General features: G+C 60.1%; 55 protein-coding genes, 2 tRNA genes and 2 pseudogenes (2 of these 59 only partly in view). 31 read left to right on the top strand and 28 right to left on the bottom strand.

Annotated features, from left to right (window positions below; genetic code table 11):
* The 10 genes and pseudogenes from NITMOv2_RS07645 to NITMOv2_RS07690 all read left to right on the top strand — a co-directional run.
* A protein-coding gene (locus NITMOv2_RS07645; protein ID WP_053379299.1) for a cytochrome P460 family protein crosses the window boundary here: on the top strand, window positions 1-184 show its final stretch. It extends 428 nt beyond the left edge of the window; only the last 184 of its 612 coding nucleotides appear in the window; the start codon falls outside the window, past its left edge; it ends in the stop codon at window positions 182-184.
* A 36-nt stretch (window positions 185-220) separates the two neighbouring features.
* Complete coding sequence (locus tag NITMOv2_RS07650) at window positions 221-532, top strand: DUF4383 domain-containing protein (protein WP_053379300.1); 312 nt, start codon at window positions 221-223, stop codon at window positions 530-532.
* Between the two features lie 233 nt (window positions 533-765).
* Window positions 766-1,683 carry a phosphatase PAP2 family protein gene (locus NITMOv2_RS07655; protein WP_053379301.1) on the top strand — a complete coding sequence of 306 codons (918 nt, stop codon included), beginning with the start codon at window positions 766-768 and terminating at the stop codon, window positions 1,681-1,683.
* Window positions 1,684-1,738: 55 nt separating this feature from the next.
* Complete coding sequence (locus NITMOv2_RS07660) at window positions 1,739-3,115, top strand: BamA/TamA family outer membrane protein (RefSeq protein ID WP_053379302.1); 1,377 nt, start codon at window positions 1,739-1,741, stop codon at window positions 3,113-3,115.
* A gap of 216 nt (window positions 3,116-3,331) precedes the next feature.
* Complete coding sequence (locus NITMOv2_RS07665) at window positions 3,332-4,885, top strand: hypothetical protein (RefSeq protein WP_053379303.1); 1,554 nt, start codon at window positions 3,332-3,334, stop codon at window positions 4,883-4,885.
* Window positions 4,886-6,048: 1,163 nt separating this feature from the next.
* Window positions 6,049-6,567 carry a GNAT family N-acetyltransferase gene (locus NITMOv2_RS07670; RefSeq protein ID WP_053379304.1) on the top strand — a complete coding sequence of 173 codons (519 nt, stop codon included), beginning with the start codon at window positions 6,049-6,051 and terminating at the stop codon, window positions 6,565-6,567.
* 517 nt (window positions 6,568-7,084) lie between these two features.
* Window positions 7,085-7,453: a nuclear transport factor 2 family protein gene (locus tag NITMOv2_RS07675; protein ID WP_053379305.1), complete on the top strand. Its 369-nt coding sequence runs from the start codon at window positions 7,085-7,087 to the stop codon at window positions 7,451-7,453.
* A gap of 61 nt (window positions 7,454-7,514) precedes the next feature.
* Entirely contained in the window at window positions 7,515-8,057 is a 543-nt protein-coding gene (locus NITMOv2_RS07680) for an alcohol dehydrogenase catalytic domain-containing protein (RefSeq protein ID WP_053379306.1), read from the top strand.
* 63 nt (window positions 8,058-8,120) lie between these two features.
* Window positions 8,121-8,615 (top strand): annotated as a pseudogene (locus NITMOv2_RS07685) (quinone oxidoreductase family protein).
* 122 nt (window positions 8,616-8,737) lie between these two features.
* Entirely contained in the window at window positions 8,738-9,322 is a 585-nt protein-coding gene (locus NITMOv2_RS07690; protein WP_053379308.1) for a carboxymuconolactone decarboxylase family protein, read from the top strand.
* A gap of 392 nt (window positions 9,323-9,714) precedes the next feature.
* Here the strand turns inward: NITMOv2_RS07690 and NITMOv2_RS24640 are convergent, their stop codons facing one another.
* The 4 genes from NITMOv2_RS24640 to serS all read right to left on the bottom strand — a co-directional run bounded on the left by NITMOv2_RS24640 (window position 9,715) and on the right by serS (window position 13,109).
* The gene (locus NITMOv2_RS24640) at window positions 9,715-10,395 is read right to left on the bottom strand and encodes an FKBP-type peptidyl-prolyl cis-trans isomerase (protein ID WP_053379309.1); all 681 of its coding nucleotides are present in this window, start codon (window positions 10,393-10,395) and stop codon (window positions 9,715-9,717) included.
* 34 nt (window positions 10,396-10,429) lie between these two features.
* A tRNA-Ser gene (locus NITMOv2_RS07700) sits at window positions 10,430-10,523 on the bottom strand.
* Between the two features lie 1,075 nt (window positions 10,524-11,598).
* Window positions 11,599-11,688, bottom strand: a tRNA-Ser gene (locus tag NITMOv2_RS07715).
* Window positions 11,689-11,822: 134 nt separating this feature from the next.
* On the bottom strand, window positions 11,823-13,109 hold the full coding sequence (gene serS / locus NITMOv2_RS07720) for a serine--tRNA ligase (protein ID WP_053379312.1): 1,287 nt from the start codon (window positions 13,107-13,109) through the stop codon (window positions 11,823-11,825).
* 130 nt (window positions 13,110-13,239) lie between these two features.
* On the opposite strand from serS, the gene NITMOv2_RS07725 reads away from it, so the two are divergent.
* Window positions 13,240-14,256 (top strand): PA0069 family radical SAM protein, encoded by a 1,017-nt coding sequence (locus NITMOv2_RS07725; RefSeq protein WP_053379313.1) that lies wholly within the window; start codon window positions 13,240-13,242, stop codon window positions 14,254-14,256.
* A gap of 12 nt (window positions 14,257-14,268) precedes the next feature.
* Window positions 14,269-14,634 (top strand): rhodanese-like domain-containing protein, encoded by a 366-nt coding sequence (locus NITMOv2_RS07730; RefSeq protein WP_053379314.1) that lies wholly within the window; start codon window positions 14,269-14,271, stop codon window positions 14,632-14,634.
* 17 nt (window positions 14,635-14,651) lie between these two features.
* On the opposite strand, the gene NITMOv2_RS07735 is transcribed toward NITMOv2_RS07730, so the two are convergent.
* The 3 genes from NITMOv2_RS07735 to NITMOv2_RS07745 all read right to left on the bottom strand — a co-directional run bounded on the left by NITMOv2_RS07735 (window position 14,652) and on the right by NITMOv2_RS07745 (window position 18,644).
* The gene (locus NITMOv2_RS07735; RefSeq protein WP_053379315.1) at window positions 14,652-15,200 is read right to left on the bottom strand and encodes an OmpH/Skp family outer membrane protein; all 549 of its coding nucleotides are present in this window, start codon (window positions 15,198-15,200) and stop codon (window positions 14,652-14,654) included.
* Between the two features lie 89 nt (window positions 15,201-15,289).
* Window positions 15,290-16,843 carry an HD-GYP domain-containing protein gene (locus NITMOv2_RS07740; RefSeq protein ID WP_053379316.1) on the bottom strand — a complete coding sequence of 518 codons (1,554 nt, stop codon included), beginning with the start codon at window positions 16,841-16,843 and terminating at the stop codon, window positions 15,290-15,292.
* A 13-nt stretch (window positions 16,844-16,856) separates the two neighbouring features.
* Window positions 16,857-18,644 (bottom strand): HEAT repeat domain-containing protein, encoded by a 1,788-nt coding sequence (locus NITMOv2_RS07745; RefSeq protein WP_053379317.1) that lies wholly within the window; start codon window positions 18,642-18,644, stop codon window positions 16,857-16,859.
* A 153-nt stretch (window positions 18,645-18,797) separates the two neighbouring features.
* Here NITMOv2_RS07745 and NITMOv2_RS07750 point away from each other — a divergent pair, with 153 nt between their 5' ends.
* Both NITMOv2_RS07750 and NITMOv2_RS07755 read left to right on the top strand, forming a co-directional pair.
* Entirely contained in the window at window positions 18,798-19,433 is a 636-nt protein-coding gene (locus NITMOv2_RS07750; protein ID WP_053379318.1) for an SGNH/GDSL hydrolase family protein, read from the top strand.
* Window positions 19,430-19,759 (top strand): thioredoxin family protein, encoded by a 330-nt coding sequence (locus tag NITMOv2_RS07755; RefSeq protein ID WP_053379319.1) that lies wholly within the window; start codon window positions 19,430-19,432, stop codon window positions 19,757-19,759. Before NITMOv2_RS07750 ends, NITMOv2_RS07755 begins: the two co-directional genes overlap by 4 nt.
* A gap of 29 nt (window positions 19,760-19,788) precedes the next feature.
* Here the strand turns inward: NITMOv2_RS07755 and zwf are convergent, their stop codons facing one another.
* The 5 genes from zwf to NITMOv2_RS07780 all read right to left on the bottom strand — a co-directional run bounded on the left by zwf (window position 19,789) and on the right by NITMOv2_RS07780 (window position 24,456).
* Complete coding sequence (gene zwf / locus NITMOv2_RS07760) at window positions 19,789-21,333, bottom strand: glucose-6-phosphate dehydrogenase (RefSeq protein WP_053379320.1); 1,545 nt, start codon at window positions 21,331-21,333, stop codon at window positions 19,789-19,791.
* A gap of 5 nt (window positions 21,334-21,338) precedes the next feature.
* On the bottom strand, window positions 21,339-22,232 hold the full coding sequence (gene gnd / locus NITMOv2_RS07765; RefSeq protein ID WP_053379321.1) for a phosphogluconate dehydrogenase (NAD(+)-dependent, decarboxylating): 894 nt from the start codon (window positions 22,230-22,232) through the stop codon (window positions 21,339-21,341).
* A gap of 112 nt (window positions 22,233-22,344) precedes the next feature.
* Window positions 22,345-23,127, bottom strand: a complete 783-nt coding sequence (locus NITMOv2_RS07770) for a nucleotidyltransferase domain-containing protein (protein WP_053379322.1) — start codon at window positions 23,125-23,127, stop codon at window positions 22,345-22,347.
* Window positions 23,127-23,366, bottom strand: coding sequence for a hypothetical protein (locus NITMOv2_RS07775; protein WP_053379323.1), 240 nt, complete (start codon window positions 23,364-23,366; stop codon window positions 23,127-23,129). The genes NITMOv2_RS07770 and NITMOv2_RS07775 overlap by 1 nt, the downstream gene beginning before the upstream one ends.
* Before the next feature lie 58 nt (window positions 23,367-23,424).
* Window positions 23,425-24,456, bottom strand: a complete 1,032-nt coding sequence (locus NITMOv2_RS07780; RefSeq protein ID WP_053379324.1) for a threonine aldolase family protein — start codon at window positions 24,454-24,456, stop codon at window positions 23,425-23,427.
* A gap of 97 nt (window positions 24,457-24,553) precedes the next feature.
* Between NITMOv2_RS07780 and NITMOv2_RS07785 the strand changes: the two genes are divergently transcribed.
* Window positions 24,554-25,861, top strand: a complete 1,308-nt coding sequence (locus NITMOv2_RS07785) for an NTP/NDP exchange transporter (RefSeq protein WP_053379325.1) — start codon at window positions 24,554-24,556, stop codon at window positions 25,859-25,861.
* Here the strand turns inward: NITMOv2_RS07785 and NITMOv2_RS07790 are convergent.
* Complete coding sequence (locus NITMOv2_RS07790; RefSeq protein ID WP_053379326.1) at window positions 25,848-27,200, bottom strand: right-handed parallel beta-helix repeat-containing protein; 1,353 nt, start codon at window positions 27,198-27,200, stop codon at window positions 25,848-25,850. The two genes, NITMOv2_RS07785 and NITMOv2_RS07790, sit on opposite strands and share 14 nt — an antisense overlap.
* Between NITMOv2_RS07790 and NITMOv2_RS07795 the strand changes: the two genes are divergently transcribed.
* The 3 genes from NITMOv2_RS07795 (at window position 27,199) to NITMOv2_RS07805 (ending at window position 30,190) form a co-directional block, all read left to right on the top strand.
* The gene (locus tag NITMOv2_RS07795) at window positions 27,199-27,399 is read left to right on the top strand and encodes a hypothetical protein (RefSeq protein ID WP_053379327.1); all 201 of its coding nucleotides are present in this window, start codon (window positions 27,199-27,201) and stop codon (window positions 27,397-27,399) included. The two genes, NITMOv2_RS07790 and NITMOv2_RS07795, sit on opposite strands and share 2 nt — an antisense overlap.
* Window positions 27,400-27,508: 109 nt before the next feature.
* A complete protein-coding gene (locus NITMOv2_RS07800; protein ID WP_053379328.1) occupies window positions 27,509-28,873 on the top strand; it encodes a glutamate-5-semialdehyde dehydrogenase in 1,365 nt (454 codons plus the stop codon).
* Window positions 28,874-29,008: 135 nt separating this feature from the next.
* Entirely contained in the window at window positions 29,009-30,190 is a 1,182-nt protein-coding gene (locus NITMOv2_RS07805) for a class I SAM-dependent methyltransferase (protein WP_053379329.1), read from the top strand.
* On the opposite strand, the gene NITMOv2_RS07810 is transcribed toward NITMOv2_RS07805, so the two are convergent.
* Together NITMOv2_RS07810 and NITMOv2_RS07815 are read right to left on the bottom strand one after the other, a co-directional pair.
* Complete coding sequence (locus tag NITMOv2_RS07810; protein WP_202967330.1) at window positions 30,187-30,654, bottom strand: YgaP family membrane protein; 468 nt, start codon at window positions 30,652-30,654, stop codon at window positions 30,187-30,189. The genes NITMOv2_RS07805 and NITMOv2_RS07810 overlap by 4 nt on opposite strands.
* Window positions 30,655-31,000: 346 nt before the next feature.
* Entirely contained in the window at window positions 31,001-32,215 is a 1,215-nt protein-coding gene (locus tag NITMOv2_RS07815) for an MFS transporter (RefSeq protein WP_053379330.1), read from the bottom strand.
* A gap of 258 nt (window positions 32,216-32,473) precedes the next feature.
* On the opposite strand from NITMOv2_RS07815, the gene NITMOv2_RS07820 reads away from it, so the two are divergent.
* The gene (locus tag NITMOv2_RS07820) at window positions 32,474-32,788 is read left to right on the top strand and encodes a hypothetical protein (protein ID WP_053379331.1); all 315 of its coding nucleotides are present in this window, start codon (window positions 32,474-32,476) and stop codon (window positions 32,786-32,788) included.
* 38 nt (window positions 32,789-32,826) lie between these two features.
* Window positions 32,827-33,234, top strand: coding sequence for a hypothetical protein (locus NITMOv2_RS07825; RefSeq protein ID WP_053379332.1), 408 nt, complete (start codon window positions 32,827-32,829; stop codon window positions 33,232-33,234).
* 12 nt (window positions 33,235-33,246) lie between these two features.
* Here the strand turns inward: NITMOv2_RS07825 and NITMOv2_RS23830 are convergent, their stop codons facing one another.
* The gene (locus tag NITMOv2_RS23830) at window positions 33,247-33,654 is read right to left on the bottom strand and encodes a hypothetical protein (RefSeq protein WP_187299402.1); all 408 of its coding nucleotides are present in this window, start codon (window positions 33,652-33,654) and stop codon (window positions 33,247-33,249) included.
* 291 nt (window positions 33,655-33,945) lie between these two features.
* On the opposite strand from NITMOv2_RS23830, the gene NITMOv2_RS07835 reads away from it, so the two are divergent.
* Complete coding sequence (locus NITMOv2_RS07835) at window positions 33,946-34,305, top strand: hypothetical protein (protein ID WP_053379334.1); 360 nt, start codon at window positions 33,946-33,948, stop codon at window positions 34,303-34,305.
* Between the two features lie 52 nt (window positions 34,306-34,357).
* Here NITMOv2_RS07835 and NITMOv2_RS07840 read toward each other — a convergent pair whose 3' ends face one another.
* Both NITMOv2_RS07840 and NITMOv2_RS07845 read right to left on the bottom strand, forming a co-directional pair.
* Window positions 34,358-35,614 (bottom strand): NAD(P)/FAD-dependent oxidoreductase, encoded by a 1,257-nt coding sequence (locus tag NITMOv2_RS07840; RefSeq protein ID WP_053379335.1) that lies wholly within the window; start codon window positions 35,612-35,614, stop codon window positions 34,358-34,360.
* A gap of 251 nt (window positions 35,615-35,865) precedes the next feature.
* Window positions 35,866-36,291: an FKBP-type peptidyl-prolyl cis-trans isomerase gene (locus NITMOv2_RS07845; RefSeq protein ID WP_053379336.1), complete on the bottom strand. Its 426-nt coding sequence runs from the start codon at window positions 36,289-36,291 to the stop codon at window positions 35,866-35,868.
* Window positions 36,292-36,715: 424 nt separating this feature from the next.
* On the opposite strand from NITMOv2_RS07845, the gene NITMOv2_RS07850 reads away from it, so the two are divergent.
* The 3 genes from NITMOv2_RS07850 to NITMOv2_RS23370 all read left to right on the top strand — a co-directional run bounded on the left by NITMOv2_RS07850 (window position 36,716) and on the right by NITMOv2_RS23370 (window position 38,019).
* Complete coding sequence (locus NITMOv2_RS07850) at window positions 36,716-37,147, top strand: hypothetical protein (RefSeq protein WP_053379337.1); 432 nt, start codon at window positions 36,716-36,718, stop codon at window positions 37,145-37,147.
* Window positions 37,148-37,232: 85 nt separating this feature from the next.
* A complete protein-coding gene (locus NITMOv2_RS07855) occupies window positions 37,233-37,613 on the top strand; it encodes a hypothetical protein (RefSeq protein ID WP_053379338.1) in 381 nt (126 codons plus the stop codon).
* A gap of 34 nt (window positions 37,614-37,647) precedes the next feature.
* Window positions 37,648-38,019, top strand: a complete 372-nt coding sequence (locus tag NITMOv2_RS23370) for a hypothetical protein (protein WP_145976219.1) — start codon at window positions 37,648-37,650, stop codon at window positions 38,017-38,019.
* On the opposite strand, the gene NITMOv2_RS07860 is transcribed toward NITMOv2_RS23370, so the two are convergent.
* Window positions 38,011-39,030 carry an AraC family transcriptional regulator gene (locus NITMOv2_RS07860; protein ID WP_053379339.1) on the bottom strand — a complete coding sequence of 340 codons (1,020 nt, stop codon included), beginning with the start codon at window positions 39,028-39,030 and terminating at the stop codon, window positions 38,011-38,013. The genes NITMOv2_RS23370 and NITMOv2_RS07860 overlap by 9 nt on opposite strands.
* A gap of 204 nt (window positions 39,031-39,234) precedes the next feature.
* Here NITMOv2_RS07860 and NITMOv2_RS07865 point away from each other — a divergent pair, with 204 nt between their 5' ends.
* From NITMOv2_RS07865 to tmpT, 5 genes are all read left to right on the top strand, one after another.
* A complete protein-coding gene (locus tag NITMOv2_RS07865) occupies window positions 39,235-40,056 on the top strand; it encodes a class I SAM-dependent methyltransferase (RefSeq protein WP_053379340.1) in 822 nt (273 codons plus the stop codon).
* A 39-nt stretch (window positions 40,057-40,095) separates the two neighbouring features.
* Window positions 40,096-41,148 (top strand): methyltransferase domain-containing protein, encoded by a 1,053-nt coding sequence (locus NITMOv2_RS07870; protein ID WP_053379341.1) that lies wholly within the window; start codon window positions 40,096-40,098, stop codon window positions 41,146-41,148.
* A gap of 216 nt (window positions 41,149-41,364) precedes the next feature.
* Complete coding sequence (locus tag NITMOv2_RS07875) at window positions 41,365-42,612, top strand: hypothetical protein (protein ID WP_053379342.1); 1,248 nt, start codon at window positions 41,365-41,367, stop codon at window positions 42,610-42,612.
* Entirely contained in the window at window positions 42,602-43,210 is a 609-nt protein-coding gene (locus NITMOv2_RS07880) for a hypothetical protein (protein WP_053379343.1), read from the top strand. The genes NITMOv2_RS07875 and NITMOv2_RS07880 overlap by 11 nt, the downstream gene beginning before the upstream one ends.
* 146 nt (window positions 43,211-43,356) lie before the next feature.
* The gene (gene tmpT / locus NITMOv2_RS07885; protein ID WP_053379344.1) at window positions 43,357-43,995 is read left to right on the top strand and encodes a thiopurine S-methyltransferase; all 639 of its coding nucleotides are present in this window, start codon (window positions 43,357-43,359) and stop codon (window positions 43,993-43,995) included.
* Between the two features lie 296 nt (window positions 43,996-44,291).
* Here the strand turns inward: tmpT and NITMOv2_RS07890 are convergent, their stop codons facing one another.
* From NITMOv2_RS07890 to NITMOv2_RS07910, 9 genes and pseudogenes are all read right to left on the bottom strand, one after another.
* On the bottom strand, window positions 44,292-44,594 hold the full coding sequence (locus NITMOv2_RS07890) for a hypothetical protein (RefSeq protein WP_053379345.1): 303 nt from the start codon (window positions 44,592-44,594) through the stop codon (window positions 44,292-44,294).
* Window positions 44,595-44,662: 68 nt separating this feature from the next.
* Complete coding sequence (locus NITMOv2_RS07895) at window positions 44,663-45,010, bottom strand: 4Fe-4S dicluster domain-containing protein (RefSeq protein WP_053379346.1); 348 nt, start codon at window positions 45,008-45,010, stop codon at window positions 44,663-44,665.
* 317 nt (window positions 45,011-45,327) lie between these two features.
* Window positions 45,328-45,450, bottom strand: a complete 123-nt coding sequence (locus NITMOv2_RS24645) for a YnfA family protein (RefSeq protein ID WP_274519511.1) — start codon at window positions 45,448-45,450, stop codon at window positions 45,328-45,330.
* Window positions 45,451-45,614: 164 nt separating this feature from the next.
* Window positions 45,615-45,737 (bottom strand): annotated as a pseudogene (locus tag NITMOv2_RS24970) (DUF1272 domain-containing protein); the annotation flags it as partial.
* Between the two features lie 79 nt (window positions 45,738-45,816).
* Window positions 45,817-46,020, bottom strand: a complete 204-nt coding sequence (locus NITMOv2_RS23375; protein ID WP_145976220.1) for a hypothetical protein — start codon at window positions 46,018-46,020, stop codon at window positions 45,817-45,819.
* Window positions 46,021-46,053: 33 nt separating this feature from the next.
* The gene (locus NITMOv2_RS23380) at window positions 46,054-47,289 is read right to left on the bottom strand and encodes a class I SAM-dependent methyltransferase (RefSeq protein WP_145976221.1); all 1,236 of its coding nucleotides are present in this window, start codon (window positions 47,287-47,289) and stop codon (window positions 46,054-46,056) included.
* Between the two features lie 49 nt (window positions 47,290-47,338).
* On the bottom strand, window positions 47,339-49,894 hold the full coding sequence (locus NITMOv2_RS07900) for an ATP-binding protein (RefSeq protein ID WP_053379347.1): 2,556 nt from the start codon (window positions 49,892-49,894) through the stop codon (window positions 47,339-47,341).
* Window positions 49,895-50,285: 391 nt separating this feature from the next.
* On the bottom strand, window positions 50,286-50,870 hold the full coding sequence (locus NITMOv2_RS07905; protein ID WP_145976222.1) for a hypothetical protein: 585 nt from the start codon (window positions 50,868-50,870) through the stop codon (window positions 50,286-50,288).
* A 14-nt stretch (window positions 50,871-50,884) separates the two neighbouring features.
* Complete coding sequence (locus NITMOv2_RS07910; protein WP_053379349.1) at window positions 50,885-51,541, bottom strand: hypothetical protein; 657 nt, start codon at window positions 51,539-51,541, stop codon at window positions 50,885-50,887.
* Window positions 51,542-51,865: 324 nt separating this feature from the next.
* Here NITMOv2_RS07910 and NITMOv2_RS07915 point away from each other — a divergent pair, with 324 nt between their 5' ends.
* Window positions 51,866-53,764, top strand: coding sequence for a B12-binding domain-containing radical SAM protein (locus NITMOv2_RS07915; RefSeq protein ID WP_053379350.1), 1,899 nt, complete (start codon window positions 51,866-51,868; stop codon window positions 53,762-53,764).
* 83 nt (window positions 53,765-53,847) lie between these two features.
* Window positions 53,848-55,728, top strand: partial view of a B12-binding domain-containing radical SAM protein gene (locus NITMOv2_RS07920; protein WP_053379351.1) — the 5' portion only. Its footprint extends 72 nt past the window's final position; only the first 1,881 of its 1,953 coding nucleotides appear in the window; it begins with the start codon at window positions 53,848-53,850; its stop codon lies beyond the right edge, outside the window.

Consider the following 55,728-nt stretch of genomic DNA (forward strand, 5'->3'; position numbering starts at 1 on the left):
GTGGGGAGATGGCTGGGCCTGGTCGTTGTTCAATGCCGACGATCCCAGGCACACGGTCTCAAAAAACTACAAGACGGATTGTATTCCCTGTCACACGCCGGCAAGGGAGCTTGCTCCGCGCAACGCGGTCGATGCGGACAAGTGGATTTACTCCTTTGGCTATCCGGTGTTGCAGAAAAGATGACCGAACCATGAATCGTGAAAGAAGGAGGTGATTGTCATGTTGACGAGCAAGAACATCTGTATCGCATTCGGGTCCGTGTTCGTCCTTGTGGGGTTCCTCGGGTTCATTCCTAACCCGATCGTCTCAGCGGAAGGCCTCTTTGAGACGAACGTCATGCACAACCTTGTGCATGTGCTGACCGGTTCCGCATTCCTGTTCGGCGGGCTGGCAATGGAAGGGAGAGAAGGGTTCGCGCTGAACGTCATTACGGGGGTGGTGATCGAAGAAGCCGCGTCCCATCCGGGCAAGCGCGCCAGAATCCCGTCACCCATCGTTTCCGGAATCCGAGGGAGTATGAGAGATGTCTGATCATCCGATGGCACAGGAAGACAGATTGAATGGCAAATCGTGAACCACAAGATCTTTATGACGCACTCACCGGAGGCTACCCGAAGCTGGCCTGGCCAAGTCCTCTCGGCGACGAAGAATCATCATGGTCTCTTCGGCAGGCCATCGCTGATCGATTCGGTGTTCGCATCGGCACGTGGTCCCGAGAGGCACTTGGGTAAGCGTGTCTCATTCCGGGGGCGGCATGGGGAACAATGGTGGGGCAAGGCGCGCTTGTCGTCCTGCTGCTGGCGATTTTGTTCTCCTGGCCGTGCCGTGCTCATGCCGAGGCCCGGGAGACGAGAGAATCGAGTGGGATCAGTGAGAGCCGGCCAGAAAAACTGACCGGCCCGACAGCGTCGCCGGACGGGATCAAACAGACTGGCCCGTTCGGAGCGGTGCGTTCGGTCGGACAGGCAGTCCTCGCCGATATCGGCTATGTGCTGACGTCCCCGCTGAGGATGGACCGGCAGAGCGTCCTCATCGCGGGAGGAGTCGGACTCACGATCGGTGGATTGATGGTCGTAGACAAGTCGATCCAACGGGCCTTTCAGGAGAACCGCACCGACACGAACAACGAGATCGCGGACACGTTGGAGGAGATCGGATTCGGGAGGAACGTGTTGATGGCAAATGTCGGCTTGATCGGCGCGGGGTGGCTCTTCCGAGAACACGAAGCGGGCAACAAGCTCATGCGGACGGCCCTGGTCAGTCTAGAATCGCAACTGTTCACCGAACCCTTGGTCGGCCTGACCAAGTTTGCCGTGGGCCGGGCCCGGCCTGATGCGGGGGAAGGCACACAGTCGTACGACCCGTTCGAGGGATTCGACAAGTCGTTCCCGTCGAGCCATGCAGCCCGCACCTTTGCCGTGGCCGCGGTCTTCGCAGACGCGTACCCGCAACCGATCCCCTTCCTGGTGTACACCGGCGCGGCGTTAATTTCCCTGTCGCGGATTTATCTGAACGAGCATTTCGCCTCAGATGTCTTTGCCGGCGCGGCACTCGGCTTCGCCATCGGGAATGCCCTGAGCTGGCGGCATCAGCATCCGGACGCACTCCGCGGCTGGAGCGTCCTGCCTTTTGTGCCGGCCGCACGGGGAGGATTGGGCCTCACCGTCGAATGTCGGTTTTGAGTCGAAGCCCGGCAGTCCTTAGGGAAGCCGGCGAGTAGAAGGAAAGTCCAACGCCATGACGGTTGGTCCTACACGCTCCATCACCTGCCTGCTCGTTTGGACTCTCTTGGTCCTCACGCTGCTTCTCCAGATGGCCTGTGCGACGAAGCAGCCCCCTGCCGTCCCACCACCGGAAGCCCCTCGGCAAGCCGCGTCCGCCGAATCGCCGCGGGAAGAACCCACGCCACCGCGCGACGACCGGCCTACGACCCAGCCGCCTGAGGATGAAGAAAATACCTGGGCCAACCGGCTGCTGGCGGTGCCGGAATATGCTTGGGCGGGATTCACGTATCCATTCAAACAGCTTGCGATCGCATACGAACGGCACGATCTGCTCAATCGCGCCTTGGATGTCTTTCTCAATGACGAACGCACGGCAGGAATCTATCCAAGATTATCGGTAGGCGGTACCCTCAGCAGCGGGATCGGGTTCACCGCGTTCAACAACAATGTCTTCAGAAAGGGCAAAGAAGCGCGGCTGTCCTACCTCGTGGCAACCCGGGATAATCAAGTGGGCGAGCTATCTTTTCGCGACCCGTCCCTCCTCGGTTCTGCCTGGTCTTTTGAGACGAACGCGTTCTGGTTGAATTTCGACGAAAGCCACTTCTTTCCCGGTGGGAATGGGGCGCGGGAGCAAGACGAGACGAATTTCGAGCTCAAAGAACTGGCCTGGGATACCACACTGGGTCGTCGGCTGGCGGGTGATCTCAGTGCGGCGCTCACCGGACGGCTATTGATCGCCGATGCCAAACCATCCAGCCGGCTTCCGGCCACGCCGGCGACCGTCACGGGCAACAACAGTTCCATGACGGCGTTGGCCATCGAACCCAGCCTTCGGTACGACTCACGGGACAATCCCTTCCGGCCGACCATGGGCTGGTTCGCAGAGGGATCGTTCACCTACACCGACCAGGTGAATCGCGATCAGTTTCGCTACATCGGCTACCGTCTGGAGGTCCAACGGTACATCCCTGTCTTCCATGGCAACCGAGTGCTTCTGCTGAGAGGGTATCTCGCGAAACAGGACAGCTTGGGTAGCGGGTCGATCCCCTTTTACGAGCTGAACCTCTTGGATCTCAACAACGGTTTGCGCGGGTTCGACCGCGGGCGGTGGCAAGATGAAGGCGCCCTCCTGTTCAATGCCGAATGGCGGTTCCCCGTCTGGCAGGATGTCGAGGGCGATATCTTTCTTGACGAGGGGCAGGTGTTCAACGACCACACGGACATCGGGCTGAAACAATTCCGGTACTCCGCCGGGGCAGGGCTGCGTTTCGTCTCCAACAGGAAGTTCAGCTTCCGGATTCAAGTGGCGGGGAGCGAGGACGGGGTCTTGACCCTGATCCGAGGAGACCTGGATTTCATCAGGCGACGAGCCGCAACGCTGGGTTTTTGATCAGGCGCTCCCATGAACATACGACCATCCGCCAGGGTAATCCGGCACTCACGCGTGCTGACAGTTTGGGCGCTTCTCCACACGGCGACGGCTGGTTGCTACAGTGCGCCGGCTCTGGAACGGCCTCACTTCCAGCGAGCAGACGACCGAAGACCTATTCCCGAACCGCAGGAAGAAACGGAAGGCCAGTGGGCTTTCTGGGATGGTACCGACAAGATGATCTTCTACCGCATTGGGCAACTCTTCAACCTCGGTCGTTCCATCCGAACGGTTGGAACGTGGGTCGGCCTCGCCAGTCCGGTGGAGGCTCAGAACGTGAACAACTTCGACGAGGTTCCCGATTCGACCTGGTTCACGAACCGTCACGCCTTTGCACGACTCTCGCAAGACGACTTGGCTCGAGGTGCAGGCATCGGGGAAGGGCCGAGTCCCAGAGGGGGCTGGACGGCGATCAGCGCGAAAGAGAGTCTGGGTTCCACGCCGGGCTTCGTCATTCGCGATGAAAAGGACGACGTGTATCTCTTGAAATTCGACCCGCCGTTGCACCCTGAAATGACGACCGCATCGGAAATGATCTCTTCGCGCTTCCTGTACGCGGCCGGCTACCATGTCCCGGAACATTATCTTGTCGACGTGGACCCCCGCCGAATCGTGGTCGGCCCAACGGCCAAGTTCCGTGGCCGATACCATGTCCCACGGCCCATGACCGATGATGACATCAAGGCCATCTTGGAGCGCGTCCCCCATCGGCCTGATGGAACGATTCGGGCTATGGCCAGCAAGTTCCTGCCTGGAATTCCCAAAGGTCCGTTTCTCTATGTCGGGCAACGGCCGGACGATCCCAACGACCGCATTCGTCATGAAAACAGGCGTGAATTGCGAGGGCTTCGGATTCTGGCGGCCTTTCTGAACCATACCGACACCAAGGCGGCCAACGCACTCGACATGTACGATCCCGAAGCGAAGTATCTGACGCATTACCTCATTGACTTCTCCTCGACGTTGGGAGCGGACAATGCCGATCCGCAACTCTCTCGATTTGGGAACGAGTATTTTCTCGACTTCGGGACCGTTGGCCGGTCGATGGTAGCGGCAGGGTTCTACGTGAAGCCATGGGAGGTTCCCCTCCGAATGGCGTTCCCGGCCGTCGGGTACTTTGAGTCGGACTATTTCGATCCGGAGCGATGGCGCCCGACCTACCCGAATCCGGCATTTCTCCGGACCACGCTACGAGACGCCTATTGGGGGGCCAAGATCGTCACGTCGTTCACCGATGATGACATCGACACGATTGTGCAGACCGGCGGGTTCACTGATCCGCGAGCGGAACGGTACGTGGCGGCGGTCTTGAAAGCGCGCCGCGACAAGATCGGCCGCTACTACTTCTCCCTCGTCAACCCGCTCGACCACTTTGAACTGATGGAAGGAAGCGGAACTGATCTTGTGCTGACATTTGAGAATCTGGCGGTGTTGCGGGGGTATGCCCCGAGCCCTACTGCGATCTATCGCTATTCTGTGAGGCGGCGTGTGAGGTTCGGTGTCGATTCGGAAGTCATTCCACAACAGGTAGTGATACAGTCGAGGATCACGATTCCCTTTGGATCCGGAGGTCTCGAGGCACCGGCGCTTTCGGACGATTTCTTCCTTTCCGTGGAGATCCAGACAAGTTACGACGGCGGGGAGCGATGGAGTCCGAGGACGAGCGTCTATCTTCGATTCGATCCACTCACGAAGCGGCTTCAACTGGCGGGCGTTGATCGCGAGAGTTGAGTCGCACGTTGATGGCCGGTAGCGCATCGTCGCGTCGACTGATATCAGTCGACATAGTCGCCCAAGGAGCGTGATCATGTACGGACAAGGCAGCTCATCCACCGCCTTCTTCACCGCACGATTCCTCACCATCGGATTGCTTCTTGGCTGCCTCGGAGTCATGGGCTGCGAGATCCGGCCGAAACCGTTTCTGCACGTCGTCGAGTATGGCTCGATCTCCTCTTGTCGAGAGGGGGCCGCGCACTGCTCATGGGACCGTCTGGAACGGGACGCGGAACTCTCGGCCCTCGTGAATTGTCTGCTGGCGGGGGCGAATGTATTGGAGATCAAGGAAGAGCGAGGCCAATCCCGTTCGATGTTGCGCAGAGTCGTGTCTCCAGTCCCTCCGCGGTTCGGGTACGAACGTGGATCGACTTCCGACCTCGATTCAAGCGGCTGTTCCGAAGCAAACGGTCCCTGTTTTGTGGCCAGTCGGCACGATCGGCCCGTCACCTGGGCAAGCTGCGGAACTCGGGTCTTGGATGAAGACGAACTAAGAGGTGGCGCGGATCTCCATCGAGCAGATGGACTGGACCACACCGATGTCGTGACCGGATCACTGTCCAATGCGACCGACGATCACTCTGGCCCCACTAGACTGGACGGTCCCGACCACTGGTATCGGGTGACAGTCACTCAGCCGACAAGAATTGAGGCAGCCGTGGCGGCCAACCGAGCCCTCTGGTCAGGCGTGGTCGGCTTGGTCCAATCGCCCTGGCAACCGGCTCTGTTTCTCCTATCGCCGGACGGATCTCAGCTTCAACAAGGTTACGTGTTTAGAGCGGGTGTGACGGCATTGCTTCCTGCGGAAGTAAAACCGGGGACATACTACTTGGTCGTCGATAGTTCTAGGCTAGAGTGGAAACGTGGGGATGGCCTCTATCGGCTGTACGTAGGGCTCAATCGTCACTTGATGGGATCGCCCAATAATCGAGGATCTTCTCGAAAGTAGGGTCAGGACTCATTCCTCCTGCGCGGCGTTAGCCCGTTTTCCCTTCATTCGAGATTTTCAATGCGCTGTCCGGAACTCACGTTCTTGTCTCAAATGGTGGTCTCTACCATGACCTCCTTTGTATGTCCCTCTTGAAAGAGAGCGATGAACATTCGTTGGATCCCGCAGTGAAATGACCAATACTCCAGAACGCAGAATCACGTTCGTACGACTGCCTGACGTTTCGAAGGACGAAATCCTCCGGCACATGTCTGATCCTCGTGTTGCTGAACACATGCCGTTACTCGCATTCAAATGGGACTACGATGCGGTCACCAAATTCGTGGAGGCCAAGGAAAAGTGCTGGCGCCGCGATGGCCTTGGCCACTGGGCGATCCTCTCCAACGGCCGTTATGTGGGCTGGGGTGGGTTTCAGAAAGAAGGTGATGAGTGGGATTTTGGTTTGGTGCTCAAACCGGACTCTTTTGGGCTGGGAGTTCATATTTACAAGAAGGCGATCGCACTTGCGATCAGTGATGGCCGTATTCCTTTCGTGACCTTCCTCTTGCCTCTTTCACGGAAGAATCTTGGCGCGCTTGAACGGCTTGGGGCCACATTTGTCGGTGAGATTGAGATCGATCATGCAGTATTTCGAAAGTTTCGGCTGGATCTGGATCCTGGATCGCCGCCTCATCCTCACGGAGAGAAATAGAATCCACGTAGCTGTTGCCGCCAGCCCGGCCATGTGGCCCGGAGTCGCCGATCTGGTCCAAGCGGCTTGGCAGCCGGCTCTCCCCCTTTTCACTTCGGAGGGAAGGCAATTGCAACGAGGACATGTCCTATAGACGGGAACAACGGCGCTGTTTCCGCAATGCGCCGTACCTTTGGCCATAGGGCAGGGCTCATCATGCCGTCGTCTCATCTGCCAAGATCACTCGGTCGTAGAGGCTAACGCTCCTACATCGAACCGTCGAGGATTCTCGAGAAGCTTCAGGCTCTTTGAGCCCGAGCCCCTGTATCCGGTGAGCGACCGCATCTTCGTTGGCCGACCACGAGTCTTCGTGGACAACGAAATATCGTTGCGGACGAGTTGACCGTACGAGTCGGAAGTCCAGGGAAGTTCGGCTATTCCCGAGTCAACGTTCCTGGCACATCTCTTGGGTAAGGAGAAGGCACGGCCAAGCCTCAAGGCGGGCAATGAAGAACCCACAAGCGAAAAGGAGAACAACATGACCACAGCCACTGCTGCGAACGTCCATCACCGACTCACAGAGCTTTTCGACTATATCCGGGCCGGCCGCATCCTCGAGGCGATCGACGAGTTCTATGCCGAGGATGTGGTCATGCAAGAGAACAGCGCGCCTCCCACCATAGGACGGCAGGCCAACCTCGAACGTGAACGACAGTTTCTCAGCACCGTGAAGGAATGGAGAGGGTTCGAAGTTACCGCTCATGGCGCGGGCAACGACGCGACGTTCTACGAAACCGTGATGGACTGGATAGCCAAGGACGGCACCCCCGTGCATATCGAGCAGGCGGTCGTCACGAAATGGAGGGACGGAAGAATCGTCCACGAACGCTTCTATCACAACCCCTAATGGAAGCTTACCTCCAGGGGGCGCCTTATCCACTTTGGAACGACGGCAAAGGAGCATGACCATGAGCGTCCTCACGTTGGATATCACTGCTACTGAACATGCCGATCGGAGTCGGCCGGCGAAAAGCATGAAAGCCGTGATGCTTCAGAGATTCGGTGGGCCCGAGGTCCTGAGTTATGAAGAGATTCCTACTCCGAGCCCCAAGCCGGGCTACGTCCTCATCAAGGTGTTGGCTGCCGGGATGAATCGACTGGATCATTACATGCGCGAGGGGTCGGTCATGCCGAATCTACCACTCCTGCACATTTTAGGGGTTGATGCGATCGGTGAAGTTGTGGGGTGGGGTGATGGAGTAACGGGCATACAAATCGGTGAGCGCGTCATTCCCGCCGCGGGGTTTACGCTCCGGGAAGAAGACGATTTCAATCGACCCTTGGCCATTTCCCCCAGCTTTGTCGTGCCGGGAGTCCATATCTGGGGGTCCTATGCTCAGTACATGGAAGGTCCGGCTCGATGGGTGGTGAAGGACGAGACGGGACTGGCACCTGCCGAAGTCGCAACGCTCCCAGTTGTGCTGGGAACATCCGTTCGTGCGGTCAAGTAAGTCGGGGAGGTCACAGCTGGGAACACGGTGCTGGTGACGGCCGGGGCATCCGGGTCAGGAAACATGCACATTCAGGTCGCGAAGGCGCTGGGCGCCAGAGTGGCTGCGACCGTGCGGGATGATGAAAAAGGTGTTTTCGTGAAATCGCAAGGAGCCGATCTCGTGATCAACACCAGAAAAGAAAGCGTCATCGATCGAATAAGGGATTGGACCGGCGGACAAGGCGTGGATGTGGCCATTGATAACGTGGGTGGAGAGGAACTGGCGCGCACGATTGCAGCCGCTCGTCCTTTTGGAACCATCGTGGTGTATGGCTTTACGGGCGGTATCGAAGGGAAGTTTGACGTGCGGGAGTTCTTTTTCACGCAGAAACAGATGCGGGGCACCATATTCGCTGACTCTTAGGATCTGAGATGGGGACTGGAGCAGGTCCATGCGGGGCACATTAAGCCCGCGCTTGACCGTACCGTCGCGCTCCATCAAGCTTCTGAAGCACACAAGTTGCTCGCGGCCAACCAAGTCAAAGGGAACTTCGCTCTGCTCCCATGGGTTGAATGAGCGCCTGATAGAGGAGGGACAGGAATGTGGGACCGTTCAATACCTTTACAGGATGCTGCAATTGGAGGCATCAGGCATATGTGTAACCGTCAGATACAGCACCTTGGTCAAGAAGGAGACTCATGAAATTCCCAATCCATACCACGGCCACAGCTCCGAAGGAATCGCGTAGGGCGCTGAAACAGATCGAAAACAAATATGGCTTTGTGCCGAACTACTTCGGAGTGTTATCGGAGTCACCGGTTGCCCTACGTGCCTACATTGGCGTGAGTAACGCGCTTCAGGACAGTGTATTGTCCCCGATCGAGCGCCAGGTGGTCGCATTGACCATCAGCGTCACGACTGACTGTGCCTATTGCGTCGCGGACCATTCGACCCTGGCAGAAATGGCCGGGATGCCGGACCACATTCTCAAGGAATTGCGCCAACAGAAGCCTCTGTCAGACAAGAGACTGAATGCCCTGCGGGGACTCGTGTTGTCGATTTTGTATCATCGCGGTTGGGTGCCGAAAGAGGATCTTGAGCATTATGCCCGCGTAGGGTATAGCGAGCGACACATCCTGGAGATTATTAGTGTCTTGGCTCTGAAAATCATGAGCAACTACGTGAATCACATTGCGAAGACTCCGCTCGACGTACAATTCTCCGGGCAGGCGTGGAGCCCTAAGAATAACTCGACTGTTCTGAAGACCGATTCATCCCGCTGACAGCCTGAGATGAGAGTTCATGAAGGACAAGAAAAGAAATAATCCCACCCGAGCCATCGGACCTTAACGAAGGCTAAAGTCCCATCTTGGAAAGTGCCAACAAAAGTGCCAACCAGGTTCTACTTATCCACAGAACACGCCCCAAACAGACGGAAAACAGGCATCACGGTGTTTGACAAGAATTGAAAAGAAATTGAAGGGGATAGAGAAGGGGAGAACTATCAGGGGAAAGGGACGAACGACTTTTCAGGGCTGTGCTCTACCAACTGAGCTACCTCGGCACGAAGCAGTATTGTGGAAGGTGTGGACGATACCGCAGAACGCGTGATGGGGTCAAGGGTAAGAAGCTCTTGTCTGCCGCCTCTCTTGAGGGAGAGGCGGCAGAATTGTATCTACTTATTCGCGACGATATCGAGAAGCTCCACTTCGAAAATCAGCGTCGCACCGGGCTTGATCGCCGGAGGTGATCCCCGTTCGCCATAGGCAAGATTGGACGGACAGACCAGCTTGCTCTTGCCGCCGACCTTGATCTGCTGAAGCCCTTCCGTCCAGCACTTGATCACCTGTCCGAGCGGAAACGTGGCCGGCTCTCCACGTTTCACCGAGCTGTCGAACACCGTCCCGTCGATCAGCGTGCCATGATAATGGACCTTCACCGTGTCCGTCGCCTTGGGCGTCGCGCCGGTGCCGGATTTGAGAGGGATGATGACGATGCCCGATTCCGTTTTCGTGGCGCCCTTTTCCGCCGCGGCCTTGGCAAGATAAGCCGCGCCGGCTTTCTTCTCGTTGTCCGCCACTACTGCCGCCCGCGCCTGTTGCAATTGCTGAATCTTCGGTCCGAACGTCTGGAGGTCGACTTTTTGGGGGCGCTTCAGCACGCCGTCCGTGATCCCGCTTTTCACGAACTCCAACTCCGATTCGGTCAGCGAGAACGTGCCGAGTGATTGGCTGATCGCCAGTCCAAGCGCGTACATCGTTTTTTGCTCGTCCGTGGTTGGCTCTTGCGGAGCCGCCAGCAGCGGAGTCGTCATGAAGATCATCAGGGAACTCAGGCTCAACATGATGGTGCGCATCGAGGGGTCCTTTCCTGGGAGAGCACGGTGGACATGGCGGAGAGGGAGGGATTTGAACCCTCGGTAGAGATTTTGGTCCCTACGACGGTTTAGCAAACCGTTGCCTTCGGCCACTCGGCCACCTCTCCGATCGGCATTCTCTGGTGAATTCACGCCCGCGTCACGCGGAACGTGTCGTTGGGGTAGGGGAGCCCGCGGACGGAAGCCATCTTACCTCAGCAGCGGGGAGCGGCACAAGCCGCGAGGTCGATCAGAGGGAAGGAACGAATCAGCTCCGTGCAATGCCGGCTCGGGCATCGTCAAATCGCTTGAACCACTGCGTGGGCGAAAGGTCGATCGTGAACAGGGCCGCCATCATTTCTTTTGCAGCCGGGCGCCGGACAGCGGAGGGATAGTTCGCCGAATGGAAGGGTTCGGTCTGTGAAGGAACTCGCAGGGCTGAGCCTGATTGAGGGCTTTCAGCTTGAGGAGCGGAACGCTGTACCGCGGTTCAACATGGCTCGGTCGCACCACTCCGCTGAGCGCCAGCATTTGGAGCGCGATCCGCTTTTGTTTGGCCCGTGCTCGTTGTATCCGCCATTGTGTGAAGGACATCAGTACATGCTCCTGTTCCGGTTCTTGAACGAATTCGCTCGCAGGCCTACATCCACAAGATCTTGCCCAGGTCTTCATCCAAACTTCTCGGGTGCTGGCACGTCATGCAGCGGGCAAACAGCCCTGCCGGTTGAGTGGGAGCTCCGCTCGGGCGGAGGACCAGTTGATAGGTGCGGCCTCCGCAAAAAGGACAAGCTTTTCCATGGACCTCTCGCTTGATGGCTCCGATCTTGCCGAGTTGTTTGTGCATTGTCCGATCCTCCTGGATGGGCCGCACTGCCGAACCGGCAGTATGCCGAGCATAGGACGGTGAGACGAAAGGTGAAAATACCGTAGAGGTAGGAGGGGACCAGCCGAAAGGGGGATGGGTCAGAACGTGCCGCGTACGAGCGGCCCGTTCTGACCTGATTTTGTGGAGAATAATAATAAGTTCGAGGGTGAAGGCAGGTTTCCCCAGGAGGGAGCAGAAACCTCTTGCTGCCCTAAGGTGGGCATGCCTAGAGCAGGCACCTTCACCCAAGGATCAATAAAACAAAGAAATGAGGACGGGGCAAGTAGTAGTTTACCTAGGAGGGGGGAGGAAAGACGCGGATGGATGTACGGAAACCATGGCGGAGGGGGCGAGATTTGAACTCGCGGTCCCCTTGCGAGGACTCCGGTTTTCAAGACCGGTCCGTTCGGCCACTCCGGCACCCCTCCAAACCAAGCTCGCTCGACCCGGAGACAATCAGATTGTTGCCGACGGGATAGATACCATCAGTGAATTATTAAGATCGCTAGACCCGACCGGGAGCCCTTCAAATGGCTCTTGGCGACCGGATAAGTGCCTACAGCTACTCCTTCCCAATCCGTTCCATCCCGCCAAGATACGGCTGTAAGGCCTTGGGAATCAGGACGGAGCCGTCTACCTGTTGGTAGTTTTCCAATAGGGCCACGAGCGTCCGTCCGACAGCCAATCCGGAGCCGTTGAGCGTATGCACAAAGTCGGGCTTGGCGTCCTTTCTGCCGCCGGCGGGTCGATATTTGATGCCGGCGCGCCTCGCTTGGAACGACTCGAAATTGCTGCAGGAGGAGATCTCCCGGTACTGCTGCTGTGAAGGCAGCCATACTTCGATGTCGTAGGTCTTGGCGGCGGAAAACCCCATGTCGCCGGTGCAGAGCGTCACGACGCGGTACGGCAATTCCAGATCCCGAAGGATCGATTCCGCCTGACCGGTCAGCCGCTCCAATTCCTCGTACGATCGATCCGGCGTCGTGAAGGCGACGAGCTCGACCTTGTTGAACTGATGGAGGCGAATCAACCCGCGCGTGTCCTTGCCGTACGATCCCGCCTCACGTCTGAAGCAGGGCGTATAGGCGGTGTACCGTATGGGCAGGCGTTCCTCGCTCAGGATCTCCTCCCGGTGCAGATTGGTCACCGGCACCTCGGCCGTCGGAATGAGGAAATAGTCCTCGTCTCTCATCCGGAACAAATCGTCTTCAAATTTCGGCAGCTGACCTGTGCCGGTCATCGTCGCACGATTGACCATCAGGGGCGGCAGCACTTCCCGGTAGCCGTGGTGCGTTGTATGGCGGTCCAGCATGTAGTTGATCAAGGCCCGTTCTAACCGGGCTCCCGCTCCGGTCAGCACGGCAAACCGCGCGCCGGCGATCTTGGCCGCCCGGTCGAAATCGAGAATGCCCAGCGCTTCCCCCACCTCCCAGTGAGGCTTGGGAGGGTAGGCAAAGGTTGGGATCGCCCCCCAGCGCCGGACTTCGACGTTATCGGAGGAGTCGTTCCCGACCGGCACCGACCGGTGCGGCTGGTTGGGAATGCGCAGCGCCAGATCGCCCAACGTTTCTTCGATGCCCCGGAGCTCCGCCTCCATGTCCTTGATGCGGTCTCCCAGTTGCTTCAGCGCGGCCATGGCCTCTTCAGCGGGCTGGTGAGATCGCCGTAACCGAGCCACCTCGTCGGAGCCTTTTTTGAGCTCATGGCGGAGTTGCTCGACCTGCGTCGTCAAGGCCCTCCGTTCCTCGATCAGCTTCTGCAACACGTCCCAAGGGACGTCATGGCCGCGCCGGCCCAAGGCCGCTCGGAGGCCCTCCATATTCTCGCGAAGAACTTTCACATCATGCACGTGAAACCTCTACACACAGACCGTTGGCGAATCTAGCACCTGACCCGGGGAGAGTCAACGCGACCGCTCAGGCTGCAAGCAGACGAAATCCAGATTGACAACGAGGAGACACGCGCGACACGATAGCGATGTGCGCCCGATCTCGAATCCACCCAATCCATTCGAATCACGGCATCGGGAATGGTTGGAACCGGCTCCCGCGGCCAAGCTGACGATCTATGAAGACGCGACGCGTGAGATTCTGAGCCGGAACGACAGCCCGGATTTACCGTTTCGCTGGAGCCTCAATCCCTATCGCGGTTGTTTTCATGCCTGCGCCTACTGCTACGCTCGGCCCTCGCACGAGTACTGGGGATTCGGGGCGGGAACGGACTTCGAGAGTAAGATCATTGTCAAAGAGCATGCGCCGGCGCTCCTGCAGCGGGTGTTGGACCGGCCCTCTTGGACCGGCGAGTTGATCGTCTTTTCCGGCAACACGGATTGTTATCAGCCGATCGAAGCCAGTTATGGCTTGACACGGGCTTGTTTGGAAGTTTGCGCGGAGTACCGCAATCCCGTAGGCGTCATCACCAAAGGAGCGCTGGTGCTTCGGGACCTCGACGTGTTGCTTCGGCTTCATCGCGAGGCCTGGGTCAGAGTCTATTTCAGCATCCCCTTCGCGTCCGATGAAACGGCTCGTCTAGTGGAGCCGCATGCACCGTCGGTCTCCAGGCGATTCGAGGCGATGAAGAGCCTCTCCGATGCCGGCATCCCGACCGGCGTCTCGATCGCGCCGACCATCCCGGGGCTGAACGACGACGATATCCCGGACTTGTTAAGGCGGGCTCGGGAAGCAGGCGCGACGGTCGCGATGTCCAGCCTTCTACGGTTGTCGGGAAGCGTCGAGCCGGTGTTCCTGGAGCGTATGCGGGAAGCCTTTCCGGAGCGCATCGCCAAGATCACGAGTCGGATCCGCGATGTGCGGGAAGGCCGGCTGACGGACGGCGAATTCTTTCGGCGGCACTACGGGACGGGAACCTATTGGGAGATGATCGAGTGGCTCTTCGAGATCTCGAAACGAAAGGCCGGCTTTGTCGAAGAAGAGACGGAGGCAGTCCCGGCGACTTTCCGAAGACCGGGAGGGCCGGAGCAGCGGTCACTCTTTTGACAGGGAGCCAGGATGAAGCACAACCCGGGATTCTTACAGTTGGTGGATCAGGCCAAACGGCGCATCAAGGAATGCACGGTCGCCGAGGTGAAGGCGCGGCTCGATCGAGGCGAGCGGTTCCACTTTCTCGATGTTCGGGAAGATCACGAATTCGCAAAAGACCGTGCCAAAGGCGCCCGGCACTTGGGAAAGGGGATTATCGAACGCGACATCGAAACGGTGATTCCCGAGAAGGAGGCCGAGATCGTGCTGTACTGCGGAGGCGGGTTCCGCTCGGCCCTCGCCGCCGATGCCTTGCAACAGATGGGGTATCGGAACGTCCGTTCGATGGAGGGGGGGATCAGGGCCTGGCGCGAGGCCGGCTACCCGCTCGAGTAACCGGTCTCGCTGCGCCGCTACTTATTGGTGCGGTCGAATTCCTTGATCACCTGGTCGGTCAGATCGATCGTATCCTTGTTGTAGATGACGATCTTGACTGTTTGTTCGCTGCCTTTGTCGACCACCAATGAAAACCCGCCTTTCTCGGCGACCGTCTGCGTGGCGGCCGAGATCTTTTTCATGTAGTCGTCCACCAGCTCTTTTTGCTTGCCCTGCAGCTCCTGATTAAACTCCTGCGCCCGCTTCTGGTACTCCTGGATCTTGGCGCGGAATTGCGTTTCCTTTTCCTTTTTTTCCGCGTCGCTGAGCTTGGCGCCCTGCTCCTTCAACTGCTTCTCGTAATTCCGCAATTCTTCTTCGTCCTTGGCGAGCAGCTTCTGGCGGGTGGAGACGTATTCCTTCAATCCGTCCAACGCTCTCTTGCCGGCCTTGGACTTTTCCAAAACGGACTGCGGATCCACGACGCCCATTTTGAACGCGTCGGCGGCATGGGCACGGAGGGGAGCGATCAGGGCCACGGACAGCAGCGTCGCTGCTATCAGCGCCCGCGTGTGAGAGATCGGCATGGGGGCATACTCCTTGTGCGAAAACCGGTTCGTGAACGTGAACGGCGGGAGAATAGCTGCGCGGCGTGAGCCTGTCAAGCGAAGGCAGGCTAGACGAAGTACCGGCTGGTGTCGAACTTGTACTCGGTGTTGTCGATCAGCCGGATGATGCTGTGTCGATAGTCCCCGGTGTCGTCTTTTTCGGTGAGGTCGCATTCGGGGCCGTTGTCGAGGGGATTCCCGTGCGCGTCCGCGATGATTTTGACCAGCGGCCGCTCCGCGTCCGTCTTCTCCATGGCGGGCTTGAGCACCACCGCGAGTTCCTCGGTATTGAGCACGACCAGGCTCCCGATCGGCACGATGCCGACGCAGTTGACGAAGAGCTTCAGCAACGTGGCATCGAAGCTCTTCCCCGATTTGCCGAACATCATGCTCAAGACCTTCGAGGGCGACATGGGCTCCCGCCGGTACACGCGCGAAGACGTCATGGCGTCATAACAGTCCGCGATCGAGAGAATGCGGCCGGTCAACGACAGCTTCCAGGGCGTCTTCAGCTTGGGGTAGCCCGAGTAATCCAAATTCATGTGATGCTCGAACGAGGCGGCCGCCATGCGGGCCGGCAGATTCGTAATGCCGCGCAGTTGCGCAAGGCTGAGCACTCCTTCGGTCGGATGGTTCCGCATGGCGGCCCATTCGTCTTCGGTGAACTCGCCCGGCTTGTTCAGGACGTCCAGCGGGATCGTCGATTTCCCCATGTCGTGAAAGAGGGCGGCCAAACCGAGGTCGGCCAGCTCGACTTTGGGATAGCCGGCGCGGTTCGCCAGGGCGATGGACAGCAGCGCGACGTTGACGGAATGGTTGTGGGTGTATTGGTCATGGCAGCGGAGCGTGGTGAGCCCGAGCAGGGAGGCTTCGTCCTGCATCATGAGATCGACGATGTTCTGGATGGCGCGTTTGGCCTGCTTGAAATTGATGGTGCCGCCGTCGCGCACGGATTGCGTGAGGGTGCCGACGGCCGCCCCCGCCTGGCCGTAGGCGGCCTTCGATTTGGCTTTGTGCGTAAGCTTGGGATCGGCGTTGGCCACGCCTCCCGAGCCGTCCATCTCTTCTTTCAGCCGGAGCTCGCGCGGGTCTTCCAACTCGATGGTGGCGATGGTCAGCTGCTTGAGAGCCTGCCTGAAATCGTCGAGGGTTTTGGTCGCCGGATCGAGGCTGACGAACAGGTACGCGAACTCACGGAGATGTTGCGAGGTGACCGCGGAGGAGAAGGTTAACCCGCCGATTTTCCATTTGCTCATCGCATCGATGATGCTGGAGACGACCACCATCTGTTGAGCGCTGACCTTCAAATGGTTGTCGCCCAGGAACAGGAAGTCGTCTTGCAGCCGCACGGTGACGGGGTGGTCGTGCGCCAGGGTGTGAATGAGCGTGAGCATCGTCTCGACCGGCTTGTCGAGCGCCGCGTTGGTGCGTCCATGGATGCGCGAGGTCTTGATCAACGTATTCAACTGGACGATGAGCTGGAATCCCAGCATCACCATCTGTTGGTCGAGGATATCGCCGGCCTCCGATCCATGCCCGATTTTTTGGGTCAAGGACTTCTCGTGGGTCAGCAAGGGCTGACTCTGCTCGTCGGTAGGTGTCTGGCTTTTCGGTTCGTTCACGCCGGCTCCTTCTTTACGCCGCGGGGGACTTGCGCTGCTGTTTTTGAATCTGGGACAAGGCCAGCGTACAGGCCTGGCGCACCGCGGTCCCGCCCTTCTTTTGTCCCAGCTCCAGGGTGGCGATCGCGGCCGGCGTGGCCAGTTTGCCGAGCGCTTCCGCGGCCAACAGGGCGAGTTCTTCCTTCTTCTTCCGGTTGGTCCAGCTCCATTCGGTGAACAGATTTTCCCAGTAGGGGATGGCCTCGTCACCGCAGGTCGCGCGGACGGCTTGAAAGACCGCGCGCCGCTCGCTCATCGGCCGCTCCATAAAATCCTCCGCTGACAGGATCGGAGACCAGAGGGAAAAGGGAGCGGTGTATTGTCCCGACATGAGCAATTTCAACGCCGCCACCCGGACCGATTCGTCGGCATCGTTCATGAAAGACAGGAGCCTGGCGCCGTTCCCCGAAGGCCGGAACAATCCGATGGCGCGCACCACTTCTTTGCGGACCTGGACGTCCGGATAGCGCACCAGTTTTTCCACCGCGTCCGCGAAACGGGGATTGTTCCATTTCATCAGGAGGGCCAGCAGTTGCCGGACATAGTGCGGCCGCCGGTCCGACAGCCCGCGCAGAACAGGTTCCGGTTGATCCTTGGCCAAGACGGCCAAGGCTTCGGAGACGATACCCTGGTGCGTCTGTGATTCCAGATTGGCGAGGAGAGCGCAGAGCCCGGGCACGGCATCAGCCTTCATCAACAAGAGAATGGTGGAGAGGCCTTCCGTCGTGGCGCCCGGCGTGCGATTCAAATAGGTTTCGATGGCTTTCAGTCGCTCAGGCTGTCCCAGCCCGTCCAGCAAAGCCGTCACCTGCTGCTTGTGATCCTCGCCGAGATCGGGCCGGACTGCTTCCGTTTCGTGCAGCAAGCTGAGCACGTGTTCCAGCACCGTCCATTTTCCCTCCCGCATCAGCGATTCAATGATGCTGCCCCAGAGACCAAAGAGCTTGTTCAGCAGCGCAGGGGACTGCTCCGACGCCAGAATCGTCGTCAGCATATCCAGGATATAGATCGTACTGTCCTGTTTGCTTTCGGCCTCGACTTCTTGCGCCAGCGCGGCCAACTCTTCCTCGGTGACTTCGTACCCGATGAGCCCCGACTGGAACCGTCGTTTCGCGGCCGCCTCGCCTCCGCCCGCAGCCTTTGTATCGTCATCGGCGCCCTTCAGACCGCCTTTGCGGCTGCGCTCGCGATCCAGCAGCTCTCGCAAGGTGGAATCGGACGCCGGCGGATCGAGACGGAGGAATCCGTCATTGCCGCCGGACGCTTTCGCCAGCTCCTCGGCCGTCACGACCGTGAGGGTCGTCAGATTCTTGGCCCAGAGGCGGGTCACGATGTCGTCGTCGTCTTGGGCGGGGTCCAGGCCGCCCCACAAGGAGTCCAAAAAGAATCGCAGGTCCTCGACCGTCAGCCCCTGATGAAACACCAATTCCCGGATGCCGTCGGCGTACAGTTTGAACGCGATGCTTTCACTGCCGGCCTCCTGCGCCGGCTCATAGACCACCTGTCCGTCGCACATGAGCTGCGACCGCTGGACGAGAATCGTCAGTTTGGAATAGGTCGAGAGATGGGTGGTGAGCTCGTCGTACAGTTGCTGGGAGAATTTCAAGGCGACCGGATTCGTCGCCCCATAGGTCCGGTTGGACTTGGCGGTCTTGTCGAGCAGCTTCAGGACGCGTTTCACCGACGCGATTTCGGGGGCCTCAGTGCCTTTGGCCGCGACCGCCGCCGCCATCATCTCTTGCGCCGTTTTGAGGTCGGACATGAGGTAACACCTACCGGGAGATCGACCATTCGTCAAAGAAAATCGCCATATTCCGAAAAGAAATTGGGCATCTATCGCTTGCGTCCGGTTGTAGTGTCCGCCGGGAGACCGTAAAATCGGCGCCAGTCGAAGAATCGAGAAGGGACTCCTTCCATGCCTTCCATGGTGGTCTGTTTCGGGGACAGTTTGACGGCCGGGTTTCAATCACCGACGAGAGAGAATCCTCAGGGAACCGCCACGCCCTATGGCGATTGGCTCCAGGAGATCCTGGGACCGGCGGTTCAGGTCCGGATCAGCGGGGTGTGCGGGGAAGTCACCGGCGAGATGGTCATGCGGTTTCGCCGCGATGTCCTCGATCACCGACCAGGATATGTCGTGATTCTGGGAGGAACGAACGATCTCGGGTGGAATGCCGCGCCGGCGGAGATCATGCGCAATCTGGTGAAGCTCTACGAACAGACCTTCGCGGCTGGGGCCGTACCTATTCCGGTCACCGTGCCGTCGATTCGCGTGGAAGACCACGACTCCAACCCGGATGGACGGACCTGGGTGGAGGGGCACCTGACGCGCCGGCGCAGCCTGAACGACCTGATTCAGGCCTACGCCAAGTCCAAGAACATCGCCTGCGTCGATCTGTTCGAAGCCACTATGGAAACCCCGTCCGGGCAACTGGCCGCCGAATACTCGAACGACGGTCTGCACCTCACCACGGCCGGATATCGGCTCGTGGCTGAACGGGTGGCGCTGGTCATCAAAGCCGATATGGCGACCCCGGGCGTTCCGGCATGAGTGCTCGGCTGCAGCCGGTCACGGACCGGGATTTTGACCGCGTCGTACACGGTTCTCCTGTGCCGGTGCTGATCGAGTTTTGGAAGCCGGGCTGCGGCCATTGTCGCGCGTTGACGGCGGAACTGGAGAAACTGCAAACAGACCTCGGAGGTCGCCTACTCGTGCTGGCGATGAATGCCGACGAGAATTATCAAATCCCGGCCGAGCTGGAAATCACGTCGCTGCCGGCCCTGGCGCTCTACGACAAAGGGGAGTTTCAGCGGTTCATCGGCGGGCTTGGGAAAAAGGAAGACATTCTGAAGCAGCTGCCGCTCGCCGTCGACTGAGCAGGGTGCTCCGCTCCCGAGAGCCGGGTTTATAACACCCGCCAGGATCGCCCGTCGTTCTGGATCAGGCGATCGGCTTCGACCGGCCCCCACGTTCCCGCTGGGTATTCCGGGAGCCAGCGCTGTCCCAGCTCTTCCCAAGCCTGGAGAATCTGCGTAATCCAGGCCCACGACGCTTCGACGGCGTCCCGCCGCATGAAACGCGAGGCGTCGCCGGCCATCACATCCAAGAGCAGGCGTTCGTATGCTTCGGGCGACGGACGTCCGAAGACCTCGCCGTATTTGAAATTCATCTCGACCGGATGGGTCTGGGCCCGGGTGCCGGGCACGCGGGAGACGATGCGCAGCGACAGCCCCTCCTCCGGCTGGATGCGCAGAGCCAGGACGTTCGGGGCCAGCGGGCCTTTGGGATTGGCATTGAAGAGGATCTGCGGGATCTCCTTGAACTGCACTGCCACTTCGCTCGCGCGGAGCGGCAGGGCCTTCCCGGTCCTGAGATAGAAAGGGACGCCGGACCAGCGCCAGTTCTCCACGAAGCATTTCACCGCCACATAGGTCTCGGTGGTGGAATCCGGCTTCACGCCCTTTTCCCGCCGATAGCCTGGGACGGGTGTGCCGTGGATCGTCCCCTCGGTGTATTGCGCCCGCACGGTAAATCGTTCGACGTCCTTGGCGGTGATGGGCCGCAGGCAGCGCAGCACCTCCATTTTGGCGTTGCGCACGACATCCGGATCCAGCGAGTAGGGCGGCTCCATCGCCACCAGACATAAGAGCTGCAGCAGGTGATTTTGCACCATGTCCCGGAGGGCGCCCGCCTCTTCGTAGTAGGCGGCGCGCGTGCCGACGCCTTCCGCTTCGCTCACCGTGATCTGCACGTGATCGATGTATTTGTGGTTCCAGATCGGCTCGAAGATGCTGTTGGCGAACCGGACGACCATGAGGTTCTGGACCGTTTCCTTGCCCAGGTAATGGTCGATCCGGAAGATCTGCGATTCATCGAAGACCCGTCCGGTCACTTCGTTGATGGCCCGCGCCGAGGTCAGGTCGCGCCCCACGGGCTTCTCCACGATGATCCTGGCATAGGGCGACCGGGCGCCCCGCGCGCCGGCGAGTCCGGCCTGCGCCAGCCCCTCGCAGACCGGCGCGAAGGAGCTGGGGGGGATGCTGAGATAGAAAATCCGATTGCCGGGAAGTTGCAGGGAACGCTCCAATTCCTCGGCGCGCGCCTTCAGCCGGAGATAGGTTTGCGGATTGTCATTTTCGCCGGCCAGATAAAAGAGGTGCCGGGAAAACGCGTTCCACGTATCCTCGATCAGCGCTTGGCGGGAATGTTTCACGACGCCGTCCCGGACGGCGGCGCGGAACTCCTCATCGCTCATCGGGGTCCGGCCCAATCCCAGCACCGCATAGTCGGACGGCAGCAGGCCGTCGAGCAACAGGTTATAAAGGGCCGGGATCAACCGGCGGCGGGCCAGATCGCCCGAGCCGCCGAAAATCACCAGCGTGCAGGGCTCGACCGGAGGCAAGGTTTCCTGCGCCGGGCTGATTTCGATTCGTTGACTGTTCGAAGCCATGGCTATCAGCGCCGGACCGCATGGCCGCCGAAGGCGTTGCGCAAGGCCGCCAGCATCTTTTCCGCGAAGGATTCTTCCTGCCGGGACCGGAAGCGGGTGAAGAGCGCGGCGGTGAGCGTCGGCACCGGCACGTCCTTGTCGATCGCATCGGCGATCATCCACCGGCCCTCACCGCTGTCCTGCACGTAGCCTTTGAGTTGTTCCAGCTTCGGATCCTCTTTCAGCGCGCCGGCCCCCAGCTCCAAGAGCCAGGAGCGGACGACGCTGCCGTGCATCCAGAGATCGGCGATCTGCGCCAGGTTGAGGCGGTACTCGCTCTTGGACATCAGCTCGAAGCCTTCGGCATAGCCTTGCATCATGCTGTACTCGATGCCGTTATGGACCATCTTCACGTAGTGGCCGGCGCCGACCGCGCCGACATGCGCCCACCCGTCCGGCGGCGCGAGCGTCGTGAAGACGGGCGCCAAATGCTTCACCGGGGCCTCGTCGCCTCCGATCATCAGGCAATAGCCGACTTTCAGGCCCCAAATTCCTCCGCTGGTGCCCGCGTCCACATAGTGAATGCCGCGGGTCTTCAGTTCGCGCGCCCGGCGCACATCGTCATGGTAGCGGGTATTGCCTCCGTCCACGATGATATCCCCCGGCTGCAAGAGCGCGGCGACCGCGTGAACCGTCTCCTCGGTCGGCGCGCCCGACGGAACCATGATCCAGACGGCGCGGGGCGCGGTCAGTTTCCCGACCATATCGGCGAGGGACCTAGCCCCGACGCCTCCCTGCGTCTCCGCCTGCGTGATCAGCTCGGCGGCCCGATCGAAGACCACCACGCGATGCTGGTCGCGCCGCAGGCGCGTGACCATGTTCATGCCCATCTTCCCTAGTCCGATGAATCCCAGTTCCATAACGGCTCCCTTCGTGCGGAAAGATAGACGATCATCTTACCACGGGGTGTTGGGGTCGATGAGTTGCGCGAACGGCCTTGACGAAGCGATCGGCGCCGGTGACCGCCCGAGCTCAGTCGATGCGGGCCGGGTTCGGCACATCCTTAAAGAGCAGATCGGCAAATCGGCGCCCGAAGTTGAGGCGCTCCGAGAGCGAGGGCGCGTTCAAGAACTGTCCGGCCAGGTCGGCCAGCGCCGGCTCCCGGGATACCATGAAGCGGTGCACGTCCGCAGGAGCCGTGAGCCAGAACCCGCGGAGGCGAAAGAAGGCGAGGAGGCAATCGTCGTAGAACAACATCAGGAGATAGTGGGCCGTGCCCGGTTTGTCGGCCAGGTCCTCGGCTTTTCCCAGCCAATGGAAACACTCGGCCTTCATCCGGATCTGCTCGTTGATCGACGCCGGTGGCGGGCCCTGCCGAAACCGGTGATGCGCTTTCTCGATGAGCTTGGCGGCGACGCCGTCGTGGTCGTACAGCACGCGCCCCTTGCGGAGCAGCGGCGGCAGCCGCAGGGAGTAGGCCAATTCTTCTTCGACCGCCTTGTGACCGCGATAACGGATGTCGGCGAGCCGCTCTCCGACGCGGAGAATTTCGTGGGCGTCCGCGTTGCCCTTGACCAGCGCGATGAGATCGATGTCGCTGTGCGGCGTGACGGCGCGCCGCGCGCCCGATCCGACCAGCACGATCCCGATCAGATCGCCGCCGCGGCGGCCCTTGATGTGCCGGAGCGCGAGCTCCAGGCTGTCCTCGAAGCCCGGCGGCGGGGGCGTCTCCGGCTGCTCCGGCGGTTCCGGCACAGCCAACAACTCGGCGTTCAGCTCGTCGCGGGTGGGGAGGGTGGAGGCCGGGTCGTCCATCAGGCGCTCTGCGCTTCGTGAATCCGAGCCGGAAGCAGTTTCAGCCATTCGTCGAACGGCTGGTCCGCGTCCACGATGATTTCCAGTTTGCCGTTCTGCAACCGGCGCACCCGGCCCGGCTGCTCGGGGGACAGAGGGATCTCCACCCATTCCCGATCGAGGCCGAGCCCGTCCGTCACGTCGAGGATGCGGCTGATCTGTTGAAACGAGACGGCTTGCAGCGACATGGCCTGGGTCATACGGCTGGCTGCATTCTATGGAGGGGCCTAATCGCTGTCAACGTGGCGAGCGAACGGATCACGGGGCCAGCACGCGCGCGAAGACGGCGCCCGCTTCGTCGATCTGCTTGGCCGAGATGTTGAGGTGCGTCACGGCGCGATAGCGCCGTCCGCCGATCGCGTTGATCAAGACACCCTGGCCGCGCAGCGCCGCGACGATCTCGGCGGGGGTGCGCCGCTGATCCTCGACGTCAAAGATCACGATGTTCGTCTCCACATGTTGCGGCGAGATCCGGACCGCGGGAATCTGCTGAAGCAGCCGCGCCAGCTTTTTGGCATGGTCGTGGTCTTCTTTCAGCCGGGCGACGTGATGCTCCAAGGCATAGATGCCGGCGGCGGCCAGGATGCCGGCCTGCCGCATCGCGCCGCCGTACATGCGGCGATACCGGCGCGCGCGCTCGATCAGCCCCTGCTCGCTGGAAATCAGCAACGAACCGACCGGCGCGCCGAGCCCTTTCGACAGGCAGAGTGACACGGTCTCGAAGTGCTGTGCGTAGGAGGCGGCCGGTAGCGTCGTGGCGGCGACGGCGTTCAGCAGCCGGGCGCCGTCCAGATGCATCGGGATGCCGTGTTTGACGGCGACGGCGCGGATTTTTTCGATGGTCGAGAGCGGGTAGATGGTGCCGCCGCCGCTGTTGTGCGTGTTCTCGAGGCAAATGAGGGCCGTCGGGATGCTGTAGGGGTCTTTCGGCCTGATGGCGGCTTCAACCTGCTCGGCCGTCATGACGCCGCGTTCGCCCGGCACCCAATGGAGCTGCACGCCGGCCAACGCGCCGGCCGCGCCCTGCTCGTACCGCACGATGTGCGCGGTGCTCTCGACGATCACCTCCTGCCCCGGCTGCGTCTGGCAGCGGATCGCCAGTTGGTTGGCCATCGTTCCGGAGGGCACGAACAGCGCGAAGCGCTTTCCCAACAGAGCCGCCGCCATGTCCTGCAACCGGTTGACGGTCGGATCTTCCCCGTAGACGTCGTCGCCGACTTCGGCGCGCGCCATGGCTTTCCGCATCCCGTCGGTCGGAACGGTGACCGTATCGCTGCGAAGGTCGATCATCGAAGGCCTCTCGGTATGAAGTCGGCGCATTCTAGCAAATTTTCTCCTTGCACGAGAGAGTCCGGGTGAGGCACTGTCCGGCATCGCCGGGTCCTGTATGCCGTCTCTCCCCATCCTGTCGTGGATCAAAGCGGATGCTGCCGAGCGGACGCCGCTGCTCTGGTCGGTGCTCTATTTCTTGTGCCTCCTCTGCGGCTATTACATGCTGCGGCCAGTGCGGGACGAGATGGCGATCGAGGGCGGCGTCCAGCATTTGCCCTGGATGATGACCGGCACGTTCCTGACCCTGCTCGCCGCCACGCCGATCTTCGGCTTCGTGTCGTCACGCCTGCCGCGCGTCCGATTGCTGCTCTCGGTTTACGCGTTCTTTGCCGTCCAGTTGCTGGTCTTCTTCCTCGCCATGGCCGCCGGCTGGCATCCCGAGTGGGTGGCCCGGATCTTCTTCGTGTGGTTGTCCGTCTTTAATCTCTTCGTCGTGTCGGTGTTCTGGAGCTTCATGGCGGATCTGTTCACACCGGAGCAGGGAGCGAGACTCTTTCCGGTCATCGCGGCGGGCGGGAGCCTGGGGGCGATGGCCGGACCGATCCTGACCGCCGGCATCACCTATGTGCTGCCGATCTCGGCGCTGATGCTGGTGTCCGCCGGCTGGCTCGTGGCCTGTGCGATCTGCATTCTGCGGCTGGACCGGTGGTCGAACCGGCAGGCTCACCGCCCGATCGGAACCTCCGCGCATTCGCTCGGCGGCGGCATGTGGGCCGGGATTCGCCTGGTCGTCGCGTCGCCGTACTTGCTCGGGATCTGCGCCTATCTCCTGCTGCTCACCATGTCGGCCACCGTCCTATATCTGGAGCAGGCTGCGGTGATCGGTCGAGACATCGCCGATGCCGCATCCCGGACCAGACTCTTTGCCGGGATGGACTTGGCCGTCAATATCATGACCTTCCTGACGCAACTCTGGATCACCAATCGCCTGGTGTTGCGCTTCGGTCTCGCCGCGGCGCTGCTGTTCCTGCCGCTCGTCAGCCTGTTCGGATTCGCCGCGCTCGGGGTGAGCCAGGTCCTCGGCCTGTTTCTGGCGTTCACGGTCGCGCGGCGCGTGGGCGAATATGCGATCTCGAAACCGGCGCGCGAAGTGCTGTTTACGGTGGTCAGCCGGGAAGAAAAATACAAGGCTAAGAACTTCATCGACACGGCGGTCTCCCGAGCGGGCGACGCCTTCACCGGCTGGGCGGTCTCCGGCATCAAAGCCCTCGGCGCCACGACGAGCCACCTGGCGTGGTTGGTCGTGCCGCTCATGCTGCTCTGGGGCTGGATCGGATGGTTACTGGCGCGACAGCAGCGCGACCGCTCCCTCGATGTCCGGCGCGCCAAGGCGGCGAGTGGAGAACCGGCTACAGGATTCTAAGATTGGCCGGAGCTGCCGGCGGCTGAACATCGGACTGGCCGGTCGGTTTGAAGCCCGGAACGATACTCCAGCCGGGATTCGAGGCCAGCCCGTCGGTCTCGTAGGCGCCGACGTCCTGCGGGCTTTGGCGGGTCCGGTCGTTAAAGTCGAGGGGCGGCGCAAACCCGGCGGCGGCCTTGCCGATGAGCACCGAGCCGGGCCGCGGCCAGACATCCTTGTTCGGCGCATCGACGAAGGCGGCTGCGGCGGTTCCCCCGCCGATAAACCGTGTGCCGTCCACCGTGGCGCCCGACATGCCGCCTTCGACATAATTGCTGCGGGCGGTCACCTGTGCGCTGGAGAGGCCGGTGCCGTCGACGGCGAGACCGGAGCCGCAGTACACGGCGTTGTTGGCCAGCGTGACGGCCGTCACCGCCGTCCAGCGGAGGAACAAGCAGTCCTGTTGGCCGACGATCGTATTATGGACGATGGTGAGATTTTTCATCTGGCCCACCGCCGCATGGGGATAGGAGGAGATGCCGGCGGAAGACGACAGAATCACGTTATTGCGAATGACGGCGTCCGAGACCGCATAGATCCCTTCGCCGCAGTTCCACAGCACGTTGCTTTCAACGGTATTGACGCCCGCCCCGCCGCCGTAGACCAGAATGCAGGGGTATTGGGTGCCGACGGTCGTGTCATGAATGACATTGTGGCGGATCACGTTGCCGTAGGAGCCCGCTTTGACTTCGATGCCGTCGTTCCCGCCGGAGGAGCTTCCCCGCAGATGATGAATGTAGTTGCCTTCGATCAGACTGTTGGTGACCCGGCAACTGCCGGTATGGCAGCCGAGATACAGGCCCTCCCCCTCGGTGCTCCCCGATGCGACGCCTGTGTGATGAATGTGATTGCGGCGGATGGTCATGAAATCGGAATTGCCGCTATTCAGCGCGATGGCGTTGTTTTCCGTATCGGAGACGTCCAGATGCTCCAGCGTGACATGGTGGTTGGTGCCCTCGAAGCGGATGCCTTGGCTCCCTCCCTGGAAATGCAGTCCCCGGATCACCAGGTACGACGAGCCGACGATATCGAGATTATTCTGGGACGGAGAATTGGTCAGAATCGGAATCTCGCCGGCGGCCGCACGAATGGTGATCGGTTGGACGCTCGTGCCGATGACCGTGATCGCCCGCCGGCAGCCCTGCGCATACGTGCCGCCGTGCAGCACCAACTCATCGCCGGGACGCAGCGTATTCGCGACCGTTTCGAATTGTTCCGTGCAAGAGCCGCCGGCGCCGGCGGGAAAGAGTTCGATGACCGCCGCTTCGACCGCGCTCCAGTTCGCTATACAGAGCAGCATGGCGCAGGGGATCAACTTCGCCGGCTGGGTGAGTCTTGATGATCTGTTCCGCACGGCGCGGCTACTCAGCAAAGCTTATGCCGGGATGCAGAACATTGTCGGCAAAGAAGGAGTCCGGGTTGTCAGCAAAATCCGATGCTTGTCGAAGGGTTGGATCGGCCCTGTAAGCAGCGATGGCTGGGGAGCTGGTTTTTTGTAGGGTGAATCATGCAACGAAGCGCACCTTTCGGTCTGGTGCAGACGCATGATATAGTCCGGGCTCCCGAGAGGCAATTCTTCATCGGTTCACCATAAGACGAGGATTCCCGATGCCTGAGGTTCCGGTTAAGCTTTATCTCGATAAGCTGTTGAAACCTTGTCGCGATGTGGCGCGGGGATTGGCGCTCGTTCCGGGTCCTGTCAAAGACCAGGCGCTGCGGGCGATGGCGGATCGCATCGGCGAAGACGAGGAGAAAATCCTCGCGGCGAATCAGAAAGACGTCGACGCCGTCGGCAAATCGTATGAGGCCGACGTCAACAAAGACCGCATGAAGGCCGCTGTCGCCCGCCTGCGCATGAAGGCCGACGATGTGAAAGACATCGTCGAGCGGCTGCGTGTGATCGCGGATCAGCCCGATCCGGTCGGCGCCGTGACCTCGCGCTGGGAACGGCCGGATGGATTGCAGGTAAGCCGTGTCCGGGTTCCCATCGGGGTGATCGGCGTCATTTCGGAGATGAAGCCGCTCGTCACGGTCGAATCGATCGCGCTGTGCCTCAAGTCGGGCAATCTCTGCGTGTTTCGGGGCGCGCCCGAATGGACGTTGACCCATCAGGCGATCGAAGCGAGTCTTCGCGCGGCGGCCAAGGCGAGCGGTCTGCCTGAGAACGCCTGGATCGCGGTGGAGCGGCCCGAGAAGGAAATCGCCATCGAGTTGATGCGTTCCGGGAAGGTGCTCGACGCGATCGTTCCCCGCGGAGGCGCGGGGCTGCGGAAGGCCGTCATGGAACAGGCCAAGATGCCGGTGTTGGCGTCGGACGGAGGGCTCACGCAGATATACGTGGATGCGGAGACCGACATTCCCATGGCGCAGAACGTGGTCATCAATTCAAAAGCCCAGCTCGCCGCGGCGGGCAACGCGCTCGATACGTTGTTGGTGCAGCAGATCGTGGCGCGCCAATTTCTGCCGCCCTTGATCAATCGTCTGCTCGATGAATTCAAGATCGAAGTGCGCGCCTGCCCCAAGACCATGGCGCTCATGGGCCAGATGGCGATGACGGGGCATACGGCCATCACCGCGGCGGGCGAACATGACTGGCGCACCCAGTTTCAAGCGCCGGTGTTGGCCGTCAAGATGGTCGCCAACATGGACGAGGCCCTCGCCCACATCGTGGAACACGGTCCCTGCATGACCGCCGTCATCGCGACGACGCGGTATGAGTCGGCCCTGCGATTCACCCGCGAAGTGGATGCGGCCGCGGTGTTCATCAACGCCTCCTCCAGATTGAACGCGGGCGACAGCTATGGATTCGGGGCCGACGTCGGATTGAGCGGATCGCGTCTCCACGCGAAGGGACCGATCGGGTTGGAGCAGCTGACGTGCGAGAAGTATGTCGCGTTCGGCACGGGGCAGTTGCGGCTGCCGCATCCGGTGCCGGAGGCGTATTTTGACGCCATCATGCTCAAACGACCTTGAGGATGTTGAAAAAGCCCGCCTGCTGCGTTCTCGCATCACTCGGACCCTCAACGTACCCCAGAGGGTCCGCCTCGGGCCCTCGCTCGTTGCGGCCTTGCGGTCGGGCTTTTTGAACATCCTCTAAGCCAAACCGCCGTGCCCGCTCAATCATTCCTGGATCCGCTCAAAATTCACCTCGCCTCCTGGGGACTGAAGCGGTTTACGTCGGACGCGGAGTATTTCGCGTGGCAGCGGGAGATGTTGTCGACCCAGGAGTTGCATCGGCTGCATGAGCTCGTCGAGCTGAAGCGTCGAGGCACGGCGGCCGACGAGGCGGCTTTCTACGATGCGACGGCGGCTCCGCGCATCCTTCCTGCTCTCTATAGCCAGCGCTACGACTACTACGGCGCGATCGGTCCGCTCGTTGCCGCGCGGCTTGCCGATGCGCATTCGGTGCTCGATTTCGGTTGCGGCGTCGGGATCCTCACGACCTTCTATGCCGCGCAATTTCCCGAGAAACAGTTTGTGGGCATCGATCGTTCGCCTCAATCGGTCGTGCGAGCCAACGAGGCGGCTGCGGCGCGCGGGCTCCGCAACGTGCGTTTCGAACAACATGATGTCGAGCAGGGGCCCTGCTCCGGTTCCTACGACGTGATTCTTGCCACCCATGCCTTGGTGCAAGCGGAACAGGATCCCGGCCTTCCGAGCAGGGATTGGACGACGTTCGAGCGCGACGACGATGCGCAGCGGCAACGGGCGTTTGAAGTCCGTACAGGGATCGGTCTCAAATTGGATCAGCTCTGCGCGGGGCTGGCTCCCTACGGACGCCTGATCGTATTTGAGAAGACGAGGCTGTTGGCGAGACGGGTGCCGTTTCAGCGCGCCTTGGCGGCCCGTGGATTCATGCAGCTGGAGAAGCCGGAATTGATCCGCTATCGGCTCGTCGAGGAAGTGGCGGACGATGGGCCGTTGTATCTGTTGGGACGGGGAGAAAAGGATGGTTTGCCGTGGGAGGAATCCCCCGAACCGGATGCAGGCCCCCCATTCGACCAAGCCGGCTTCCCGGAGGCCCCGCACCATGCCGCCGAACCGCTCTATGAAAATCACTGGCCGTCCGCGCAGCGGGTGTGGGAGGGACTGCGGGGCAAGCGCGTGCTGGAAGAAACGACGAAGCAGGAGTCGGACGGGCGCCAACTGCACGTGGAGCTGGGCGCGGTCGGCCGCCTGTTCTATCTCTATTGCGCCAACACGTTCGATCAGCGGCAACTCGTCGTGATGCGTCACGCTCAGCGCCCGGCGCTGGAAGAGTATTACCGGGGCATCGTGCAGGCCGGCTAGGCGCGGACGGCGTCGAGAATGGTCTTGGCCGGCAAATTCCCGTCTCCCGCGGCGTAACGGAGATCCCCCCGCACCAGCTTCAGCGCGGTGCGTTCCTCGTCGATCTCGCGTGGCGTCCGCACACCCAACCTGCGAAACAGCGCGACGGGCGGACACCAGCCCTGCACGGCGTGCTGCAACAGAAAGACCGCGACGGCCGCGGGCAGGAGAAGCCACCGCCGGCTCACGAAGCGGGTGAGGGCCACGCCGATCAGCGAGATGGCGGCCGCATTCGCTTCCAGAACCCGTTCAATATCCCATTCCCGGTCGAGCTCTTGCAGCCGAAGATCCAGGAGCCGGGGGTCGTGGCTCGCAAAATATGCGACATTGGCTTCGATCTGTCGCGAGATGCGCTGATTCACCTCGTCGTCGGTGTGCCGCGGCACGCGCTCGGTCGTGGGCGGCAACACCATATCGTGCGGCATCGAATCCTCCCGAGCTCCATCACATCCCGACAGATCCCGCGCGGCACCTCGCAGGGTCCCTAGAATGTCATCGAGAAAGCCCGTATGGGGAACGGCCACACGTGAAGGGGGCTTTGCACAGGGTAGGAGGCACTGCTTAGTCGTTCGAAGCGAGGCCTTCAGGCTCTATCCAGAAGAACGCGAAAGTTCGCTGGTCAAGAGCGTCAAAGAATGCGATCAGAAAATCACGCCGGTCTTGGAAGCGGAGTGGAAAAAACTTTGCGGACCGGAGTGGACCGTATCGTCTCGCAATACGACAAGTAGCCGGCCAATTCACGGGAGTGTCTGGCGGGCGCTGCGAAGAAGCTTAGGAGCGCGGGAGCGGTCGTTCAACCCATCGCCGGTAGACGAGCAGGCCGAGCAGCGCAAGCGTGCAAAAGGTTGCTCCCGCATAGAAGGTGAATGAGGCGCCGAGCCGATCCCAGAGGAAGCCGGCCAGCACGCTGGCGGCCAACGTCGCCAGACCGCCGGCCAGGTTGAAAAACCCGAACGCAGTCCCCCGTAAATCCGCGGGCACCGTATCGGCGACCATCGTGGCGAGCAAGCCTTGCGTCATGCCCATATGGAGTCCCCACAAGCCGATGCCGGCCAGCACGACGCTCCAATCATCGTGGGCCGCCAGCACGAGATCGGCTCCGATGAGCACCGCCAGGCCGAACGCCAACAGAGTCGTGTGGCGCATGCGATCGGCCAGTGCGCCGAACGGATAGGCCGATGCGGCGTACACGACGTTCATCGCCACCATGACGAGCGGCACCAGGGCGAGCGGCATGCCGCCTTCCTGGGCGCGAAGGACGAGGAAGGCTTCGCTGAACCGGGCGAGCGTGAAGACGGCCCCGAACCCTACCACCCACCAATAAGCGGATCGAAGGCGGGTGAGCGTTTCCCATCGAATGGGGTTGGCGCGCGCCGATGCCTGCCGATGCGCCGGTTCCCGGACGCCGACGGAGAGGAGGGCCACGGAGAGGAACGCCGGAACGACGGCCACCCAAAAGACGGCCCGGAAATCGTCATCCCACAAGAGCATCAATCCGACGGCAAGGACAGGGCCGGCGATCGCCCCCACGGTATCGAGCGATTGCCGCAAGCCGAAGGCCGCCCCTCGGATGGCGGGCGGCGCGATGTCGGCGATCAGCGCATCCCGCGGCGCCCCCCGTACGCCTTTGCCGATGCGATCGAGCAGGCGCGCGGTCAGGATCAGACCGATGCCGGAAGCCAATGCGAAAAGCGGCTTCGTGAAGGCCGCCAGAGCATAGCCGAAGATCGTCAGTCCCTTGCGCTTGCCCCAATAGTCGCTCAGCGTGCCGGAAAATACCTTGACGACCAGTGCCAACGACTCCGCAAGTCCTTCGACAATCCCTACGGCGATCGTGCCGGTGCCCAACACCGTGACCATGAACAACGGCAGCAGGCTGTGGATCATCTCCGAGGAGGCGTCCATCAGCAGGCTGACGAGGCCCAGTACCCAGATTCCCGACGGGATCCGGCGCAGCGACCGCTCGGCTGGTGGAGCCGCCTCCATGCCGGGGCATTCTACGTGGTCGGAGCCGCCCTTGCCATTGTGTCGCCATAAGCCCCACCGGACAGACTGTCCGTCGATGGACGAAATGTCAGGACGGCCCCGCCCCCTCGAAACCGCCCGCGCGATTCATGTGGTGAGGAGTACGGCGTTTGCGGGACCCTCTCGCGAATCCCTCTCTGGCAAGTGCTTTGCCCCTCAGAGGGCAGAGAGCCAAGGCGCGGTCTTGGCGCATTCCCAGTCATCAACGAGGAGGTGGATATGAAACGTGTGATGGCATTCGTCATCGGGCTGTGGCTTCCAGCCGTCGCATGGGCCGCCAACCCGTCCAATACCTATACCGGCACGACAGTGGAACACGTCGATACGGGGAAGCAAACGCTCAGCATCAAGACCAGAGAGGGGGAGAGGTGGACGTTGCATGTCTCGGATCCGGAGATGCTGAAAAAACAGAACGTGCAAAAGGGCGACACCGTCAGCGTCCAGGTGGATACGAACAACGAAGTGATCAAAATCGCCAAGGCCGGCGAGAGTGGATCGAGCGGAGGCGGGATGGAGCCAGGCTCCGGGCAGTAGTGTGTCCCCGAGAGGGAGCCAGGAGAGGAGGGCCATCTATGAAACGGGTGAAACACGGCGGGGTGGCGTGGGTCGTTGCGGGAGTCGCTTGTGCGGGGCTTGCGGGGAGCGCGCTCGCCCAAGACGGCACGCTCCGTCAATCGGAAAGCGGAGAAAGCGTGGGCAGCGCGCGCTCGGGATCGGCGATTGGCTCCGATCCGGGGACCTCAGGATCCACCGGCATGAGACGCGACCCCCATTCGGGAACCATGGTCCCCAACCCCGAACGACCTGGCGGCGAGGCGGGCGCCGACCAACCGGACAGTTCGACCAAACGGTCAGAAGGCGGACAACAGAGCCGGAGCTTTCAAGGGATGGCGCAAGTGCCGGCCGGGATCGGCGAACGAGGCACCGGCCAGACACAAAGCACGCTGGAACGATCGGGCGTCGGCGGCAGCGGGCGCTGATTCCGCCCACGCTCACGGCAACGTTCCACCCGGCAAGGTGCCGTCCGGGAGCGTTCCGCCGGGCACCGTTCCGCCGGGGAGCGTGCCGCCGGGCACCGTTCCGCCCGGGACGGTGCCGCCGGGCAAGGTGCCGCCGGGGAGCGTGCCGCCTGGGACGGTTCCACCAGGGAGCGTTCCGCCGGGGAGCGTTCCCCCGGGAACCGGGCCGTCCGGTAACATGCCGCCTTCCGGAGTATTATCGAGCCCCGAGATCTGAGGTCGCTCTTCCAACGGCCGTTCCAACTGTGCGTCAGTATGGAGGGGCGGCCGGTTGTCCGTTGCTCCCGTAAGCAGGCAGCTCAGGCAGGCCAGAAGTGTGAACAGTATCCGGTCGGGGAACGACAGAGCGGAAGCACGCGATCGCCACATCATCTGGTGCATATAGAGATCTCGTCAGTACAGGCCCTTCGTTCATTATTTAGCGAAGCAAGTTACATGCTACCTAGGAACGCGCGCTCTTGGCGATCTGGCACTCGGGTCGTGCCGGCTTAGATCGGCTTAGAGGAGAGTATCGCGCTCATCCCCGCGCGACGAAGCTTGTCTCGCTGATCTTCATGGAGCTATGATTGCCACTCCTTCCGATTGAGAGAGGAGGTGCCATGCCACGCGCACCGTTCTCCAGCACATCTTCTTCCGACTTCGTTCTCATACCTGGCGCAGGGAGGTGAACCGATGGGACCGACGAAAGTGGTCGTAGAGGGCAACGGACTCTATGATGCGGTCAGCGGCAAGCTGATCAAAGAGGGCTTCGCGAGCCGGCACGAGCTCGAGGACTATGTGAACCACCACTATCTGGTCCTGCCGGTGGTGGACAACGCCGGCCGGCCTTGGTCGCTGGACGGAAAGCCCGTCTATTGTCTGCGCGGCGTGCAATACGAAACGGTGAGCGATGAGAGACTCCACCTTGCCCGCTGCCCGGATTGCGGCGGCATGGGGATTCGGAGCGACGAGTTTACGGTGGAATCGGATTGCATTCGTTGTACGGCCTGCGGGCACGAGTTCGATGCTCGCTTGGAAATGATGGAGACGTAGGAGCAGGCTGTGGGCAAGGCCGTCGGCAAGCGGGACTGCGCCTATGCGATGCTCACCGTTGCGGGCGGGCGCGGGCCGTGTCGGAGAGCTGCGCCAGATTGTAGATGACTCTCGCGCCTGGTTTGAACGTCACGTAGTACCACATCCATTCCAGCATGACGCGCACCCGGTTGCGAAAACCGATGAGAAAGAAGATGTGCACGCCGCACCAGAGCAGCCACGCGAAGAAGCCGGCGAACCGGAATCGTCCCAACTGCGCGACGGCTTGCGCGCGCCCGATCGTGCTCAGCATGCCGCGATCCGCATAGGCGAAGGGCCGGCGCTTTTCCGGCGGGATGCCGAGGCGGATGAGCCGCGCGACATAGCGCCCTTGCTGCATGGCGACGGGCGCCAAGGCGGGAAGGGGCGTCCCCTCAGGTCCGGCGCAATGGGCCGCGTCCCCGATCACAAAGATGTGCGGGTCACCGGGAATCGACAGATCCGGCAGCACCTTCACCCGGCCGCTCTGGTCCCGAGGGACGTCGAGCGAGGCCAACAAGGGCGACGCTCGGTTGCCGGCTGCCCAGAGGATATTGGTGGTGCGGACGAATTCCGTCCCGATCGTCAGCCCATCGGAGCGGATATCCGTGACCGGGGTATCGAGCTTGATCGTCACGCCCATGCGCTGCAGCGCGCCCGCGGCGCGCGCGGAGAGATCGGGGCTGAAGGCCGGCAAGATACGCGGCCCGGCTTCGATGAGCACGATGGCCAGATCGTCCAGCCGCAGGGATGGAAAATCGGGGCCCAGCGCCCTGCGGCCGATCTCGGCCAGCGCGCCCGCCAACTCCACGCCGGTGGGGCCGCCGCCGACGATGGCGAACGTCAAGGGATGGCCTTCCCGTTCGGCCTCCTCGAAGGCCAACAGCATGCGCTCGCGCAAGTGCACCGCGTCGGTGATTGTCTTCAGCCCCGGCGCATAGGACTCCCAGGCGTCATGCCCGAAATAGGCGTGCCGCGAGCCCGGCGCGACGATCAGGGTGTCGAACGGCACAGGCCCATCGTGGTGGAGATGGACTTCCCGCCTGGCGCGATCGATGCGGACGACTTCCTCCATCATCACACGGACATGGCGTTGCCCGCGGAAGATGGCGCGAAAGGGCCAGGCGATGTCGCCGGGTGAGAGGGCGGCGGTGGCGACTTGATAGAGGAGGGGTTGAAAGCAGTGATGGTTGGTGCGGTCGATCAGCACCACGTCGGCATCGCGGAGCGACAGGGCGGCCGTCAGGCCGCCAAACCCTCCGCCGATGATGACCACCCCTGTACGAGCCATGCGACGAGAGGAAGGCTACGTGTCGCTCGCGGACCTGTCAAGGTTGATGGCCGCGAACGTGTGGGAGAATGACGCCGCCGTCGATCCTGACAGTCAACGTGTCGGAGGCGATAGGCGATGTCGAAGCGTTGCTGCTCCGCCCGGACGAGGCGCAGCGGCTTCTGGTATTGGCCGTCTGCGTCCCGCCCACGCCTCGTGCCGCCCTACAGCGCGTCCGTCGCTTCCGCAGCCCTTCGCCCGGCAATCGTGGATCAGTCGATGTTGAGAACTTTCAGGTCGAAGTAGAGCGTCTTGCCTGCCAATGGATGATTGAAGTCCAACGTGACGGTCTCGTCATTGATGGCGGACACAATGGGCCGGACACTGCGGCCCTGGGCGTCTTTCCCGTGCAGCTGGGTGCCTACGGCGATCTCCGGAGGCAGCTTGTCTTTGGGCACCTCCTGCAATGCCTCAGGGTCGCGCTCGCCATAGCCTTGGGCTGGCCGGACGGCGGCCTGCTTGGCTTGTCCGACGGTCATGCCCTCGACCGCCGTCTCGACGCCGGGGATGATCTGATTGGTTCCCTGGGTATAAGTCAGCGGCTCTTTGCCGACATTGGTATCGATCACCTCGTTGTTATCCAGCTTGACGGTGTATTCCAAAGAAACCACGTTTCCGTTGGAGACGGTCTTGTTCATTGGCGACGCTCCTTTCCGGAGAAACCTTGGGGTGGACATTGCGGAATTGCACGCTATTTCCACCCTAACAAGGCACTGTGGAGCCGCGCAAGGTGAGGATCGCCCGAGTTCAAACTTATAACGAGGAGGTAGCTATGAAGAAGGTGCTTGCTCTCGGAGCAGCAGGCGGCTTCATGATGCTGACTGGCGGAGACGTCTACAAATCGGGACCACGGGTAGCTCATTAGGTGGCCTCTATGACCCTTTCGAGGGATTGCCATTTTTTCTTACATTCGGTATTCCCCTCAAGCCTGTGACGTATCCCACCGGGTCCCTGCCATGAACGGAACGTCGTCATCTTTCCGCTTTCTGTCCGCGAACCACTCGAACCAGCCGGCCCCTCGCCGTCCAGTGTGTTCAGTCGATTCCTTCTGAGGAGGACACCATGGCCACAATTGCCGAGGTCAACTCTGCGCCCACTTCGTTCGAATGGCAGGAGACGCACGGCTTGCCGCTGCCGGCGTCGGGTATCCTCGTCTTTTCCTACAGGCGACAGCTGCAGTACATGAATCGCCGAGCCTGCGACTTGATCCGGTGCATCAATCATGCGAATGAGGCGCCGGGCTTGGTGCTGCCGTCGCTCTTGATCGACATGTGCGAGGAAATACGGGTCTGCCTCGACGATCGTTTGAGGGCGCAGATCCGAGAACCATTCCAAGTCGATCGGGTCGTGTCCGAAGGCGGACACAGGCTCCTTCTCCGCGGGTACGGGCTGCCTGGCCATGCGTCCGGTGCTCCGCCTCGCGCCGTCATCCTCATCGACGAGATGGAGCGGACCGAGGATACTGTCCCGCCGGGCGACACAGACGTCGCCTGATTCCAAGAGAGCTGTGCCCGGAGCCGGCGTCTGCGGCCGGAGAACCTGCATTAACGGGACATGACATGTCACAGCAGGGCCGCGTGTGAGCTTCTCTAGGATTCCACCGACCGGAGAGGAATCGGCACATCCCGACCGGAGGGATGGAACGCGTGTTCCGACGATTGAGCCGTGCGGGTATCACCTGGCCCATTTCATCGACCACGAGTCCGTCGAATTTACAGAAGGCTACGCGCTCACTCTCAACACCAGTCCGCAGGGGCTTCTGCTGCTCATCCCCCACCGTCCGGAAAGCCAGCAAGTGTTCGAAGTGCATCTGCCGGCTTCCGGCAAGCAGGGAAGAGTCGTCAAGTTGGTGGAAGCCTGCTGGACGCGCGAAGTGGCCTTCGGCACGGGAGGTATGGTGTATCTAGTCGGCGTCAAGGCCCTCTTTGAGCCCGGCTCATCCATGAGAGCAGTGCCGTGATGACCGGGGCGGCAGACTTGTAAACAGGTGGTCGGTGTTCACGAAGCGTTGGTTCGCCATCACCATCTTGATCGTTCTGCTTTTCAGCTCGTTGACCGGCTGTGGAAGCGGAGGCGGCGATCAGATCGTTTCAACCGGTGCAACGTCAACCACAACAGCCACCGTTATGGGATTAGATCCCCACGCGCTCTATTACTTCGCTGTCAGCGCCTATAACGGTGCGAGCAGTCCTTGCTCGAACGAGGTGCAGGCTGCGGCATCTCCGTCCGGCACCGTGTCCTTGATATGGAATGGAGTCTCCGACTCAACTGTTTCCGCCTATGATGTTCATTATGGGAAACAGTCCCCGGAACAGCATGCCGACTGCTCCTATTCCGATGTTCTGCGGGTACCGGTTTCATCTTAGTTTCGATGCGGCGGAGTCCACGGCTCGCTGAACAGCGGCGCCGGCGCGGCCTGATCGTGAGTTGGCGCGGAACCGCGCCGGCGGGAGGTGGAATTCTCGCTTGAACGCACGGTTGAAGGACGCTTCGGACTCGTATCCCACGTCGCCCGCCACTTCGGCCACGCTCTTGGAGGTGGATCGCAACAGTTGGGCCGCGAGGTGCATCCTCCAGCGCGTGAGATAGCCGATCGGCGTGTCCGAGAGATAATGGCGGAACCGCTCGGCGAGCACGGAGCGCGACACACCCACTTCGCCTGCCAGCGTGGCGATGGTCCAGGGCCGGGCCGGCTCTTGATGCAGGAGCGCCAGCGCCTTTCCGACGCCGGGGTCCCGCACGCCGGCGAGCCAGCCGGTCTGCGCCGGCGGCAGTTCCGCAATGTACCGCCGCAACGTTTCTACGAACAGCGCTTCGGACAATTTCGCGACAACCGCCGCGCCGCCCGGGCCGGAGGCCTCGGCGTGGTCTACAGAATAGCGCAACGTGTCTTCCAGCCATCGACCGGCGGCGTCGTCGCGAATATTGATCTTCACGATCGACGGAAGCCCGGCCAGGAGCATCCGACTGAGCTGCGGATCGCAGGTCATATACCCGCAAATGAGTTTGGTGAGTTCCCCGCCGCCGCCGAATCGGGAGAGTTTGAGGCCTTCGGAGAGCACGCGAGACAGCGTCTGCGCACTGTTCATCGGCGCGACGGCGGGACCGTTGCCCATCCGGTGCGCATGGCCGTGCGGCAGAATGACGATGTCTCCAGCCGCCAGCGGGAGCGGCGTCCCGTCGTGCTCCACGCGCACATAGCCGTGTCCCTCGGTGACGAGATGGAAAATGACCACATGCTTCGACTGGACGGAGAGATAGGACGCCATGGTGCAGGAGTCGGGCTCGACCGCGCACCAGGGCGCAGAGAATTCGCCGTTGAAGAAGATGGCGCCGTCGAGCTTCACGGCCTTCAGCACTTCAGAGAGCACGTCCATGCGAGGCTCTCCTTCGAGGGGCGGACAGTCGGCTAAGACGGCCGGACGCCCGGCTAACCGGACAGGCAGCTTAGCATTCCCCTGCGAAGAGAGCCAGACGCTCGGCTAAGACACGCCCCGCCTTCTTGCCTATAGTCAGTCGCGTACAGACAGACCGCAGTCAGAGCGGAAGGTGAACCACCTTACCTATCAGGGAGGCACGCCATGGTGACGCAGACAGTGGGATCGGACGGTGTGGACGTGAAGGCACGGCTCAAGGCGATTTGGACGGCCGGGGACTACGACCGATTCTCCCGGTACATGGAGGCCGGCGCGCGGGAATTTTATGAGCGGCTCAATGTCGCGCCGGGCTGCAAGCTCCTGGATGTCGGCTGCGGCTCGGGCCAGTTGGCTTTGCTCGCGGCGCGGGATGGCGCAGAGGTGGTCGGTGTGGACATCGCGGGCAATCTGGTGGAGCGGGCGCGGGCCCGGGCCCGCGCGGAAGGGCTGACGGCGCGTTTCGAGGAAGCCGACGCCGAAGCGTTGCCGTTCGAGGATGCCCGGTTCGACGTCGTGACCAGTCTCATCGGCGCGATGTTCGCGCCGCAGCCGGATCGCGTCGCGCGCGAATTGCTCCGTGTCTGCGTGCCGGGCGGCATGATCGCGATGGCCAATTGGACGCCGCAGGGCTTCATCGGACAGATGTTCAAAGCCGTCTCCAAATTCATCGCGCCGTCCGGAATGCCGGCGCCGGTCCTCTGGGGCGACGAGGCGACCGTCCGGCAACGGCTCGGGCACGGGCTCTCGGAACTCAATCTGACGAGACGGCAGTATCGCTTCGAATATCCGTTTCCTCCCTCGGAGGTCGTCGAGTTCTTTCGCCTCTACTACGGGCCGACCAATCGGGCGTTCGCGTCGCTGGACCAGGCCGGGCAGGCTCACCTCCGGAAAGAACTGGAAGAGTGGTGGACTCGGCACAATCAATCCGGGCCGGATTGCACGACGGTGTACGGCGAGTATTTGGAAGTCATCGGCGTTCGAGTCTGAATCACTGGATTGGAACCGGCGTTGAACAAGGAGGACACGATGACGATCGATCAGGACAAGCTCAACGAGTTTTTGGAGAAAGCGCTCGGCGATATCGGCGCGGCGTGGAGCGCCAACATGGTCTTGCTCGGCGACAAGCTCGGCCTCTACAAGGCGATGGCGCAGTTGGGTTCGGTGACGCCGGCCGAACTGGCCGACGCGACCGGGACGGCGGAGCGCTACATCCGCGAATGGCTCGGCAACCAGGCCGCCGGCGGCTACGTGACCTACGATCCCCCTACGGGCCGCTACAGGCTGCCGAACGAGCAGGCCGCCGCGCTGGCCGACGAGGGCAGCCCGTACTTTCTTCCCGGCGCATTCCAAGGCATCGCGGCCGGCTTCGCGGCGAATCCCAAGATCGAGCAGCGCTTCCGGACCGGCAAGGGGCTGGGGTGGGAGGAGCACGATCATCAACTGTTCGAAGGGACGGCGCGGTTCTTTCGCCCGAACTACGTGGCCCACCTCGTTTCAAGTTGGATTCCCGCGCTCGACGGCGTGGAGGCGACACTCAAGACCGGCATCCGCGTGGCGGATGTCGGCTGCGGATTCGGCGCTTCCACCATGCTGATGGCGCAGGCTTATCCCAACTCCACCTTCGTGGGCTTCGACTATCACGAGCCGTCTATCGAGGCGGCGAGACGGCATGCCAAAGAGGCGGGCCTGACGAACCTGACGTTCGAGGTCGCTCAGTCAACGGACTATCCGGGAAGCGGCTATGGGTTCGTCACCCATTTCGATTGCCTGCACGACATGGGCGATCCGGTCGGCGCCGCCGAGCACGTGAAGCAGACCCTGGCTCCCAATGGGACATGGATGATCGTGGAGCCCTTCGCCGGTGACAAAGTGGAAGACAATCTCAATCCAGTGGGCCGGGTCTTTTACGCCGCCTCCACCATGGTCTGTGTGCCGGCGTCTCTGCACTCCCACGGCCCGGCCTTAGGCGCGCAGGCAGGGGAAGCGCGTCTCCGCGAGGTCATCATGCAAGGCGGGTTCACGAGAGTCCGCCGCGCCACCCAGACGCCGTTCAACTTAGTCCTGGAAGCCCGGCTCTAAATTCCGAGTCAGGGCCCAGATCCCATTGGGAGTTGTGGAGGAAGGAGCCCCGCCCTCGGAAGAGGACGGGGCCCTTGTCCTATTGCCGTGTGAACTCTGCAGTCGGGACGATGAGAGAAGCCGGTATGGGCCAGCTAGGGTTGTCCCCAGTTATTGCAGAGGGCGCGAGATCGGAAGATAGCTCGGGATCTCACCAGCATGAGGGGAGGAGGAAGTATGCAACGGCTCCCACCGATATCTTTCGATCAGCTACTGCCCGAGTCCGATGAACTGGAAGAAGGCGGGCTGTCCGGCGACGGCTCCACGCCGGCTGACCGTATCAAGCTGGGTGTCGCGTGGCTGTGCACGACAGCGGCGGGTATCGCCGCACTCGTCTACTCGACGATGTCGCAAGTGCCCCAAATGTACACCGTAGGAGGGCTCGTGGGACTCCTCGTGATGTACGCGGCCTATGGTGCCTCTCTGAGAAAGAAGAACCCCGTCCAATTTGCAGACTCGCTCTACTACATGGGTTTTCTCTGGGCCGTCTTTGCCCTGCTCGCGGCCTTCGTGGCCTGGCCGGCTCTGAAATTGACCGCGGACGCCGTGCTCACGACATTCGGCTATGCGCTGGTCGCGACGTTTTCCGGAATGCTGCTCCGGATGTTGGTCATCCAGTTCCAGGCGACGCTGTCCGATCGGATAGTCTATGCCCAAGAGACGATCGACCGCCGCGTTGCGGCGCTCGCCCGCCAGATCGACGGCGCGACGATGGACATCGCGACCTTCACACGCCGTGCGGCGAACGAGCTCGGCGGCGCGCTCAACAAGCTTGTGCGGGCGCTCGACGAGACTCGAGACAAGATCACCGAGCAACAACGGACTATGACGGCGACGATGAGCGCCGGCTTTGAATCGTCGGTCAAAGAGATGCTGGGCCGGCTCACAGCGGTAGAGATTCCTCAGGACCTGCTCGCGACAGAAGTCGGCAAACTCGTCGCCGTCTTGGGGAAGCGGGGAGCAGACATCGAGCAAGCCGCTCGACAACTGGAAAAAAGTCTGGCGCAAACGGCCGAAACCGTGACTCGGCTCGGCGATTCGTTGTACGGATCGGAAGCCGCGAAGCGGGTTGGAACGGCCGTGAATGAGTTGTCCACGACGATTCAAGATCGAACCGGCGAATTCGCCAAGATGACCACGGCGCTGGAGAGCAGTCGCGCCGAGCTGGAGAGCCAGCTCAAGAGCATGCAGTCACTGCGATCCGCCTTCGGCAACGTCTCGACACAATTGGCGGCATTGGAGGCACAGCTGAGGGACGTGCCGTCGCAAGCGCTCAGTCTCGATGTCACCGATGGGCTTCTGAACATCCAAACGGCCATCCAGTCGAGTCTCGCCGCGAGCAAGGCCATCGAAACGGCCATGCGGGGAGTCATGTCTTTCTTGAAGGAGAGCGTGACCGGGGAGCAGGTGGTCCATGGAAAGTGACTCGCGTTCGGGGTGGGTGCTCGGCTTGTCACTGATCGAAGTGATGCTGCTCCTGCTCTTTGCGGGGATGATGGTCTATGTGGCGGACACGGTGGAGGGCAAGGGACAGGACGGCCGGCCCATCGTTGACGACGCGCGGGATATCGACGGAGGTCTCCAAGCCAGACTCGAGACGGTCATGGAGAAGAACAGTGACTTGGAAAAGCAGCTGAACGAGATGACGTTCCTGGTCAATGAAGTGAAGGGCATGGTGGGCGCGAAAGGGACGGCGAAAGAAAGCTTCCAGGAAGCCGTTGAAAACTTAAAACGCGGGTATGCTTTGTGTGAGAGAAACAACAATACGTTGATCGAAGCCAGCGTGCAAAACGGCGTGGAGACCGTGGCCGTCATCGGCGATATCCCGCCCGATTTGCGGGTGAGTCTGACGAAAGGGGATCAGACGTCGGATCTCGAGGAGATCGTGTCGTTCCTGCAAGATGTCTATCAATACGAGAAAGACCGGAATTGTCGGTTCACGTACCGGCTGAAGTATGCCACGGACAAGGACTACAGGAGGGCGAGACAAGCGTTCGAGAAGTATTTTTATCCCGAGAAGTGATGGGACCCTTCGTGCGGTGCCGATCGTCGTCCTCTCCTTGCCGAGGCGGAGCTGAATGACCACCCTTGACAATCGATGAAGCAACCTCAAGAATCTCGCCGGCGCTGATCCGTGTGCTCGATCTTCAGGCATAAACGGAATTGAGAATGGACCCAAATTTCTGGCACCAACGGTGGGAGAACAATGAGACCGGCTGGCACGAAGGGAAGGCGAACCCGCTGCTGGTCAGACATTTTCACGAGCTGTCTTTAGCTAAAGGCCGGCGGATCTTCGTCCCGTTGTGCGGCAAAACGCTCGATATTGGTTGGCTGCTCTCCAAGGGCCATCGGGTGGCGGGAGCCGAATTGAGTCAACTCGCCATCGAGCAATTATTCATAGACCTCGGCGTGCAACCGGAGATATCAAAAGTCGGCCAAGTCGAGCAGTGGAGCGCCAAGAATCTCGACATCTTCGTCGGCGATATTTTTGCGCTGTCGAAAAAAATCCTCGGCCCAGTCGACGCCGTCTATGACCGCGCGGCGTTAGTGGCCTTCCCCGAAGAAATGCGAAATCGATATACGGCCCACCTGACGGAGATAACCGGAAAGGCTCCGCAGTTGCTGATTTGCTACGAGTACGACCAGCGTTTAGCGGAAGGTCCGCCCTTTTCAGTGAACGCCGACGAGGTCAAGCGGCACTACGCCGGGACTTATGACGTGACGCTCATTGAAAGTGCGGATGTCGCCGGGGGATTGAAGGGGAAAGTTTCCGCCAAAGAGAATGTATGGCTGCTGAAGAGTAAGTGAGACAGTTCATTCGCCATGATGATGTGTAGCGCAGGACTCGCGATCAGAAAAAGACTCCCGACACCTACCCTAAGCTAGCGAGAATAGCGCTGGTCCGCCACGCGCCCTTCGATGAACTCAGGACTGGCCGCAAAATGGTTCCTAACACGCTCCAGAGACGGTTTTCCGGCGGTGAAGCGGATCGAGATCTGGAAGAAAGAGCAATCGCTCTTCTCTTCCCTCCGATGCGGTGAACTGTTCTCAGCAGCTGGAGGCACTCACAGGAGAGGGGATGCTCTCATGCGGAGAACACTCGTTCAGGGTTCGTCGTTGGGAAAATCCTCACTCTGTTTGAGCCAGAGTTCAAGAAGTCTTGTCTCGCGTTCAGACTGGGAAATGCGCTCCAAAGAGAACGCACCCGTCAAGCGATCTTCATAAAAAGAGCGTTGCTTCGCGTAGGTTTTCTTAAAGGCTTCGGTCTTGAGGGTCTTCCAATGGGCATCGGATATTCCAGCATGTGCCCGCAAGAGGCTGATCTCGATGGCTTGGAACGCAAAGACTTTCGCTAAGGCCTTGATGACAGTTGCATTGGAAATGACTCTTCGAATTTTATCAGCCATGACTGATCGTTTCCGTTATGCCAAGGCAAACAGAGGTGGACGGGCTTCTCCTCGTACTCCAGTCGCGATCAGTTCCGCACGCCGCTCCACACCTTTGCCGGATCGATCGCCTTGTCAGGATTGAGTGTCCTCGCCTTGTCCAGCAAAACATCCGTCGTTTCCGGATAGGCAGGGTCAGCAATGCAGCAATTGTCGACCGGACAGACCGCCGCGCATTGAGGTTCGTCAAAATGGCCCACACACTCGGTACAGCGGTCATGTGTGATCACATAGATATCGTTTCCCACTCCCTGGCCGTCGCCCACATGATTGCCCTTCGCTTCCGCGTCGCCGCGAGTTTCGAAGATAGCCTCGTTCGGACATTCGGGCAGACAGGCCCCACAGTTGATACATTCGGCGGTAATCAGCAGTGCCATGACACGCTCCTCCTTTTCGACCACAATATATGAATATGTAGCGCCCAAAGGCACCGGTGGGTCAAGTGCTATTATCGGCCGCGATGGTTCAATGATTCAAGCCGGACGGAATGAAGGCGCTAAGAGCCGCCCGCCACGCGCCGCGAAATTCAGAATGTCCCTATTTTTCACTCCCCGGACGTGTGAATCGACAGCAGCCGATTGGAACGGAGGATTGGCAGGCGGCAATTGCGACAGCATTTGGGTTGAATCGACGCTCAGACGGCGAGGGCGGCCTTGAAGGCCTTAGAAAAGTAGCCTGTCCCCCTTTCTTCTTCTCACACCAGATATCCCCCTCCGATCTCGAACAGACCGGCGAGAAGAAACAAGGCGACCGATTGTGCGATGAGCATAGATGTCTCCCCTGGACTGACGGTGCGGCCGATGCGCTGAAGTAACATGGACGGATCAATGGCGTAATGTCGAAAGGCATCGACTACGAGCCGAACAGTCTTGACGCAGCCGGTGGAGACGGTATCGCGTCGAGTAGTCAATAAATGGGTCAGACATGAGTACCGGACCTTCAACTGTGTGATTGCAAGGCCTGACCTTCGATTTTTGTTTCGAATCCGCCGCCGCAGTTCAGGCAGACATTGTGCGGCACATTGTCCATGCGAGCCACGCAGAAGGTGCATTCGTAGGAGCAGATACGCGCCCCCAGTGAAGATGCTGGAGGGCAGGACACCATGGCGAGTGGTGGCTAATTAGTGACCCCAAGACTTTGACCGGCAAGATAATATGATTGGTCAGGCCTCATGCATCTTGGGCTAACGTTTACTTCCGTTCCAACGACGAGCCACGTGCATGATTACATAATCCCATTTACCGCTGTACCCAGCAGGGGCCTTATCGCCAGAGCGAATACGGTTGCATCCCATAAGAATTAAACTGGCAATTTCTTTTTCCGGTGTGTTCGGATTAACTGCATAGATTCTCTTTTTGAAGTCACGCCAGGTCTGTTTAGGTTTCATGGGTTCGCTCCGCGTAAAGTTACATCGAGGCGGTCAGGGCTTCGTAAATTCAAGGACGATTTCTCGTCGCATCCGAGTGTCCATGGCCGCAACTGATTGACCAACCTTTGGCGGTGGTAGGTATCTTCGGTTGGCAGGCAAAGCTCTCGAATGCCGCGATGCAAGTTCAAGCCCGTGATTCTCTGCCACTGCGGTGACAATCGATGAATTCTTGATGAACGTACCGCGGTTCGTGGAGTCACCCACAACATAAACTGCGCGTCCACCTCGCTTAAGCACACGGGATACCTCGGCCAAGGCCTGCCCCATATCCCAAACATATCTTGCCAAGATGGCATGATCGTGAATAGAGAGTGCTGGCGTTAGACCAAGTTGTTTGATGAGTGACTTCACCCATGGAGCTTCCAAGGCTTCGCGAGAAGCCATCGGACTGCCAACACTTTCTCCTCGAATGCCTCGAAGTTCACAGATTGTATATCCCATCCATACTAATGAGAATTTACTGCACCGCATATAGTCGATGGCGTTTAAGTAGGGTGGAGAAGTAAGGACGAGGTCAATCGAGCAGCTATCATAGTCTAGTTGTCGTGCATCGCCTCGCTTGACAACAGTTGCCGGCCCGACTTTGCTTGCCCCCAGTTGTGGACAGTTCAAGACGATGGCATTAACAGCTGGGATAAAGCGATTGAATGGTTTGACAGGAGCGCGCTTAAATTTCCGATGAGGACGGCTATGGGATAGGTCCATTGCCAGTGAGGCACCCGCACTCTTCGTGATTATGAGACGAGAAAATCCGCACCATAGTGCGTCGCGCGTGGTGTTGTCGTAGATTCTGGAGATCGCCATAGATAATGAAGCTAGCTGGCGGCGCGCATAGTCATCAAACCAATAGCGAATGAACTCTCGAGTTTCGTCATCACTGCTAGGAGGGTAGGCTAGACCAAGAGGGAGCGATTTGAATATAGCCTTAGACCTGTCTAGTACCTCCTCCGCCTTGTCCTTAACCTTTGCTGCGTCGACGGTTCTGGTCCAAACACCAGCAAGTAGGACGGCCAATGGGTCGAGATCCATGCCGAATGCCTTGTGACCTTTCGAGCGCGCAACGGCGAGAACAGTGCCTGAGCCTGCCATCGGATCAAGTACGCGAAGAGAAGTAGCGCTCTTTCCTAGCGCATCGAGCGCAATTCCCGGAGCCATACGTGCTGGAAATGGGTGAATGGGGTTTCGTCCCAGTATTTCGAGGATGGTTTTCTTATGTGACTTCAGCATCTGAGGGCACGGTCCTTCAATATTGTGGAGGCACAGTGGATGCCTCTAATCAGTGCAGTTCATTCAAATGTGCTTTGGTTGCGGCTTCAATTGCGGCAAGAACGTTCGCAGGGCTTTGGTTCAATTCAACTGTTCGATCAGTTGCAGTGATCTCATAGCTTGCCATCGCGGCCATCGCCTTACACAACTCAACTAGCTCATCGTTTGTTGATACCTTGTACGGCGGTGTTTCCTTGCCCAGGGCAACTCGTAGCGCTCCATACTCGACTGCAGCCAAATCGTATTCCTGCTGCAGAGCATGAATCGCGTTAATTATCCTGGAGTAGGGCGGCTTTGCTACAATTTCCTTCTCGGCGGCATCAATCCACGCTTTGCACTCCTCTGGCAGGCTGCATTTCCAAAGGAGATCGCGAATCTTGTCCAGTCCTAACCGCTTAATCGGGCGAAGCTGTACCAATCGTGCAAGATCGTCGACATGAATTGCGGTGATCGTGCGAGGTGTTCCTTTTGCTTCAGTGTTTTCCCTGTCGGCTCTAATCTCCTTTGCGAGTGCACTGTCTTTCCCTGGCGTGTGATCGAACGCTGGCGCTACAACAATTGCATGGTCGCACTGAGCCTCATCACGTTGGCGTGCGATTGCAGAAACACCAAAGGTCTTTGTCTTTAGCTTGGTGCCATCCTTCTTCTTGCTCTTTGCCTCTAGCGTTGTTGCATATCTTCGTGGCTTCTTGTCGTCTCCAGGACTCAGGTGTGCTTTGGCTACTCCATCAGGTTTGCCCTTGCCACCTACTCGTGTTGCATCGAACCCTAAGCAACGGAAAGCCTCGACGACTTCACTCTCCAGTTTGTCCTCGTCATTTCTTGCGTTTCGCAGTGCGTTAGCTACGATTAGCGCGGTTCTTCTTCCGGATTCCTGTGCAACATAGCGGAGTAGCTGATCACGAAAAATCATGACCTCATCAATCTGGGTCTGTTTCAAGCCGGCCTGGTGTAAATGTGATTCCAGGAGTACTTCGGCCATGGCGAACATTTCCAAGGGAAGGCCGCTTGTCTTGCTAGTGAATTCGTCGAAGAAAGCTCCGATAAATGGATGAAGACCATTGACTCGAAGGCGTCCGGATATTGCATCATAAACTGCGATTCCGTCGTCCGAAGTTGCGTTGTAGGCGAAGTCAATCCCTGTTATAAAATGCTCGGGTATTTCCGCGCGCGTCTCAAGATCTGCGATTATCTTATCCCGCTCTGCCTGTGTTGTGCCCAGTGGGAGAGCAATGTACCGTGATCTAATCTTGCCATGTAGAGCGGCTCGAGCCATGTCGATGATCGGACGACGAGCCAGGCTAGTTGGACTACTTGCAAGTTTGATTGCGAGCTTTGCTCCCGGTTCGTCATTCGCATCAAGTCTTTCCAACTCCGGACGAATTTTGTTGAAGATGGCCCGCAGAATGTTTTGCGCATCCCTAAGAACCGGTCCTTCACGTATGCGTTCTCTGTCTGATTGTAGGTATTCGTCTAGACCATCCATGTGGACAACCACACGGATTCGTCCGAATGTCCCATGCCGGAGTTCGTCTGGTGAAATGCCAAAATGGCCGTCCTCAGCGTTGATCAGGCGTCCCAGTATATAAACGAAAAAGCCATGGCTTCGGCCAAGTTCATCAGATTTCCCTGTTAGTAGATTGCGATACCCCTCGGCGTACCCAGTTATTCGACCGACGGCGCTATGTTCCAAACCATGCCTCGTCACGGATTCTTTGGGTTGGTTTATGTCCTCACTGACCTGGATCTCGTCAGGAGCAGGCTTAGGCAGTTCATCGATGTCTCTGCCGAGAATCCATTTTTTCAGAAGCCCCTTACCTGACTTGCTAGGTTCGAGTTTGCTTCCATCAAGATGGATCGCAAAGTCATCGCGCAAAGGGAGGGCAGTGCGAAGCACCCATTCCAACCTCCCTCGGCGAATTTCATGAACCTTTTCTTTCAATTCTGACAGGATCGCAAAAGTCCAAGAAGCTTCCGCTTTTGTTCCAAACAGCCTCATACCGCATTTCTTAAACGTTGAGAGATCTAGCCAGCCCTTCAATGCTGCTTTGGCCTGGTCCTCTGTTAGTTCTCGCAGGGCGATCCTTATCGGTGTCTTCGGTTCAATCTCCTCGTCTCCGCGATCATCGACCATCTTATAGCTCATGGATGTCGAGTAATACTTTGCATCCTTCTTAGAAATATGGGTGAGGCGGTTGGCAAGAACGTAGGTGGCAAGCTTACCAATACCGAACTTGCCGATCTGCTGTCTTCCTAGCGGTAATGTTTTTAGATCCCGCTTGAGGCTCTTACCGATAAGCCAGTGTCGTTTCAAACCATTTGCGTCCATCCCCTCCCCATTATCGAGGACAACTATCGTGGCGGCCTGGTCGTGAAAATCTGAGGGGAGAAAAACAGCTACTTGTTTAGCTCCTGCATCAAAGGAATTGGCAACTAGTTCCTCAACAGCCTTGTTGGGGCTGGCGTACAATCCCTCAGAAAACAGCCGTACAATCCGGTAGCTTAACCGGACGTCAAGCTTTTCTTTCTCTGCGCCAGCTAAGGCAAAATCAGGATCAATTATCAAGGGAGTTATCTCATTTCGAGGATTGGGAAAACCATCCGAGTTCTCGCTACTGCAATTACGGCGGGCATTGTACTGTTTTGGTGGTGTTGGGTCTATATGAGTGCATTATTTTCGCCTCCTTCTTTCTTGGCAGAGGGAGCTCTGCTGGCTGAGCAGCCACCGTTTCACTCCTTTGTAAATAGTTTGCCTGCTCGAGCGGGGATTAGGCACTTGCTGTAGCCGCCGTTGGCGAGACAAAATATCCGCGAAGCGGGTTCCCTATGCTCGGAGGTCCGTTCAGGCCCAGCAGGGCTCAGGCTTCTGCTCGAGCGAAAGTAGAGGTCAGTCTTGCAGTGATGCATTCTGTTTTGGACGGGAAGCTGCCAGGCGAGTGGGCTAGTACTGATCTGCTCTATTTCACCATATGCGTCTTTTCCGCCAGCTCTTTCGTGACCCGTTGCAGGTCGTCGCGGACGATTTGGTTCTTGCCGGGATCGACGCGCATCATGTAGGTGCCGTGGCCGACTTCCTTCCCGCCGGGGAATTCGTAGAGCTGGGCGACGACTTTCATCATCGCGTAGTCCTTGGTGAACCAGCTCTTCTGGCCGTTGGTCGTCACGGTCGGCGCCCAGAGGACGTAGAGGTAGTCGGTGCCCAGGTTCTTGTGCAGTTGCTTGACCCGCTCCACGTCCGTCTTGGCGTAGTCCACGTCGATCTCGAAGTAGGCTGAGTTGTACGGGCCCTTGATGAGCTGCGGATAGTTGGGGATGGCCTGAGCGACCTGCTTCTGCGGCATCACTTGAAACTGGCTGGTGGTCGTGAGTTCATAGGCGAGCGCCTGCGCCGCATCGAGGGAACTGGGATTCGTGAGGCCGGCGATCACGGCGAGTTTCTTGCCCTTCGGCGTGAACGGTTCCTGCGTCAGTTGAAACGTCGCGCATCCCTGCGCGAACAGGGCAGTGGCCAGCATCATGGCCCAGAGATACTGCTTCCGCATGGTCGACTCCCGCGTCACTTCTTCTTCCCCGTGTTCGTCACTTTGATGAACTCATCCACGATGTCTTCGGCGGAATTCTTGAGCAGCTCGTCAACGTAGTAGCCTTTGGGCCGGAAGAGCTGCAGGAAGCTGTCGCTGTTCCGCTTGTTGAAGGCGGTGTGCGAGACGATTTTGCCGGCCGGGTATTCGAGCATGTTCCCGTAGACGTTCGTGGAATAGGTATTGGTGCAGCCGCCTTGATTGGAGCAGGTCGTCGTTTTGGTGAGCCCCTTGCTCCAGATCACGAACATGTAGTTGGTCTTGAGCTTCGTCTGAATCTTGTCGAGCTTGGGCTTTTCCGACGGATCGACCCAGGCCACTTCACCGTCTCGTTCTTCGACCGACTTGATGGTCAGCGGGTAACTGGGGATGGCCTTGCTCACATCGCTCTGCTCGACCACTTGCAGCGTCGTCCGTTCCTTCAGTTCCTTGGTGAGATATTCCGCCAGCTTGAGATCCGCCTCTTCCGATCCGCCGGTGATGACGCTGACCGAGGTGGGCTTGATCTGGTGACCGGCGTCCTTGAGCGCGAACATCGTCCCGCCGCCGCAGCCGCCTACGAGCAAACCCGCGATGACAAGCGCGAGCGGACGTATGGCCGTCGATATGTTCTTGAAGCGGGTGCTGTACATAGCTCCTCCTCTGTGGCGAGATCTAACAGGAAAAATTTAGCAGGCAGCGGGATTCCGTCAATTCCACGCGGTATGGTGTGGAAGAGGCGAGGCCAGCAAAATGGCGCACGGGTGAACGTTGTTGGCCGTTTCGTGCCGCCGAGGCCGATCACTTAGAGCCTATCTCCCCCATGGAGCCTCAGCGAGCACGAAGGACTATCTGACGATCCGCTCCGCCGCTCTTGAATATCCTTCTTCGCGCCCCGTACAATGTCCACTCTCATAGCCTAACCCCTTGGCATTCCGGCGATTTGGGAGTGCCTGGCCGAGACAGGAGCCTCCTTCATGCGGGTCGAGTATTCGAAGGGTGAACGGGCCTCCAGAGAGCTGATCCTGCTCCATCGCCAGACATCGGAAGCGGCGGCCGGCCGGAAGATGAAGGTAATGCTGATCTTCCCGCCCGACTGGTTCCCTTCCGAACCCTATCTGAGTCTTCCGTCGCTCACCGCCGTCCTCCGCCAGGCCGGCCATACCGTCATCCAAAAAGACGTCAATCTCGAGATGTGGGACTGGTACTTCAGTGAGGACTTCTTGAAGAAGGTTCTGCGCCGGGTGCCGCAACAGCTCGACCGGCTGCGGAAGCTCTCGAAGAAGCGGGAGCTGACGGCCGACGAGATGGATCTGCAGATGGCCCTGTGCGACGTGACGCGCCAGCGGATCGACGAGCTCACGAAGAAGGCCGAGAAGGCCAAAGCGATCATCCGAGGAGAGACGTTCTACGATATCGATCAGTTGGAGTGGGCGGTTCAAGTCTTCCGCGAAGTCACGGCCACGATCTCGATGGTCTATTACCCGGCCCGGATCTGCATGCCGCCGATGGAGACGGACCTGTCGTACAAAGTCTATGTCTCATCCGAGATCATGGATGCCATCGAAGACCAGCAAGTGAACATCTACCGGGACGTGTTCGACCATCTGGTGAAACCGGTGATTGATTCCGAGAAACCCGACGTCGTCGGCATTTCTATCGTTTTGCAGCAGCAGATGTTCTCCGCGATGACGTTCTGCGCCCTCATCAAGCAGCACTTCCCGCACATCCATGTGACGATCGGCGGCAATACGGTCACTCGCCTGCGCGACGTGCTGCCGCAATCGCCGCTGTTCCAATATTTCGACAGCGCCGTGGTCTATGAAGGGGAAACGGCGTTCGTCCAGTTGGTCTCGGCGGTCGGGGCCAAGCGCAGCCTGACCGACGTGCCCAACACCATTTATAAAGATGAGACCGGCGTCCATACGTCGGCGACCAGCTTTGCGGAAGACATGCACAGCCTCCCGCCCCCGGATTTCGACGGCCTGCCGCTGGAGAAGTATTTCGTCCCGGCGAAGATCCTGCCGTATCTCGCCACGCGCGGCTGCTACTGGGGCCGCTGCGAGTTCTGCGACCATGGCGAGGGCTACACGGCGGGCTACCGGTCCAAGAAGATCCAAGACATCCTAGATGAGATCAAGCACCTGCGCGACAAGTACGGGGCCCGGCATTTCCATTTCACCGATGAATCCTATCCGCCGGCCTTGTTCCGAAAGCTGGCGCGGGGATTGGTCGAGAGCCGGATGGACATCTTCTGGACGACGCACATGCGGTTCGAGAAGAGCCTGTTGGAAGACGCCGTCTGGCAGGACGCGAAGGAGTCGGGTTGCCGCTATCTCCATTTCGGCTACGAGTCGGGCGTGGAGCGGGTGCTCAAGCTGATGGACAAGGCCACGACGACCGAGGTGATGACGAAGCACCTCAAGCTTACGGCCGAGGCGGGCATCTGGAACCACTGCATGGGCTTCTTCGGGTTTCCCGGCGAGACGAAGGAGGAAGCCTGGCAGTCGGTGCAGTTCCTCGAGCAGAACAAGGACTATGTCCATTCGCTCGGCTTCGGCACGTTCGACCTGGGCCGGCACAACCCGGTGGCGAAACATCCGGAGAAGTGGGGCGTGACGGCCTACAAGAACCCGGAGTGGGACCTGGCGCTCGACTACTACTATACGGTGAAGGACGGCATGAGCATCGAAGAGGCCGAGCGGGTGTTCGAGCAGTTCGAGCGGAATCATTACGCGGGCTGGGACCTGCGGCTCTACATTCGCGAATACATCTTTCTGTACATCTGCCGCTTCGGGCTTCAGAAATTACCTGACCTGCAGTATCAGGCGATGAAAACCGCGGGCGTGGTGCCGACGCTGGCGGGGAAGATGTGACCCTTCACCTTCGCCGCTCCCCAGGGGGGAGAGGGACGGGAAAGGGGCGGGCGAATGACGATTGAGGGTTGACGAGAGAAGACATGAGCGCCAATGGACTCGTTCAAATCGACGGCCTGCCCCCGATCAAGAAAGAAGATCGGAAGCAGTCGAAGGTCATGCTGCTGTTCCCGCCGGAATGGGTGCCCACGGCGCCATATCTCGCGCTGCCGTCGCTCACGGCCGTGCTTCGCGGAGCGGGGCATGCCGTGATTCAGCGCGACATCAACATCGAGATGTACGACCACTTCTTCAGCATGGACTTCCTGATCTGGCTGAAGGCCCGGCTTGGCATGCAGCTCAAGGAGCTCCAAGATAAGGAAAAGGCCGGTGTCATCACCGAGCAGGAGGCGGATCAGAAGCTCGTGGTCGAGCGGGCGAACGCCGTCGACGTGTTCGACTTGGCCGACCGGGCCGAGGACGCCAAGCGCATTGTCCGCGGGGAGCGGTTCTACGACGCCGACAAGCTCGAATGGGCGCTGAATACGTTCCGCGAGGTGATGCAGTACATCTCCGCGGCCTACTATCCGGCCTCGCTCGTCTTTTATCCCATGGAAAGCAACCTCGGGTACCGGCCGGGGGTGTCGAAGGAAGTGTTCGCCTGTCTCGACGACGAGCAGGTGAACGTGTACCGCGACATCTGCAATCAGCTCGTGCTGCCTTCGGTCGCCAAAGAAAGGCCCGATGTCGTCGGCCTGTCGATCGGCACGCAGATGCAACTCCTGGCCGGCCTCACGTTCTGTAAGATGATCAAGGAGACCTTCCCGGACGTCCACGTCGTCGTGGGTGGGAACGTCATCACCCGCCTGCAGGAGGAGCTGCCCCATCACGAACGATTTTTCAAGGAGGTCTTCGACTCGGCGATCTTGTACGAAGGCGAGCATGCGCTCTTGTGGCTTATTGAAGCTCTGAACGGCCAGCGGGACATCGCCACGGTTCCAAATCTGATGTATCGGGACGCCGCGGGGCAGGTGCAACAGAACAAGGAAGTCTATACGGAAAAAACGACGGCGCTGCCGCTCCCGGACTTCGACGGCCTGCCGCTGGACCACTATTTCGTGCCGGAGCGCATCATCCCGTATCTCGCCACGCGCGGGTGCTACTGGGGCCGCTGCACCTTCTGCGATCACGGCCAGGGCTATTTCGATCAGTACCGCGGTATGACGGCGCAGCTGGTGGTCGAGCAGGTGAAGGCGCTGCGCGACAAGTATCAGTGCCGGCACTTTCTGTTCTCCGACGAGTCCTATCCGCCGGCGCTGTTCAAAAAGGTGTCGCAGCTGTTGGTCGATCAGAACGTCGGCGTCAAATGGACGACGCTCATCCGTTTCGAAGAGACCTTGCAGGATCAAGCCATCTGGGATCTCGCGGCCAAAGCCGGCTGCTGCACGCTCTACTACGGGATGGAGTCGGCGAACGAGCGCGTGCTCAATCTGATGGACAAGCATGCGAAGAAAAGCGTGATTCAGAATAATTTACAGTCGGCGGCCAAGGCCGGCATCTGGAACCACGTGATGGCGTTCTACGGCTTCCCCGGCGAGACGCGGGAAGAGGCGTTGGAGACGCGGCAGTTCGTCCTCGACAACCAGCCCGTGATCCATTCCGTCGAGCTGTTCTACTTCGTGGCCTACCGGCACACGCCGATGGTCCGCAATCCCGAGAAGTTCGGCATCACGATCCACAAGCAGGAAGAGTACGACCTGCCGCTCGACTATTACTACACGCTCAACGAGCCGGTGGGGATTTCCTGTCTCGACGCGATGCAGCTCTGCGAAGAGTTTTACAAGAACGACTTTCAGCCCTGGGCCGTCCGCGTGAACGCCCGCGAGCACGTCTTCCTGTACATCTCCAGGTTCGGCACGAACAAGCTGCCGCAGATCTACGCGCAGCGCCAGACGGTCGGCGTGTCGGACAGTGTGTCGGGTCTC

The sequence above is a fragment of the Nitrospira moscoviensis genome (genome assembly GCF_001273775.1).
In the GTDB taxonomy this organism is placed as follows: Bacteria; Nitrospirota; Nitrospiria; order Nitrospirales; family Nitrospiraceae; genus Nitrospira_D; species Nitrospira_D moscoviensis.

Coding starts and splice junctions, on each gene's coding strand:
- NITMOv2_RS07730 (WP_053379314.1), top strand. CDS start 14,269: ATGAAGCACAACCCGGGATTCTTACAGTTGGTGGATCAGGCCAAACGG.
- NITMOv2_RS07810 (WP_202967330.1), bottom strand. CDS start 30,654: ATGCCGCACGATATGGTGTTGCCGCCCACGACCGAGCGCGTGCCGCGG.
- gnd (WP_053379321.1), bottom strand. CDS start 22,232: ATGGAACTGGGATTCATCGGACTAGGGAAGATGGGCATGAACATGGTC.
- NITMOv2_RS07825 (WP_053379332.1), top strand. CDS start 32,827: ATGAAACGGGTGAAACACGGCGGGGTGGCGTGGGTCGTTGCGGGAGTC.
- NITMOv2_RS07840 (WP_053379335.1), bottom strand. CDS start 35,614: ATGGCTCGTACAGGGGTGGTCATCATCGGCGGAGGGTTTGGCGGCCTG.
- NITMOv2_RS07755 (WP_053379319.1), top strand. CDS start 19,430: ATGAGTGCTCGGCTGCAGCCGGTCACGGACCGGGATTTTGACCGCGTC.
- NITMOv2_RS07665 (WP_053379303.1), top strand. CDS start 3,332: ATGATCTTCTACCGCATTGGGCAACTCTTCAACCTCGGTCGTTCCATC.
- NITMOv2_RS07770 (WP_053379322.1), bottom strand. CDS start 23,127: ATGGACGACCCGGCCTCCACCCTCCCCACCCGCGACGAGCTGAACGCC.
- NITMOv2_RS07670 (WP_053379304.1), top strand. CDS start 6,049: ATGACCAATACTCCAGAACGCAGAATCACGTTCGTACGACTGCCTGAC.
- NITMOv2_RS07835 (WP_053379334.1), top strand. CDS start 33,946: ATGGGACCGACGAAAGTGGTCGTAGAGGGCAACGGACTCTATGATGCG.
- NITMOv2_RS07915 (WP_053379350.1), top strand. CDS start 51,866: ATGCGGGTCGAGTATTCGAAGGGTGAACGGGCCTCCAGAGAGCTGATC.
- NITMOv2_RS07820 (WP_053379331.1), top strand. CDS start 32,474: ATGAAACGTGTGATGGCATTCGTCATCGGGCTGTGGCTTCCAGCCGTC.
- NITMOv2_RS07650 (WP_053379300.1), top strand. CDS start 221: ATGTTGACGAGCAAGAACATCTGTATCGCATTCGGGTCCGTGTTCGTC.
- NITMOv2_RS07815 (WP_053379330.1), bottom strand. CDS start 32,215: ATGGAGGCGGCTCCACCAGCCGAGCGGTCGCTGCGCCGGATCCCGTCG.
- NITMOv2_RS07910 (WP_053379349.1), bottom strand. CDS start 51,541: ATGTACAGCACCCGCTTCAAGAACATATCGACGGCCATACGTCCGCTC.
- NITMOv2_RS07775 (WP_053379323.1), bottom strand. CDS start 23,366: ATGACCCAGGCCATGTCGCTGCAAGCCGTCTCGTTTCAACAGATCAGC.
- NITMOv2_RS24640 (WP_053379309.1), bottom strand. CDS start 10,395: ATGCGCACCATCATGTTGAGCCTGAGTTCCCTGATGATCTTCATGACG.
- NITMOv2_RS07780 (WP_053379324.1), bottom strand. CDS start 24,456: ATGATCGACCTTCGCAGCGATACGGTCACCGTTCCGACCGACGGGATG.
- zwf (WP_053379320.1), bottom strand. CDS start 21,333: ATGGCTTCGAACAGTCAACGAATCGAAATCAGCCCGGCGCAGGAAACC.
- NITMOv2_RS07680 (WP_053379306.1), top strand. CDS start 7,515: ATGAGCGTCCTCACGTTGGATATCACTGCTACTGAACATGCCGATCGG.
- NITMOv2_RS07865 (WP_053379340.1), top strand. CDS start 39,235: ATGGTGACGCAGACAGTGGGATCGGACGGTGTGGACGTGAAGGCACGG.
- NITMOv2_RS07875 (WP_053379342.1), top strand. CDS start 41,365: ATGCAACGGCTCCCACCGATATCTTTCGATCAGCTACTGCCCGAGTCC.
- NITMOv2_RS07800 (WP_053379328.1), top strand. CDS start 27,509: ATGCCTGAGGTTCCGGTTAAGCTTTATCTCGATAAGCTGTTGAAACCT.
- NITMOv2_RS07790 (WP_053379326.1), bottom strand. CDS start 27,200: ATGCTGCTCTGTATAGCGAACTGGAGCGCGGTCGAAGCGGCGGTCATC.
- NITMOv2_RS07785 (WP_053379325.1), top strand. CDS start 24,554: ATGCCGTCTCTCCCCATCCTGTCGTGGATCAAAGCGGATGCTGCCGAG.
- NITMOv2_RS07750 (WP_053379318.1), top strand. CDS start 18,798: ATGCCTTCCATGGTGGTCTGTTTCGGGGACAGTTTGACGGCCGGGTTT.
- NITMOv2_RS07690 (WP_053379308.1), top strand. CDS start 8,738: ATGAAATTCCCAATCCATACCACGGCCACAGCTCCGAAGGAATCGCGT.
- NITMOv2_RS07660 (WP_053379302.1), top strand. CDS start 1,739: ATGACGGTTGGTCCTACACGCTCCATCACCTGCCTGCTCGTTTGGACT.
- NITMOv2_RS23830 (WP_187299402.1), bottom strand. CDS start 33,654: ATGCACCAGATGATGTGGCGATCGCGTGCTTCCGCTCTGTCGTTCCCC.
- NITMOv2_RS07905 (WP_145976222.1), bottom strand. CDS start 50,870: ATGCGGAAGCAGTATCTCTGGGCCATGATGCTGGCCACTGCCCTGTTC.
- NITMOv2_RS07795 (WP_053379327.1), top strand. CDS start 27,199: ATGGCGCAGGGGATCAACTTCGCCGGCTGGGTGAGTCTTGATGATCTG.
- NITMOv2_RS07860 (WP_053379339.1), bottom strand. CDS start 39,030: ATGGACGTGCTCTCTGAAGTGCTGAAGGCCGTGAAGCTCGACGGCGCC.
- NITMOv2_RS07655 (WP_053379301.1), top strand. CDS start 766: ATGGTGGGGCAAGGCGCGCTTGTCGTCCTGCTGCTGGCGATTTTGTTC.
- NITMOv2_RS07850 (WP_053379337.1), top strand. CDS start 36,716: ATGGCCACAATTGCCGAGGTCAACTCTGCGCCCACTTCGTTCGAATGG.
- NITMOv2_RS23375 (WP_145976220.1), bottom strand. CDS start 46,020: ATGAAACCTAAACAGACCTGGCGTGACTTCAAAAAGAGAATCTATGCA.
- NITMOv2_RS07870 (WP_053379341.1), top strand. CDS start 40,096: ATGACGATCGATCAGGACAAGCTCAACGAGTTTTTGGAGAAAGCGCTC.
- NITMOv2_RS07735 (WP_053379315.1), bottom strand. CDS start 15,200: ATGCCGATCTCTCACACGCGGGCGCTGATAGCAGCGACGCTGCTGTCC.
- NITMOv2_RS07845 (WP_053379336.1), bottom strand. CDS start 36,291: ATGAACAAGACCGTCTCCAACGGAAACGTGGTTTCTTTGGAATACACC.
- NITMOv2_RS07895 (WP_053379346.1), bottom strand. CDS start 45,010: ATGGCACTGCTGATTACCGCCGAATGTATCAACTGTGGGGCCTGTCTG.
- NITMOv2_RS07890 (WP_053379345.1), bottom strand. CDS start 44,594: ATGGCTGATAAAATTCGAAGAGTCATTTCCAATGCAACTGTCATCAAG.
- NITMOv2_RS07745 (WP_053379317.1), bottom strand. CDS start 18,644: ATGTCCGACCTCAAAACGGCGCAAGAGATGATGGCGGCGGCGGTCGCG.
- tmpT (WP_053379344.1), top strand. CDS start 43,357: ATGGACCCAAATTTCTGGCACCAACGGTGGGAGAACAATGAGACCGGC.
- NITMOv2_RS24645 (WP_274519511.1), bottom strand. CDS start 45,450: ATGTTACTTCAGCGCATCGGCCGCACCGTCAGTCCAGGGGAGACATCT.
- NITMOv2_RS07675 (WP_053379305.1), top strand. CDS start 7,085: ATGACCACAGCCACTGCTGCGAACGTCCATCACCGACTCACAGAGCTT.
- NITMOv2_RS23380 (WP_145976221.1), bottom strand. CDS start 47,289: ATGCTGAAGTCACATAAGAAAACCATCCTCGAAATACTGGGACGAAAC.
- NITMOv2_RS07880 (WP_053379343.1), top strand. CDS start 42,602: ATGGAAAGTGACTCGCGTTCGGGGTGGGTGCTCGGCTTGTCACTGATC.